The 57,671-nt window shown below is 33.5% G+C and carries 43 protein-coding genes and 1 other RNA gene (1 of these 44 running past the window's edge); 29 read left to right on the top strand and 15 right to left on the bottom strand.

Annotation, left to right across the window (positions count from 1 at the left end):
* Positions 1–359 carry the end of an N-acetylglucosamine kinase gene (locus ACNQGJ_RS16335; protein ID WP_417971879.1) on the top strand. It extends 493 nt beyond the left edge of the window, so 359 of the gene's 852 nt are visible here — the last part of the coding sequence; the start codon falls outside the window, past its left edge; its stop codon occupies positions 357–359.
* A gap of 24 nt (positions 360–383) precedes the next feature.
* Here ACNQGJ_RS16335 and ACNQGJ_RS16330 read toward each other — a convergent pair whose 3' ends face one another.
* Positions 384–764: a RidA family protein gene (locus ACNQGJ_RS16330; protein WP_417971877.1), complete on the bottom strand. Its 381-nt coding sequence runs from the start codon at positions 762–764 to the stop codon at positions 384–386.
* A 41-nt stretch (positions 765–805) separates the two neighbouring features.
* Complete coding sequence (locus ACNQGJ_RS16325; protein ID WP_417971875.1) at positions 806–3,556, bottom strand: putative LPS assembly protein LptD; 2,751 nt, start codon at positions 3,554–3,556, stop codon at positions 806–808.
* 83 nt (positions 3,557–3,639) lie between these two features.
* Here ACNQGJ_RS16325 and ACNQGJ_RS16320 point away from each other — a divergent pair, with 83 nt between their 5' ends.
* The 9 genes from ACNQGJ_RS16320 (at position 3,640) to ACNQGJ_RS16280 (ending at position 15,863) form a co-directional block, all read left to right on the top strand.
* Positions 3,640–4,809, top strand: coding sequence for an N-acetylmuramoyl-L-alanine amidase family protein (locus ACNQGJ_RS16320; RefSeq protein WP_417971873.1), 1,170 nt, complete (start codon positions 3,640–3,642; stop codon positions 4,807–4,809).
* Between the two features lie 49 nt (positions 4,810–4,858).
* A complete protein-coding gene (locus tag ACNQGJ_RS16315; protein ID WP_417971871.1) occupies positions 4,859–6,013 on the top strand; it encodes an N-acetylmuramoyl-L-alanine amidase family protein in 1,155 nt (384 codons plus the stop codon).
* Positions 6,014–6,063: 50 nt separating this feature from the next.
* Positions 6,064–7,020, top strand: a complete 957-nt coding sequence (locus ACNQGJ_RS16310; RefSeq protein ID WP_417971869.1) for an MlaD family protein — start codon at positions 6,064–6,066, stop codon at positions 7,018–7,020.
* A 13-nt stretch (positions 7,021–7,033) separates the two neighbouring features.
* Positions 7,034–8,365 (top strand): 4Fe-4S dicluster domain-containing protein, encoded by a 1,332-nt coding sequence (locus ACNQGJ_RS16305; protein WP_417971867.1) that lies wholly within the window; start codon positions 7,034–7,036, stop codon positions 8,363–8,365.
* Between the two features lie 180 nt (positions 8,366–8,545).
* A complete protein-coding gene (locus ACNQGJ_RS16300) occupies positions 8,546–9,337 on the top strand; it encodes a (Fe-S)-binding protein (protein ID WP_417971865.1) in 792 nt (263 codons plus the stop codon).
* Between the two features lie 66 nt (positions 9,338–9,403).
* Complete coding sequence (locus ACNQGJ_RS16295; RefSeq protein WP_417971864.1) at positions 9,404–9,886, top strand: ABC transporter ATPase; 483 nt, start codon at positions 9,404–9,406, stop codon at positions 9,884–9,886.
* A gap of 13 nt (positions 9,887–9,899) precedes the next feature.
* Entirely contained in the window at positions 9,900–12,896 is a 2,997-nt protein-coding gene (locus ACNQGJ_RS16290; protein ID WP_417971862.1) for a glycoside hydrolase family 3 N-terminal domain-containing protein, read from the top strand.
* Between the two features lie 144 nt (positions 12,897–13,040).
* On the top strand, positions 13,041–13,670 hold the full coding sequence (locus ACNQGJ_RS16285) for a phosphatase PAP2 family protein (RefSeq protein ID WP_417971860.1): 630 nt from the start codon (positions 13,041–13,043) through the stop codon (positions 13,668–13,670).
* A gap of 195 nt (positions 13,671–13,865) precedes the next feature.
* A complete protein-coding gene (locus ACNQGJ_RS16280) occupies positions 13,866–15,863 on the top strand; it encodes a heavy metal translocating P-type ATPase (RefSeq protein ID WP_417971858.1) in 1,998 nt (665 codons plus the stop codon).
* A gap of 136 nt (positions 15,864–15,999) precedes the next feature.
* On the opposite strand, the gene ACNQGJ_RS16275 is transcribed toward ACNQGJ_RS16280, so the two are convergent.
* A complete protein-coding gene (locus ACNQGJ_RS16275) occupies positions 16,000–16,752 on the bottom strand; it encodes a hypothetical protein (RefSeq protein WP_417971856.1) in 753 nt (250 codons plus the stop codon).
* Between the two features lie 686 nt (positions 16,753–17,438).
* On the opposite strand from ACNQGJ_RS16275, the gene bshA reads away from it, so the two are divergent.
* Positions 17,439–18,572 (top strand): N-acetyl-alpha-D-glucosaminyl L-malate synthase BshA, encoded by a 1,134-nt coding sequence (bshA, locus tag ACNQGJ_RS16270; protein ID WP_417971854.1) that lies wholly within the window; start codon positions 17,439–17,441, stop codon positions 18,570–18,572.
* A 69-nt stretch (positions 18,573–18,641) separates the two neighbouring features.
* Entirely contained in the window at positions 18,642–19,070 is a 429-nt protein-coding gene (locus ACNQGJ_RS16265) for a protease complex subunit PrcB family protein (protein ID WP_417971852.1), read from the top strand.
* 50 nt (positions 19,071–19,120) lie between these two features.
* Here ACNQGJ_RS16265 and ACNQGJ_RS16260 read toward each other — a convergent pair whose 3' ends face one another.
* A complete protein-coding gene (locus tag ACNQGJ_RS16260) occupies positions 19,121–19,627 on the bottom strand; it encodes a hypothetical protein (protein WP_417971850.1) in 507 nt (168 codons plus the stop codon).
* Between the two features lie 115 nt (positions 19,628–19,742).
* Positions 19,743–20,582 (bottom strand): UDP-2,3-diacylglucosamine diphosphatase, encoded by an 840-nt coding sequence (locus ACNQGJ_RS16255; RefSeq protein ID WP_417971848.1) that lies wholly within the window; start codon positions 20,580–20,582, stop codon positions 19,743–19,745.
* A gap of 194 nt (positions 20,583–20,776) precedes the next feature.
* On the opposite strand from ACNQGJ_RS16255, the gene aroC reads away from it, so the two are divergent.
* From aroC to ACNQGJ_RS16240, 3 genes are all read left to right on the top strand, one after another.
* Positions 20,777–21,835 (top strand): chorismate synthase, encoded by a 1,059-nt coding sequence (aroC, locus tag ACNQGJ_RS16250; protein WP_417971846.1) that lies wholly within the window; start codon positions 20,777–20,779, stop codon positions 21,833–21,835.
* Positions 21,836–21,956: 121 nt separating this feature from the next.
* On the top strand, positions 21,957–23,243 hold the full coding sequence (locus ACNQGJ_RS16245) for a dicarboxylate/amino acid:cation symporter (RefSeq protein ID WP_417971844.1): 1,287 nt from the start codon (positions 21,957–21,959) through the stop codon (positions 23,241–23,243).
* A gap of 218 nt (positions 23,244–23,461) precedes the next feature.
* Positions 23,462–25,678, top strand: a complete 2,217-nt coding sequence (locus ACNQGJ_RS16240) for a response regulator (RefSeq protein WP_417971842.1) — start codon at positions 23,462–23,464, stop codon at positions 25,676–25,678.
* Between the two features lie 220 nt (positions 25,679–25,898).
* On the opposite strand, the gene ACNQGJ_RS16235 is transcribed toward ACNQGJ_RS16240, so the two are convergent.
* A complete protein-coding gene (locus ACNQGJ_RS16235) occupies positions 25,899–27,152 on the bottom strand; it encodes a DEAD/DEAH box helicase (RefSeq protein ID WP_417971917.1) in 1,254 nt (417 codons plus the stop codon).
* Positions 27,153–27,291: 139 nt separating this feature from the next.
* Complete coding sequence (locus ACNQGJ_RS16230) at positions 27,292–28,323, bottom strand: formimidoylglutamase (RefSeq protein WP_417971840.1); 1,032 nt, start codon at positions 28,321–28,323, stop codon at positions 27,292–27,294.
* Between the two features lie 104 nt (positions 28,324–28,427).
* On the opposite strand from ACNQGJ_RS16230, the gene ACNQGJ_RS16225 reads away from it, so the two are divergent.
* The gene (locus ACNQGJ_RS16225; RefSeq protein WP_417971838.1) at positions 28,428–29,312 is read left to right on the top strand and encodes a hypothetical protein; all 885 of its coding nucleotides are present in this window, start codon (positions 28,428–28,430) and stop codon (positions 29,310–29,312) included.
* Positions 29,313–29,361: 49 nt separating this feature from the next.
* Here ACNQGJ_RS16225 and hutI read toward each other — a convergent pair whose 3' ends face one another.
* Together hutI and ACNQGJ_RS16215 are read right to left on the bottom strand one after the other, a co-directional pair.
* Positions 29,362–30,600 carry an imidazolonepropionase gene (gene hutI / locus ACNQGJ_RS16220; RefSeq protein ID WP_417971836.1) on the bottom strand — a complete coding sequence of 413 codons (1,239 nt, stop codon included), beginning with the start codon at positions 30,598–30,600 and terminating at the stop codon, positions 29,362–29,364.
* 12 nt (positions 30,601–30,612) lie between these two features.
* Complete coding sequence (locus ACNQGJ_RS16215; RefSeq protein ID WP_417971834.1) at positions 30,613–31,662, bottom strand: glutaminyl-peptide cyclotransferase; 1,050 nt, start codon at positions 31,660–31,662, stop codon at positions 30,613–30,615.
* 87 nt (positions 31,663–31,749) lie between these two features.
* Here ACNQGJ_RS16215 and ffs point away from each other — a divergent pair.
* From ffs to fsa, 3 genes are all read left to right on the top strand, one after another.
* Positions 31,750–31,847, top strand: an RNA gene (gene ffs / locus ACNQGJ_RS16210) — signal recognition particle sRNA small type.
* Positions 31,848–31,960: 113 nt separating this feature from the next.
* Entirely contained in the window at positions 31,961–32,764 is an 804-nt protein-coding gene (locus ACNQGJ_RS16205; protein WP_417971832.1) for an SDR family oxidoreductase, read from the top strand.
* A 220-nt stretch (positions 32,765–32,984) separates the two neighbouring features.
* A complete protein-coding gene (gene fsa / locus ACNQGJ_RS16200) occupies positions 32,985–33,641 on the top strand; it encodes a fructose-6-phosphate aldolase (RefSeq protein WP_417971830.1) in 657 nt (218 codons plus the stop codon).
* Between the two features lie 113 nt (positions 33,642–33,754).
* Here fsa and ACNQGJ_RS16195 read toward each other — a convergent pair whose 3' ends face one another.
* Positions 33,755–35,221, bottom strand: a complete 1,467-nt coding sequence (locus tag ACNQGJ_RS16195) for an MFS transporter (RefSeq protein ID WP_417971828.1) — start codon at positions 35,219–35,221, stop codon at positions 33,755–33,757.
* A gap of 355 nt (positions 35,222–35,576) precedes the next feature.
* On the opposite strand from ACNQGJ_RS16195, the gene nagB reads away from it, so the two are divergent.
* The 3 genes from nagB to ACNQGJ_RS16180 all read left to right on the top strand — a co-directional run bounded on the left by nagB (position 35,577) and on the right by ACNQGJ_RS16180 (position 41,374).
* The gene (nagB, locus tag ACNQGJ_RS16190; protein ID WP_417971826.1) at positions 35,577–37,514 is read left to right on the top strand and encodes a glucosamine-6-phosphate deaminase; all 1,938 of its coding nucleotides are present in this window, start codon (positions 35,577–35,579) and stop codon (positions 37,512–37,514) included.
* Between the two features lie 28 nt (positions 37,515–37,542).
* Positions 37,543–39,570 (top strand): beta-N-acetylhexosaminidase, encoded by a 2,028-nt coding sequence (locus ACNQGJ_RS16185; RefSeq protein ID WP_417971824.1) that lies wholly within the window; start codon positions 37,543–37,545, stop codon positions 39,568–39,570.
* 187 nt (positions 39,571–39,757) lie between these two features.
* Entirely contained in the window at positions 39,758–41,374 is a 1,617-nt protein-coding gene (locus ACNQGJ_RS16180; protein ID WP_417971822.1) for an ABC-F family ATP-binding cassette domain-containing protein, read from the top strand.
* Between the two features lie 79 nt (positions 41,375–41,453).
* On the opposite strand, the gene ACNQGJ_RS16175 is transcribed toward ACNQGJ_RS16180, so the two are convergent.
* Together ACNQGJ_RS16175 and ACNQGJ_RS16170 are read right to left on the bottom strand one after the other, a co-directional pair.
* Positions 41,454–42,371 (bottom strand): hypothetical protein, encoded by a 918-nt coding sequence (locus tag ACNQGJ_RS16175; RefSeq protein WP_417971820.1) that lies wholly within the window; start codon positions 42,369–42,371, stop codon positions 41,454–41,456.
* Between the two features lie 303 nt (positions 42,372–42,674).
* The gene (locus ACNQGJ_RS16170; RefSeq protein WP_417971818.1) at positions 42,675–42,851 is read right to left on the bottom strand and encodes a hypothetical protein; all 177 of its coding nucleotides are present in this window, start codon (positions 42,849–42,851) and stop codon (positions 42,675–42,677) included.
* A gap of 578 nt (positions 42,852–43,429) precedes the next feature.
* Between ACNQGJ_RS16170 and pyrR the strand changes: the two genes are divergently transcribed.
* The 7 genes from pyrR to ACNQGJ_RS16135 all read left to right on the top strand — a co-directional run bounded on the left by pyrR (position 43,430) and on the right by ACNQGJ_RS16135 (position 48,903).
* Positions 43,430–43,969 (top strand): bifunctional pyr operon transcriptional regulator/uracil phosphoribosyltransferase PyrR, encoded by a 540-nt coding sequence (gene pyrR, locus ACNQGJ_RS16165; protein WP_417971816.1) that lies wholly within the window; start codon positions 43,430–43,432, stop codon positions 43,967–43,969.
* A gap of 51 nt (positions 43,970–44,020) precedes the next feature.
* On the top strand, positions 44,021–44,947 hold the full coding sequence (locus ACNQGJ_RS16160; protein ID WP_417971814.1) for an aspartate carbamoyltransferase catalytic subunit: 927 nt from the start codon (positions 44,021–44,023) through the stop codon (positions 44,945–44,947).
* A 72-nt stretch (positions 44,948–45,019) separates the two neighbouring features.
* A complete protein-coding gene (locus ACNQGJ_RS16155) occupies positions 45,020–45,352 on the top strand; it encodes a ribonuclease Z (protein ID WP_417971812.1) in 333 nt (110 codons plus the stop codon).
* 291 nt (positions 45,353–45,643) lie between these two features.
* Positions 45,644–46,549, top strand: coding sequence for a ribonuclease Z (locus ACNQGJ_RS16150; RefSeq protein ID WP_417971810.1), 906 nt, complete (start codon positions 45,644–45,646; stop codon positions 46,547–46,549).
* A 99-nt stretch (positions 46,550–46,648) separates the two neighbouring features.
* Entirely contained in the window at positions 46,649–47,293 is a 645-nt protein-coding gene (gene pdxH / locus ACNQGJ_RS16145) for a pyridoxamine 5'-phosphate oxidase (RefSeq protein WP_417971808.1), read from the top strand.
* A 172-nt stretch (positions 47,294–47,465) separates the two neighbouring features.
* Complete coding sequence (locus tag ACNQGJ_RS16140) at positions 47,466–47,981, top strand: CAP domain-containing protein (RefSeq protein WP_417971806.1); 516 nt, start codon at positions 47,466–47,468, stop codon at positions 47,979–47,981.
* Between the two features lie 418 nt (positions 47,982–48,399).
* A complete protein-coding gene (locus tag ACNQGJ_RS16135) occupies positions 48,400–48,903 on the top strand; it encodes a CAP domain-containing protein (RefSeq protein WP_417971915.1) in 504 nt (167 codons plus the stop codon).
* A gap of 258 nt (positions 48,904–49,161) precedes the next feature.
* Here ACNQGJ_RS16135 and ACNQGJ_RS16130 read toward each other — a convergent pair whose 3' ends face one another.
* The 3 genes from ACNQGJ_RS16130 to ACNQGJ_RS16120 all read right to left on the bottom strand — a co-directional run.
* Positions 49,162–51,102, bottom strand: coding sequence for an OmpA family protein (locus tag ACNQGJ_RS16130; protein ID WP_417971804.1), 1,941 nt, complete (start codon positions 51,100–51,102; stop codon positions 49,162–49,164).
* 11 nt (positions 51,103–51,113) lie between these two features.
* Positions 51,114–52,022: a PorP/SprF family type IX secretion system membrane protein gene (locus ACNQGJ_RS16125; RefSeq protein ID WP_417971802.1), complete on the bottom strand. Its 909-nt coding sequence runs from the start codon at positions 52,020–52,022 to the stop codon at positions 51,114–51,116.
* A 188-nt stretch (positions 52,023–52,210) separates the two neighbouring features.
* A partial coding sequence (locus tag ACNQGJ_RS16120; RefSeq protein WP_417980391.1) for an Ig-like domain-containing protein occupies positions 52,211–57,671 on the bottom strand: 5,461 nt, incomplete at its 5' end.

Raw genomic sequence — 57,671 nt, 5'->3', positions numbered from 1 at the left:
AAGAATTAGCGGTAGAATTTGAGAAATTGTACGATTTAGATCCTGATGCTATTAAAAGTAAATTGTACAAAGAAGCGAATCCGAATGCGTACTTAGCAACATTTGCAAAGTTTTTAATTCAGCATAAAGATACTGAGTTTTGTAAAAAAATAATTTTCAAAGGAATGAAATCGTTTGTAAAAAATTATATCAAACAATATGATAATTGCAAAGAAGTGCCTGTTCACTTTGTAGGATCCATTGCCTTTTATTTGAAAGATGAATTGCAAGAGACATTTGATAAATATGAATTAAAGTTAGGTAATGTACTTAGAAGACCTATTGATGGTCTTATCGCGTATCATATTGCCAACAAATAAAAACAGGAAGAGCAACGTACTCAATTAAAGTACCGCGATCATTGAAATTTCTATATTTACATTTTTTGGCAAACCTGCCACTTGAACCGTTTCACGAGCTGGAGCGGTTTTTTCGTTAAAATAAGAACCATATACCGTATTTATTTTTGCAAAATCATTCATGTCGATAATGAATATCGTTGTCTTTACAACATTTTCAAAGGTCATTCCTGCTGCTTCAAGTACAGCTTTCATGTTTTGCATAACTTGCTCTGTTTCTGCTTCAATACGGTCAGTAATCAATTCTCCTGTTACAGGATTAATTGCAATTTGACCAGAAGTATACAGCGTATTTCCTTTAAGAACGGCTTGGTTGTAAGGTCCTATTGGAGCCGGAGCATTTTCGGTAAGAATTATCTTTTTCATAATACTGTGTTTTTTATATAAGTAAATAAGTTAACAATCTATTATCGGTTTATGGTACTTCGTTTATCCCATTTGATATCACTAAGAACACCAGATTTTATTCCGATAAAGAAGCCCCAATTGGCATTGGTACCAAAAGGTGACCAGTTAAAATCCATTCTCCAACTCAATAAATCCCGCTCAAAACGTAGTTGGGTAAAAGTAACTCCTTTTTGTACAAAATCAAAACCAGTAGACACTCCTGCTTTCCATTTTGGAGTTATGTCAGCATTTGCTGAAACCATTATCGAATTCCCAATAATTTTATTCTCTCTATTGTTATTTCCGTACGTTAAAGAATAGGCAAATGTCATGTCCCAAGGTAATTTTGAATTAAAAAATTCCGAGATTTTATCTTCCCCTTCGTCTTCTTCCTCCTCTTCAAATTGGCTTCTTCGGTTATCCCCTAAATCGGTATTTGTTCCAAATAAATCATCGGGACGACCTCCATTTCGTTGACTTTGGACATTTTTATCTTTTTTGTTATCATCCTGCCCTTTACTCGAAATGGAATAATTTAAGGTCATATTAGAACTGGTCATTCTAAAAAGACTTCCACCATTGTCAATGTTAAAAACATTAATTCGGTTTCCAGAATTATCAATGCCATAAGGATCTAATGTTGCTCCAAAATTGACATTCATTTTGTTATCTAATAATGTTGTTCCGCCGCTAACTCTTATTGGAGACAAAGCAAGTGTAGTTACACCATCGGCATCAAGATTATAACTAGTGGACAAGTTTAAGTTATTAAGAAGCATTATTTTTTTAGGTTCCACTTTAGTACTGTCTTTATCTGTAACTTTTGCTTCAAAAGTATTACTTAAATCAAAGCCTAATGTATTGGAATTATTTAATCCGGGAGCACCAAAAATTCCGCTTTCAAATCTTGAATATTGCTTTATCATGGTTCCGGATGCATCTGAAGCATAAGTATCATAATATCTCTCAAAACTAGGAGTATAACCATAGGAAACAGATGGTCGCATCACGTGCCTTATCGATTTTATTTTTTTGTCATTGCCAAAATTAAAAGTTCCATATATTGTAGTTCCTACGCTAGAGGAGAAGGAGTATGTTCGAAAGGCATCAAACCCATTTAATGTTTTGTCAACAACTTTGCTTTGGTCAGTATCAAAACTTCTTTCAATTGTTTTGGTATACCAAATTTCTTCATAGTTCATAGAGGTTGACGCACTAAAATATTTAAATAGTTTAAAATTAGTACTTAATGGAATGCTGTGTTGAAAACCAACTTTAGCATCTCTAAACATTTGTGGTTTGAAAAATAAGGAATCAGTTGTTACTATACTGTTTCTAGCATTTAAATTGTATTGTAAATTGATGTTTTTGAAAAAGCCTTTTTTAACTCCATCTTTCCCTACAAAAGGATAAACCCTGTCAACACTTAATTGAAGGGTTGGTAAAGTCATATTAATTTCTTCTGTTTGCGTATTTTGTGAATGTGTTGCCGTCAAAGACATTCTGACTTGCGGAACGGTTGTGAAGGTTTTTGAATACGATATAGAAGAACTTAATGTATTATTAAGATTCGATCCTATATTAACCTGATTGATGGATTGCTTAAAATACTTACTGCTTCCAAGATTTACAGAGGCTGAAAAACTGGAATTGGGATTTGATTTAGAGTCTTTGGAATGAGACCATTGGATGTTATAAATATTTTGTTTCAAATAATCAGGATATCCTCTTTCACTTGTTATCAAATTTTCGAATCGAACGTTTAGGTTTCCCCTGTAACTGTATCGTTTAGCATAACTGGACTCAAAACGCAACCCGTAACTTCCATTGGTGTAATAATCTCCTAAAACAGTTAAATCATAATTATCGCTTAGGGCAAAATAATATCCTAAATTCTGAAGCGAAAATCCTCTGTTATTGGAGTCATTATAACTGGGCAAAATCAACCCTGAAATACTGGTTTCTTTACTCATGGGAAAAAAAGCAAACGGTAAAGCTATAGGAGTTGGCACGTTTGCGATAACCATATTAGTCAATCCGGTAACTACTTTTTTACCCGGAATAAATTTTACTTTATTAGTTTGAAAATAATATTCGGGATTGTCTACGTCTTTCGAAGTCGTGAAACGAGCCCCTTTTAAAAAATAAACAGAATCATTTTCTTTTTTAGTAACAGCGGCTTTAATTTTAAATTCTCCTTGATCTGATCTGGAATTCCAGATTAAAGCTTTTTTTGTTTTAAAATTAAAACGAATAGAATCGGGCTCTATTACATTTGCACCCTGTTTAAAATTAGGGTATTGTGTGTAAGCACCGGTTGAATCTTTGATACGTCCAGCATAGACTTCATTTTTTTCATAATCCATTACGATTATCCCCGACTTCAATTCGATATCCTGATAGTACAATTCAGCTTTGTCGTAAAGAGTAATAATTTTTTTCTTCTGATCGATTTTAGCATACTGTTCTGCTTTGTATCTTACCTTGCCGTCCAGAAATGCTTTTGCAGGTTTGATACTGTCTATTTTAATCGTATCAGTTTCTTTTTCAACAGTTAAAATGGGGGTTTTATTCTGGTTAACACTTTTTTTTGTGCTATCTATTTGTCTGTTAGTGGGTATAGCGCTCTTTTTTTTTGATATATCTTGAGAATATAATTTACCAGACCCTAATGACAGGAAAATTGATAATAAAACGATATTAAATAAGTTTGTATACAAAGGTTTTAATGCTATTTTTGTAAAATTATGGCCTGTTTTTTGACATGTCAAACTTACATATTATTTTTTGTCAAAAATAGTCAAATAAATAAATTTATAACAGTAGTGTTTTAATTAAATTAACTTACAGCTTTATGCACAACACACATAAAATTAAAATAATAATACCTTTTATTTTGATATTATTTTCGCTAATGGGGTATAGCCAATCCAATAAATTTAAAGTAACATTAGATGCGGGTCACGGAGCACATGATTTTGGCGCTGTTTATGAAGGTCGTATCGAAAAAAATATTGCTTTGACAGTGGTTTTAAAAGTTGGAAAAATATTAGAAGCGACCCCACAAATGGATGTTATCTACACTAGAAAAACCGATGTGTTTATTGATTTAATTGAAAGAGCTAATATTGCCAATAGGTTCAATGCTAATATTTTTGTTTCAATCCATTGTAATGCCAATAGAAATACGGCGGCCGATGGTACTGAAACGTATGTGATGGGTTTGAGTAAAGTGGCATCAAATCTTGAGGCTGCAAAAAAAGAGAACTCTGTAATAACATTAGAAAAAGATTACAAACAAAAATACGAAGGGTTTGACCCCAATTCTCCCGAGACTATGATAGGAATGACCTTAATGCAAGAGGAATATTTAGACAACAGTATTTCATTGGCTAGTAAGGTTGAAGATGCTTTTGCTGATTTAGGAAAAAAAATACGAGGAGGAGGAGTAAAACAGGCCCCTTTTATGGTGCTTCATAAAGCATACATGCCGAGAGTATTGATAGAAATGGGTTTTATTTCAAATACATTTGAAGGAAATAAATTAAATTCAGAGGAAGGTCAAAATGAAATTGCCAAAGCTATCGCAGACGCAATTATCAGTTATAAAAAAGAATATTTTGGCAGTGGTGAAACTGAAATTTTTGAGGAAAGACCTTCGCAAAAAATTAATGAAAAACCAATAAAAGATACGGTCACTCCTGCGAAACCAAAAATGATTTCACAAGCTGCATCAGAGTCACAGCAAGTAAAAAAAACAGTTGATAATTCTAAACCTTTATTTAAAGTGCAATTGATGGCTACTAGTAAAAGATTAGAATTAGCACCAAAAAATTTTAATGGGCTAAAAAATATTTCTGTTGCGTATGAAAAAAGGGTTTATAAATATATGTACGGAGAAACCTCCGATTATGATGAAGCAAAGAAGCAATTAAACGAGGCAAGAACAAAAGGATATGATTCTGCATTTTTGATTGCATTTATAAACGGAGAAAAAGTGAATATTCAAGACGTAATTAAATAATTATCGCTTATCTTTTTTTATATTAAATTTGTAAAAAAATACTTATATTTTGAAAATAATCAAAGGATTCAAAATCGTAATTGTAGCCCTATTTCTATTTTTTTGGTCAATTGCTTTTTCTCAATCCAATCAAAAGTTTATTGTAATTTTAGATGCGGGTCACGGTGGTAAAGATCCTGGCAATTCCTATCATGGTTTTGTTGAAAAAGAAATTGCACTGAAAACGACTTTAATATTAGAAAAATACCTTAAAAAAGATCCCAATATTCAAATTGTACATACCAGAAAGTCAGATGTTTTTATAGAATTAAAGGATAGACCTAAAAAAGCAAATAGTATTGATGCTAATCTATTTGTTTCTATACATTGTAATTCTGTTTCTAGTCCAATTCCCTTTGGCACAGAGACTTTTGTAATGGGTTTAGCAAGAAGTAAAGGTAACTTAGAAATTGCAAAACAAGAAAATTCAGTAATATTATTGGAGAAAGATTACAAGCAAACCTATAAGGGTTTTGATCCTAAGAATCCTGAAACTTTGATTGGATTAAAAATTCTGCAAGAGGATTATTTAGATCGAAGTATAAATCTAGCTTCAAAAATTGAGCGTAATTTTAAAAATAAATTGCACCGAAAATCAAGAGGTATAAAGCAGACTCCGTTATGGGTTTTGGATGCCGCCTACATGCCAAGTGTATTGATTGAACTGGGTTTTTTATCTAATAGCGACGAAGGACGTTATTTAAATTCAGTGGAAGGGCAAAATAATATGGCAGAAGCAATTGCATCAGCTATTATCGCGTACAAGAAAGAATATTTTGAAACTCAGTCCAGTGATAATTATGATGAGCTTACGGCTAATAAAGTAATTAAAAATGGAATAAAAGATACGTCGAAGAATTCTAAATCAAAAGGAATTACAGAAAAACGAGACCTAAAAACACAAAATTCTGATGTGGTTTTTAAAGTTCAATTTGCCGCCGGAAATACAAATATTAAACTGAATCCATCAAATTTTAAAGGATTAAAAAATGTTTCGATGACTACAAGCAATGGGTCTTTCTTTAAGTATACATATGGCTTAACAGCAAACTATATTACTGCAAAAGAGGATTTGAAAGTTGTTAAAACCAAAGGATATACTTCAGCGTATATAATTGCAATTAAAGAGGGAAAGAATATAAGTATTCAAGAAGCGCTTAAATAATTACAACAAGTCAAATATTTTATATTAAATTTGTAAAAAATACTTAAATTTTGAAAATAACACGAGAAATTAAAACTGCTATCTTAGTAATTGCATCGATTTTATTATTTATCTGGGGCTACAGTTTCTTGAAAGGAAGAGACCTTTTTACTAATTACAAAACATTTTTTGTAGAATATAAAAGCGTAGAAGGTTTAGCCACATCTGCACCGGTAACACTAAATGGATTAGTTATTGGTAAAGTTAACAGTATAATAATTGATGAAAGCACAGGTGTATTATTGGTGGAATTACAATTAAAAACGGATTTCCCAATTTCTAAATCAAGTACCGCATCGATTTATGAGCCTGGATTTATTGGAGGAAAACAAATTGCAATAATTCCTAATTTTGATGATAAAACATTAGCTGTTGATGGTCAAAAATTGCAAGGTGGCATTAAATTAGGGTTGACTGATAAAGTGGGCGATCAATTAGCACCCCTTCAAGAAAAACTAGAAAAGTTATTGGGAAGTACTGAAAAATTGATTTCAGGATTGAATAATGTTTTGGACCCAAAAGGGCAGCAGGATTTAAAACTGACGTTAGCGGAACTGAGTAAAACCATTGAACAATTTCATAAAGTTTCATTAAGCGTTAATACTTTATTAGACGCAAACAAAACGCAAATTAATGGCGTTGTTACAAATTTTAATAAAATTTCCGGAAATTTTTCTAAAATATCTGATTCGCTGGAAAAAGCTGATTTAGGCAAATCGGTAAAAAATCTAAATGCAACTTTAGCTAGAGTCGACGGTATTATGAGCGGTTTAGAATCCGGTAAAGGTTCTATGGGCAAATTATTGAACGATGAAGCTTTTTACCAAAACATTAAAAGTTCTACTAAAGAATTAGAATTATTATTGCAAGATGTTAGACTTTACCCTACAAGATATATAAATGTTTCTTTGTTTGGAAAGAAAAACAAGCCTTATGTTGGTGCTGTAAACGATTCTATCCCTAAGTAAAAAATTAGCAATTATGAGCTATTTAGACAATATTTTATTTGCCATTCTTTTAGTAATTGGTTTCGGTTACTTTTATATTAATGTTAAAAAAATAATTAGAAATATAAATCTCGGAACAGATGTAAATCGTTCCGATAATCCAAAAGCACGATGGACTAATATGACCATGATTGCTCTTGGCCAATCTAAAATGGTCAAAAGACCTATTGCCGGAGCATTGCATATTATAGTCTATGTAGGTTTTGTAATTATAAACATAGAATTACTAGAAATTATTATTGATGGACTTTTTGGAACTCATCGTGTTTTTGCTTTTTTAGGAACTACCTATGATGTCCTGATCGCTTCTTTCGAAATTTTGGCTCTTTTAGTTTTAGTTGCAGTAGTTGCTTTCTGGAGCAGAAGAAACATTATTAAACTGAAGAGATTTGTAAGTTCTGACCTAAAAGCGTGGCCTGAAAGCGACGCGAACTATATCTTATATTTTGAGGTAGTTCTAATGACATTGTTTTTATTAATGAATGCTTCTGATTTACATTTACAGCAAGTTCCTGGAGGATTTTCACATTTTATTAAAGCAGGTATATTCCCAATAAGTCAATTTATTGAACCATTATTTAATGGAATGTCTAATGAACTAGTGATGCTTCTTTCCGAAATATTCTGGTGGTTGCACATTACTGGAATTTTGATTTTCATGAATTACTTGTATTTTTCTAAGCATCTGCACATATTATTGGCGTTTCCAAATACGTATTTTGCAAATTTAAAACCTCAAGGACAGTTTGATAATTTAGAATCCGTTACCAAGGAAGTAAAACTAATGATGGATCCCAACGCTGATCCGTTTGCGGCAGCGCCAGTGGATGAAAATGCAGTTCCAAGTAAATTTGGAGTCAGTGATGTTCAAGATTTAAATTGGATTCAGCTATTGAATGCGTACACCTGTACGGAATGTGGTCGTTGTACTTCATCTTGTCCTGCGAACATAACAGGAAAAAAATTGTCTCCTCGAAAAATTATGATGGACACCAGAGATAGGCTGGAAGAAGTAGGGAGAAATATTGATGCTAATAAAGGGGTCTTTATTCCGGATAACAAAACATTATTGAACGATTATATTACACCAGAAGAGCTTTGGGCCTGTACATCGTGTAATGCTTGTGTAGAGGAATGTCCGGTAAACATTAATCCGCTTTCAATTATTATAGATATGAGACGCTATTTAGTAATGGAACAAAGTGCAGCACCAATGCCAATAAACGCGATGATGGCTAATATAGAAAATAACGGAGCACCTTGGCAATACAATCAGCAAGATCGATTGAACTGGAAAAATGAATAGTTCCCCACCCCAGCCCTCCCCGAAGGGGATGGAGTTAAAACTGGAAAGCAGGAGTAAATAATAACAATGCAATAATAATTTTAAATCATACAAAAACAATCTAGTAACACATTCCAATCTCGGCTCCCTCCCCTTCGGAGAGGGCTGGGGTGGGGAAAATAACCGAATTAACAAGATAGTATGTCAGAGAATTTAATAGTGCCAACTATGGCCGAAATGTTAGCTCAAGGGAAACAACCAGAAGTTTTATTTTGGGTAGGTTGTGCAGGAAGTTTTGACGATAGAGCAAAGAAAATAACGAAGGCATTTGTTCGAATTTTAAATCGTGCCAATGTTTCTTTTGCCGTTTTAGGTACAGAGGAAAGTTGTACCGGTGATCCTGCAAAAAGAGCGGGTAATGAGTTTTTGTTTCAAATGCAAGCCATGATGAACATCGAGGTTTTGAATGGATACGAAGCAAAAAAAATTGTTACAGCTTGTCCGCATTGTTTTAATACACTAAAAAATGAATATCCGGAATTAGGCGGAAAATATGAAGTGATTCATCATACTGAATTTTTGAAATCGTTGTTAGATGATGGAAGATTAACCATTGAAGGAGGACAATTCAAAGGAAAACGAATTACTTTTCATGATCCTTGCTACTTAGGAAGAGCCAATAATGTGTACGAAGCGCCAAGAGAGTTAATTCTTAAATTGGATGCTGAACTAGTAGAAATGAAGCGTTCTAAAGCAAACGGTTTATGTTGTGGTGCCGGTGGTGCCCAAATGTTTAAAGATGCTGAACCTGGAAATAAGGAAATCAATGTTGAAAGAACCGAAGACGCATTAGAAACAAATCCAGAAATTATTGCTGCGGGCTGTCCTTTTTGCAATACGATGATGACAGATGGTATTAAAAATAAAGAAAAGGAAAGCCAAGTAAAAGTCATGGATATTGCGGAATTGATTGCTAATGCACAAGACTTATAAATCAATAAAAAATTACGAATTTTGATTTTCTAGATCAAAATTCATAACTCATAACTCATAATAAAGATGTTTGTTCCATTTGAAAATTTACCCGAAGAATCTAGAATTTGGATTTATCAGTCAAACAGAAAATTTTCGGATGCCGAGTTTTCTGAAATAGAAACTGCCTTGCAATCCTTTCTTGAAGGTTGGGCAGCACATGGCACCAGTTTAGAATCAGCGTATCAGTTAAAATACAATCGATTTATCATTATTGCCGTAAATCAGGATGTACAACCAGCAACAGGTTGTTCCATCGATTCCTCTGTGGAATTTATCCAAAGCTTAGAACAAAAATATACGGTTGATTTATTGGATAAAATGAATGTTACATTCAAACTTGGAGAGCATATTGCCCACAAGCCTTTGATTGATTTCAAGAAAATGGTAAAAGATAAAGCGGTTACTGAGAACACAATCGTTTTCAATAATTTAGTTAATAATATAGAAGAATATAATGAATCTTGGGAAGTTCCTGCCATCGACAGCTGGCACAGTCGCTTTTTTTAAACAAAATAGTTCAATGAAAAAAATAGACGTCAAAATTGTTTTATTTTATGTCTTATTTCTTTTTGTTGCTGCGAGTTGTGTTGGTACAAAAACGAATAAGAATAAAGTAATTGTAAGCAACATTCCGTCCAAAACTGCCAATTTAGACAGTATCAAATCTAGCAATACCCCCAGACTTTTTGAATTATTGCCCCAAGGTACTAAATGGGTCGATAGTGTTTATAATGCAATGACTTTGGAGGAAAGACTAGGACAATTGTTTATGGTTGCTGCTTATTCTAATAAAGATACCGTACACTCCAACGCGATAGATAAACTGATTCAGGAAAGCAAAATTGGAGGATTGATTTTCTTTCAAGGTGGTCCAGTTCGCCAAGTTAAATTAACCAACCGTTTTCAATCATTGTCAAAAACACCCTTATTTATAGGTATTGATGCCGAATGGGGTTTGGGTATGAGACTGGATTCTACTTACAGTTATCCTTGGAACATGACGCTTGGAGCCATTCAAGACATGAGATTATTGGAGAAAGTTGGTGTGCAAATGGGCACACAAAGCAAACGATTGGGTTTGCATTTTAACTTTGCGCCAGTTTTAGATATAAATACAAATTCCAGAAATCCCATAATAGGTTTTCGCTCTTTTGGCGAAGATAAATTCAAAGTTACGGAACGGGCAATTGCTATAATGAAAGGTGTTCAGAGTCAAGGAGTATTTTCTACCGGAAAGCACTTTCCTGGTCATGGCGACACTGAAATAGATTCTCACAAAGGATTACCTACCATTAATTTTTCTAAAGAAAGGTTGATGGAGGTAGAGCTTTATCCGTATAAAAAAATGTTTCATGAAGGACTTTCATCTGTTATGGTGGCGCACTTAAACGTTCCCAGTTTAAAGTCAAGACCTAATTTTCCCTCTTCGATTTCTTATCCTATTGTAACCGATATTCTTCAAAAAGAATTGGGATTCAAAGGACTTATCTTTACCGATGCTTTGAACATGCAAAGTGTAAATACCTTTAAATTGCCAGGCGAAATTAATTTTGAAGCTTTTATGGCTGGAAATGATGTGTTATTATTTCCTCAAGATGTACCACTGGCAATTGAAAAATTTAAACTTGCCTATTCAGCTAATTTATTTTCTGAGGAAAGATTGGCTTTTTCGGTAAAAAAAATATTGAAATTCAAATACAAAGCAGGCTTAAACTCTTATAAACCAATTGTTACAGAAAATTTATATAACGATTTAAATTCATCTGAAAATGATGCTTTACAGTATGAATTGTATGAAAATGCAGTTACTGTTTTGAAAAATACTGCGGCAGTTTTACCAATTAAAAATTTAGACAAAGAAAAAATAGCCTATGTAAAAATAGGAGATGATAGCAATGATGCTTTTATCTCAACTTTAAAAAAATACGCTGAAGTTACAGTAGTTGAAGATGCAGATATCGACAGTTTACAAGTGAAATTGCAACCGTTTACAACCGTTATCATTGGATATCACAAATCAGATGTGGCTTTTCGAAATGATGATTTAAAATCAAATGAAATATTTAAGATCAAATTTTTAGCCAAAAATAATAATGTAATTCTAGATATTTTCGCAAAACCTTACGCGTTATTACCCATTACAAATTTTCTTGATATTGAAGGATTGGTAGTTTCTTATCAAAATAGTGCGATTGCACAAATTGTGTCAGCAGAACTAATTTTTGGAGCGATTGAAGCAAAAGGGAAATTACCGGTTGCTATCAATACTAGTTTTAAGGTCAATCATGGATTGTCAACCGAGAAATTAAATCGCTTGGGATTCACTACTCCTGAAAATGTGGGAATGAACGCTGCTATTTTATCAAAAATTGATGCCATTGCAAATAAAGCGATTGATGGTAAAATGACGCCTGGAATTCAGGTTTTGGTAGCCAGAAAAGGAAAAGTTATTTATCAAAAATCATATGGACATCATACCTATGATCAAACGATTGCAGTTCAAGATTCAGATATTTATGATGTTGCATCGTTGACAAAAATTCTGGCTACGTTGCCCAATGTTATGTTGCAGTACGATCAACAAAAAATAAATATGGAGAGTACATTAGGGTCGATGTCTCCCATTTTTAAAGATTCTAATAAAGCGAATATTAATTTCAAGGATTTATTGTCACATTATGCAGGACTTGCCGCAGGAATTCCATTTTACAAAGCGACAATGGATAAATCGAAATTTCCATCGGAAGTTTATTTTAGGAAAGTAGCAGAAGAACAGTTTTCTAAACAATTGGCAGACAGTCTTTTTATAAGAAATGATTTTAGCGAAACAATCATGAAAATGATTGTTAAGAGTAAAATTTCATCTGAGAAGGAATACAAGTACAGCGATCTTACTTTCATGATTTTGAAGGATTATTTAGAAAAAACAACGGGTAAAACATTAGATGTTTTGATTCAAGAGAATTTTTACCGTTCACTAGGAATGAATAATTCAAGTTTTAATCCATTGACTAAATTTGATAAAAATAGAATTCCTCCAACAGAATCAGATACGTATTTCCGCCATCAACTTCTGCAGGGATATGTCAATGATTTGTCAGCTGCGCTAGAAGGCGGTGTTTCTGGTCACGCAGGTGTTTTTTCGAATGCTATGGATGTGGCTAAAATAATGGAACTTTATCTGCAAAAAGGAAATTATGGGAATCAGCAATATTTTTCTGAAAAAACATTTGATGATTTCAATACCTGCTATTTTTGTGACGCCGGAAATAGGAGAGGTGTTGGTTTTGACAAACCACAATTGGGCACTAAAGGACCTACATGCGGCTGTGCTTCAATGACGAGTTTTGGTCATACTGGTTATACCGGAACAATGGCTTGGGCTGATCCTGAAACGCAAATCGTTTATGTGTTTTTATCTAATAGAACTTTTCCAATTGCAGGTGAAAATAGATTATCGAAAGAAAATATTCGGGAAGATATCCAAAGGATAATTTATGAAGCGATTATAAACTAAGCAAAATGTTACGGAATAATAAAATAGTCCAAATGAAATTATAGCCAATTTCATTTGGACTATTTTTTTTAACGTGATTTTGTTAGAAGTATTTAGTTACAAATTTCACCTGTATTATAGTATATTTGAGATAAAAACAATTGGATGAAAAATATGAATACTGTGATTGCAAAAGTCAATTTAATTGTATGGTTTTTTTGCATGACTTTTGTAAATGCTCAAAATAGTGATATAAATATTCTACTAGATATCAATGTTGATCGAAATAAGAATTTGGACCCTACTTTTAAATTAATAACGAATAGTGCGGTTCCCATCAGTGTTGTCACTCCTATTATTATATATTCGGTTGGTTTATTAAAGAATGATAGTGTCGTCAAGAAACAGGCAATTTTTATTGGAAAAGCATTCTTAGTAAATGTATTTATTACCACTGCTTTGAAACATACTATAAAAAGAGACCGACCATTTAAAACCTATCCTGATATTGATCAAGCAGCGTCGACCTTGGGTTATTCATTTCCTTCGGGACATACTTCGTCAGCTTTTGCAACGGCAACGTCACTTAGTTTAGCGTATCAGAAATGGTATGTTATTGCACCGTCTTTTATATGGGCAAGCGCAGTGGGATATTCTCGAATGCATTTAGGCGTTCATTATCCAAGCGATGTAGTGGCAGGAGCAATTATCGGAAGCGGTTCAGCATATTTAAGTTATAAAATGAATAAATGGATTAATAAAAAAAGATCTAAAAAGGACAAGTATTTTAAGTAACAGTGTAATTATTGTTTAAGAACGAAACCAATTCAATTTTTAAATATATAATTTTCAAACTGTAATGGCTGTGATTTTATGTTCTTTATCACAAGATAAAACACTAAATTCAACTAACTTTATGGTAATAGTAGCGCTTTTGATTATTATTACCTTCTTTTTATTGAATAAGGTATCTAAAATGACACACATGATATGGATGATAAACAACCTTGCTGTTCTTTAGAAGAAAAAAAAGTTAATAACGTTGATCAAGATTTAGAATGTTGTTCTTCTCACAATGAGTCAGAAAATCATGATGAGGAAGATCACGATCATGCTAACGGAAGCGAAAGTACGTTCAAAATGTTTTTACCTTCCATAATTAGTTTTATAGTTTTGCTGATTGCATTACTGTTCGACAATTATTTTCCTCAAGCTTGGTTTAATGGTTGGATTCGAATCGTTTGGTATGTTATAGCTTACATTCCGGTAGGGCTCCCAGTTTTGAAAGAAGCTTACGTAAGTGGTGCCAAAGGAGCTATTTTTTCTGAATTTTTTTTAATGGGAATAGCTACATTAGGTGCCTTTGGAATTGGTCAATATGCCGAAGGTGTGGCTGTAATGTTATTTTACTCCATTGGTGAATTATTCCAGATGCTCGCCGTTAAAAGAACAAAATTAAATATAAAATCATTACTAGATCAAAGACCTGATGTTGCAAATGTAGTTGAAGGCGTAAGAATTGTTTCCAAAAAAGCTTCAGAGGTAACTATTGGAGAAATCATCGAATTGAAACCAGGTGAAAAACTAGCATTAGATGGAAAATTACTTTCTGATCACGCCACTTTCAATACTGCGGCATTAACGGGAGAAAGCAGACCTGACACCAAATCAAAGGGAGAAACAATTCTTGCAGGAATGATTAATCTCAATACAATTTCTCAAGTAGAAGTTACCACAGCATTCACGGATAGTAAATTATCAAAAATTTTGGAGATGGTTCAGGAAGCCAGTGCAAAAAAAGCACCCACCGAATTATTTATCCGGAAATTCGCCAAAATTTATACGCCAATTGTGGTCTATCTGGCGATAGCAATTTGTGTACTTCCAATCGTATTTGTTGATAATTATATTTTTAAGGATTGGTTGTATCGAGCATTAGTTTTCTTGGTAATTTCTTGTCCTTGTGCATTAGTAATTTCTATTCCGTTAGGTTATTTTGGAGGAATTGGCGCCGCAAGTAAAAATGGAATTTTATTCAAAGGATCTACTTTTCTAGAGACAATTGCATCAATTGAAGTAGTCGTTTTTGATAAAACAGGAACATTGACAAAAGGGGTTTTTAAAGTTCAAAAAGTAGTAGCTATTGGGATTTCGGAAACTGATTTAATAAAATATACAGCTGCAATTGAAACTAAATCGACTCATCCTGTGGGTGCAGCAATTGTAGAATTTGCCAAAGAACAACATGCACAAGATTACAGGGTAACTGATGTATTGGAAATTGCAGGATTAGGATTAAAAGGTTTTGTGGATGGTATGGAGATTTTGGTAGGAAATGCTACATTGATGAAAAAATACAACATCGCATATGACGCTGCAATTGAAACTATTCCATTTACAATTATACTTGTTGCTATCAATCAAAAATATGCAGGTTATTTTATTATTGCCGATGAGCTCAAAGAAGATGCAAAAGAAGCAATTGCGAGTTTACACAAACTAAATGTACAAACCATTATGCTTTCTGGCGATAATCAATCCATAGTTTCTGTTGTTGCCAAAGAGTTGCATATCGATCAGGCGTTCGGAAATTTATTGCCGGAAAACAAAGTTGAAAAAGTAGAAGCTTTATTGAAGCACAATCTAAGCGTTGCATTTGTTGGTGACGGAGTAAATGATGCGCCGGTTATTGCTTTGGCAAATGTAGGAATCGCAATGGGAGGATTAGGAAGTGACGCAACCATTGAAACTGCTGACGTAGTTATTCAAAACGATCAACCCACAAAGATTTTTACAGCGATTAATATTGGGAAAAAGACAAAACAAATCGTTTGGCAAAACATTTTTTTAGCCTTTACAGTTAAATTGATTGTATTAGTAATGGGAGCGGGAGGATTAGCTACTATGTGGGAAGCAGTTTTTGCTGATGTTGGGGTGGCTTTATTAGCTATTTTAAATGCGGTAAGAATTCAACGTATTAAGTTTTAGACTTGAGTGATTTAACATAAATTTCCATAGAACACATTCCTATTTCTTATATCAGAGCGTTTCCAATAAATCTTAAATTAAAAAACCCATCAATATTTAATATATTGATGGGTTTATTTAAATTCTAATATTTATTTCAAGGAGTGATATCAGTTGCTTGTAAATAAAATCTCAACTGCAATAGTTTTAATCCATCGTTATCATATTTCCAGAAATAATCTTCTAGAGCAGGATCGAAAATTGTATATCTCCCAGCTTTCAATGTAGATCCATCAGGAAGGATTATGTCACTAGTAACAAGGATTGTAAGTAGTTCTGTACTTACATTAATGAATTTTGGGGCTCCTCCTTTAGTTCGTGTAACTGTTAAAGACTCAGCGGAACATACTTCATAATATCCATCGTCTGTTAAATCAGCATCGGCGCATGTTGTTATTGTTGCACTACCTCCTGGCGTTCCAAGTGCACGAGCATAAATAGAGTAGGATGATACGCCATCTCCATCAGGATCAGGGTTTGGTAATTGGAAACTAGCGGAACCATCAGTACCGTTGGCATCTAGTACAGAAAAATCAGAACCTTCTATCAACATTATCTTTGTTCTTCCAAATAAAGGAACGAAAATACGACCGCCATTATTTCCGGTCATATCAGTAGTTTTTGGATTTTTGACTCCAATAATGTTTAGATTGTAATGTGCTCCACTTGGAGCGCCATTTCTTTGTGTAGCAATGCGCGAAGTATTACTTTTTGCATTTGCACCTTCAACTACACTATTTGCAGTTGCGACTTGATTTTCTGCTTCTAAAGATTGTAAATCCTCTTTAGAGCAGCTTACTCCTAATAAAATTGTTAAAGACAACACCGACAATAATTTAAAATTTTTCATAATATTTAAAAATTTAGTTAATAAAAATTCAGATTAAAATTTTATATACAAGGGTAATAAAATACTACAGGGATATAGTTGTTCTCAATATAAAAGACCCCTAAAAGATGTAAATAAACTAAATGATAGCAATGCAATAAAAAGATGTTTTTTATTACATAATCACTTGATTTAAATTCTAAAATAAATGTACTTATACTTTTTCTCTCACTCACTCTCTTATCGATACATAGCTTAAAAATCCGTTTATCAACTCATTTTCAACTATTTGAAATATAAACAAATGTTAAAAATGTTAAAAAAAAATCAATAAATCTTTATTTACAAAAATAAATTTTTTTTAAAACTTGATTTTAGTAAAGAAAAAAAGATTAGAGCCATCAAGAATTTTAACCTTTGAACAGCACTTTTTATACTGTATATTTACAAATCTAATGTGCTAACAATTAATTCTGAATTATCCATGATTTTTACGTTAAACTCTGCTGACAAAAACATCTTTTGGGCTTGAGTACGTTTCTAACTTTAAGTATTAATTATGTTAAATTTTTAAATAGACTCTGAATTAAAAAAAATTATGCTACGGAAAAATTCACTGAACGAAATTAAGTTGCTGTGGTATTTAACTTAAATTTCCATAGAACACATTCCTATTTTTATTAATTTCGTGTCATTAAAATATATAGATGAAAATTGCAATAGTTTGTTATCCTACCTTTGGAGGAAGTGGTGTTGTCGCTACAGAATTGGGTCTTGAATTGGCAAGACGTGGTCATGAAATCCATTTTATAACGTACAGTCAGCCCGTTCGTTTAGCACTTTTGAATCCAAATGTGCATTACCATGAAGTGAATGTTCCTGAATACCCATTGTTCCATTATCAACCCTACGAGCTGGCTTTGTCGAGCAAATTAGTTGACATGGTAAAGTTATATAAAATCGAATTATTGCACGTACATTATGCAATTCCTCATGCTTATGCGGGTTATATGGCAAAACAAATGCTGAAAGACGAGGGGATTAATATCCCAATGGTAACTACACTTCACGGAACTGATATTACATTGGTTGGAAATCATCCCTTTTATAAACCAGCCGTAACTTTCAGTATCAATAAATCTGATTTTGTTACTTCGGTTTCCCAAAGTTTAAAAGATGATACCCTTAAATTATTTAATATAAAAAACGAAATCGAGGTAATTCCTAATTTTATAGAATTAAATAAAAATCTGAATGATCCAAGAACTCCTTGTAATCGTTCAGTAATGGCTAATAAAAATGAAAGAATCATTACGCATATCAGTAATTTCAGAAAAGTAAAACGAATTCCGGATATAATCAAAATTTTCTATAATATTCAAAAACAGATTCCTGCTAAATTGATGATGGTAGGAGATGGACCTGAAAAAGAAAAAGCAGAATGTTTATGTAAGGATTTAGGAATCCAGGATAAAGTCATTTTTTTTGGAAACAGCAATGAGATTGATAAAATTTTGAGCTATACTGATTTGTTCTTGTTGCCATCTGAAACCGAAAGTTTTGGACTTGCCGCTCTTGAAGCTATGGCTTGGAGTGTCCCTGTAATTTCAAGTAAATCGGGAGGTTTGCCCGAAGTAAATTTTGATGGTATCTCCGGCTATTTAAGTGATGTGGGGAATACGGAAGAAATGGCACAAAATGCGTTAAAAATTTTAAAAGACGATGCCACACTTAATAAATTTAAAGAAAATGCACTGTCCGTTGCAAAACAGTTTGACATCAAAAATATCTTACCACTGTATGAAGAATTATATAAAAAGGCCATAAAAAAATACGTATAGATTTTACATTTTTTTGATATAGGAGTTTAAAACTTCCATATTTAATTTAGTAACCAATAAAATTCTGCAATGAAAAAAACAGTAATGTCACTGGTGGCCGCAGCCTTAATTTCCTGTGGTGCAACAACTACAAAAAGTTCTGAGAAAAACGCTTTATATGAAGTTATGACACAACAAATGAACGGTGGCGCAAGTATCCGTTTTTTTGAAATTCTGTCGGAGCCAAATGAAATTGTAATGTTACAGAACGATGAAAATCTAAAAAATAAAATTAGTTCAAACGACAGTCAGACTTCTAATTTTGTAATTTTGAATATGGGTGAAAAAACGTCCGGAGGTTATAGTATAGGAATTGATTCCGTAATTGAAACTGATAAAAACATTGTAATCACCATAAAAGAAACTAGCCCTGAACCTGGAAGTATGGTTACACAAGCTTTTACAAACCCTTTTTGTGTAGTCAAAATAAATTCTAAGAAAGCGATTATTTTTAAATAAAAAAAATGCCACTATTTCTAGTGGCATTTTTAATATGTTTTCTAATACTATTAGAATTGGAATCTAAGACCTAATGCAATATCAGAACCGTAATTGTTTTCGTAGTATCCATTTCCTCCAAACTCAGGTCTGAAATCTAATGAAATCAACAAGGGAATGTCAAAATTGTATTCAATACCAATATCTCCAGCAGCAAATACAAACGTTTCATTAAAAGAATTGTTGTCATTGTCATCATAATTGTAGCTTCCTACACCACCACCTACACCAGCATACCAGTTAAAACCACCATCAATGTTCCAAACCCATTGGTACAAAGCTGCTAATTTTACTGCATTGTCATCGTAACCATTATTATTATAGTTGCTTCTGTTTCTCCAACCTAAATCAAGTTCAAGTCTATTATTGCTTCCTAATGCTCTTTGGTAAGAAAGTTCTCCACCAAAACCATTATTACCACCTAAACGTAATCCCAATGCGTTTTTCGAAATGTCTTGTGCTTGTGCGGTAAATGCTAATCCAATTAACATTATTGCCGATAAAATAATTTTTTTCATAAGTAAGTTTTTATGGTTACAAATGTATGATTTTGTAGGACATGATTTTTATAAAATTTTACAGAAAAGTTATATAATTTACGTTTTTATAATTATAATTCTTTTTTACATGGCATTACAGTACAATATTTTGTTTTGAGAAAAGCGCAGAAGCTACTTTTTGATCGCTTAAAATATCTTCCATTTCAAATAGGTCCTCTTCTTCAACATAGTTTGATTCGGAATAGTTATATAATTTCCATCGTTTTTTATTGTATTCCAATGCAGTTAAATTCTCCACCCAATCTCCTGAATTCAAATATAAAGTTGACCCATTTTTGGTTTCTTTATAAATCATTTTTGGTTCATGAATGTGTCCACAAATGACATAATCATATTTCTTTTCAATGGCTAATTCCGTTGCGGTTTTTTCAAAATCAGAAATGTGTTTTACCGCTTTTTTTACGCTGGCCTTTATTTTTTTAGAAAAGGAATATGGTTCTCTTCCTATTTTGGACAAACACCAATTTACAAAACGATTTGAAAGTATTAAATAGTCATATCCTAAGCCACCAAGTTTGGCAATCCATTTTGCATGTTGCACAGAGCTATCAAAAACATCACCGTGAAATATCCAAGCTTTTTTGTCGTCGAGATCTAAAACTAACTTGTCTACTAATGCTAAATTACCCAGATTGATGTCGCTAAATTTCCGGAGCATTTCGTCGTGATTTCCTGTAATGTAGTACACCTTTGTTCCTTTGGATGCAAAACTTATTATTTTTTGTATGACTTTTAAATGCGCTTTTGGGAAATAGGATTTTCTAAATTGCCATACATCTATAATATCGCCATTTAATACCAGTGTTTTAGGTTTTATAGAAGATAAATAATTATAAAGTTCTTTAGCATGACTGCCAAAAGTACCTAAGTGTACATCAGAAATAATCACTAATTCAACTTTTCTTTTTTTCACTGGATTTCAATTTGAAGTTTACCAAATTAATTGAATTATTAGCAATAGAACTGAATTTAAAGGTTAAGAAATCTAAGACAAGATTAAATTATTATCAATTAATGTGAAATGTTTCTTAAAATTTTATCCCGAAATCTCGGGATAAGCTTTTAAACTTTAAACTAAAATGGTACTTTTGTTCAAAATTATTTATAATGGCAGGAAATAGCTACGGAACACTATTTAGAATAACAACTTTTGGAGAATCACATGGTGAAGCATTAGGCGGTATAATAGATGGTTGCCCTCCTGGAATAACGATAGATTTTGATGCAATTCAATTTGAAATGTCAAGAAGAAAGCCAGGTCAGTCGGCAATAGTTACCCAACGTAAAGAGCCGGATGATGTACAATTTTTATCCGGAATTTTTGAAGGTAAAACAACCGGAACACCCATAGGTTTCATTATTCCAAATACCAATCAAAAATCAGACGATTACTCTCATATAAAAGATAATTACAGACCCAGTCATGCGGATTATGTGTATGAAAAAAAATATGGTGTTCGTGATTACCGTGGTGGCGGACGTAGTTCTGCACGTGAAACCGCCAGCAGAGTAGTGGCTGGAGCCGTAGCAAAACAAATGCTTTCAGAAATTAAAATCAATGCTTACGTTTCTTCTGTAGGTCCTATTGTTTTAGAAAAGCCATACCAAGAATTAGATTTTTCAAAAACTGAAAATAATCCTGTTCGTTGTCCTGATGAAGAATCAGCTGTAGTTATGGAGGAATACATTCGTGAAATTCGCAAACAAGGGGACACGGTAGGTGGAACCGTAACGTGTGTGATTCAAAATGTGCCTATTGGTTTAGGAGAACCTGTCTTTGACAAACTTCATGCTGAGCTCGGCAAAGCCATGCTTTCTATTAATGCCGTAAAGGGATTTGAGTTTGGAAGTGGTTTTGATGGAGCGAGGATGAAAGGTAGCGAACACAATGATTTATACAATCCAGACGGCACTACTAAAACCAATCGTTCGGGAGGGATCCAAGGCGGAATTAGCAATGGAATGGATATTTATTTCCGCGTCGCCTTCAAGCCTGTGGCTACCATTATGCAAAAACAAGAATCATTGGACAATAAAGGGAATATTACCGAGATGACGGGAAAAGGACGACACGATCCTTGTGTCGTGCCACGTGCAGTACCTATAGTTGAAGCAATGGCTGCTATTGTATTAGCTGATTTTTATTTGATAAACAAAACCTATTAGTAATAATTTTGAAGCTTTTCCTGCTTAATACTTTATCTTCCCATGGCTTTCAGCAACCTGAAAACCCTGTAAAAGTTGAGTGGAAGTAACAGGATAAGTTCAAAACTTAACAATCAATTTAATGAATACCAAAACAATTAAAAAACCATCTTTTTTTTCAGGATTAACAGGACAAATATTAATAGCGATGGTTTTAGGTGCTATTTTAGGCATTGTAATTCATAATTCCATTTCACCAGAAGCAGCTCAGAGCTTTAGTGCAAAAATTAAAATCCTTGCAACAGTTTTTATTCGATTAGTTCAAATGATTATCTCGCCATTAGTTTTCACAACGCTTGTTGTAGGAATTGCAAAACTTGGAGATATCAGAGCTGTCGGAAGAATTGGAGGTAAAGCAATGGGTTGGTTTTTTACAGCTTCTTTTATTTCCTTATTATTGGGAATGTTCTTTGTAAACATGCTTCAACCGGGAGTTGGTCTTAATTTGTCAAATGTTGATTTAACATCTGTTTCTGAAGTTACTGCAAAAACTCAAAATATATCTTTTGAAAATTTTATTGAACATATTGTTCCTAAAAGTATTTTTGAAGCAATGGCTACGAATGAAATTTTACAAATTGTAATTTTCTCTATTTTCTTTGGTTTAGCCGCAGCATCATTGGGAGATTATGTTAAGCCTGTCACTAATGCTTTAGATAAAATGTCACACATTGTTCTTAAAATGGTGAACTATGTAATGAAATTTGCCCCAATCGGCGTTTTTGGAGCGATTGCCGGCGTATTTGCCGTTAGAGATTTTCAAGAATTAGCAATTACCTATTTCAAATTTTTTGGTTCATTCTTAATTGGAATTTCATCACTTTGGATAGTATTAATTCTGGTAGGTTACATTTTTCTAAAAAGCAGAATGACCGTTTTACTTAAAAGAATTGTCAGCCCTTTAATTATAGCTTTTGGAACAACCAGCAGTGAAGCGGTTTTTCCAAAATTAACAGAGGAATTAGAACGTTTTGGAGTAAAAGACAGAATCGTTTCTTTTATGTTACCATTAGGTTATTCATTTAATTTAGATGGAAGTATGATGTACATGACTTTTGCCAGTATTTTTATTGCTCAAGCCTACGGAATTGATTTAGATTTAGGAACACAACTGACGATGCTTTTAGTTTTGATGCTCACCAGCAAAGGGATTGCAGGAGTTCCACGAGCAAGCTTAGTTGTAGTTGCGGCAACGTGCGGGATGTTTGATATTCCTATTGAAGGAATAGCCTTAATTTTACCAATTGATCATTTTTGTGATATGTTTCGTAGCGCAACAAATGTCTTAGGAAATGCCTTAGCTACATCCGTTGTTGGGCAATGGGAAGGTGACGATGAAGATGGAACTCTGGCGCCAGAACAGATTTAGCAGAGAGGTTTCCACAATAAATAACCTATGGAACCTGTTCAATTCGTTGAGCAGGTTTTTTTTTGATCTAAAAATTTAAATTTTTAATTGTTTCTTATTTTAAAGGAGCAACTCGATTTTTTAAAATGTGGTGATTCAATTTTATTTTAATAGATAACGCATACGTATTCCTCTATTTTTTATTAATAAAATGTATATTTGATAAACTTTGATTGGTTATGTATCATTTACGTATTGTTTTATTGCTATTGATTGGATTAAATTATTTTGGTGATAATTCAATTGCACAGACAAGAACATATTCTAAGAAAGAAATCACTACACTTACTGATGAGGCCACCCACTTCTTAAAGGAGGCCAATTTTGAAAAATCTTTGGATCTGGCTAAAATGGCACTTCGTTCCTCTGTTATTGCCAATGATTTACATTCAACAGCTATTTCTTATATTATAATTGCAGCGAATTATACTGAGATGGCGGAATTTGATAAAGCTATATTCTTTTATAATAAGAGTCTATCTTACGCTAATAAGACGAATAATGACACGTTAAGAAAGCGGATCAATAATAATTTGGGCAATATCTATTGTTTCGAGAAGAAGCAATATAAAAAAGGCATCAATTTTTATGAAAAATCTCTGATGTACAGCTTAAAACTCGCAGATTCCAATCAAGTATTTATGACTAGACTTAATATTGCGTGGGCTTATTTTGATATTGGACTTTTTGAAAAAGGTTTTCCGAGTTTAGAATTCATCAACAAATACAACAAAAAATATGGTGATGAAACAACTGCTACTGCTGCAAACATGCTTAATGGAATGTATTATGGTTACAAAGGCAATCATAATAAAGCAACAACATCCTTTGAAAATGCAATAAAATTTGGAAAGCAAGGGAATGAAAAGTCAGATTTGTCATTTTCATATCTTGAATATTCTAAATATTTAATGAAAAAAGGGGATTATAAAAATGCGTATGAAAACCTTGAACGTTACAATATCATTACGGAGGAACTGTACAACGAGGAAAAAATTAAGAAAGCAAATTTAGTCGGGATAAATTTAGAAATAGATGAATATAAAAGAGAAATAGATAAAATTGAAATGGAGAAAGTAGCCCAACTTCAAAGTTTAAAGAAATCAAAAATCATTGTAGTGCTGTTTGTAGTAGTTTTTTGCTTTCTATTATTATTGCTCTACACATTATTCAAGAATAATAATTTTAAGAAAAAAGCCAATGCTGCGCTTTCTCAAACAAATATAGAACTACTGATCGCTAAAGAAAAAGCGGAGGAAGCTTCACTGTTAAAATCACAATTTGTCTCTACAATTAGTCATGAATTAAGAACGCCTTTATACGGTGTGGTAGGAATTACAAACATATTGCTGGATGAACATAAAGAATTAGCAAACAGTCCGCATTTAAGCTCACTTAAATTTTCAGCCCGATATTTATTATCATTAGTGAATGATATTCTTCAAATTAATAAAATTGAAGACAATAGAATTATTCTTGAAAGTTTATCATTTAATGTTTCTGACGAAATAAATATGATCAAAAGTTCATTGTCTTTTATAGCCAAAACAAATGATAATAAGGTCGTAGTGACTATTGATCCTACCATTCCGGAATATTTAATAGGCGATAAGTTACGGCTTTCTCAAATTATTATGAATTTAGTTAGTAATGCATTAAAGTTTACAAAAAAAGGAGAGGTAAATATTAATGTAAATTTGGTGAGAGTAGAAGGGAAATCCCATTTTTTAGAATTTAAAATTCAAGATAACGGAATAGGAATTGATGCCGCTGACCAAGAAAAGATTTTTGATAAATTTGTTCAAGTTAGTAGAAAAGAAACTGATTATCAAGGAACCGGATTAGGGCTTTCTATCGTAAAGCAACTACTAGGATTGTTTAATAGCGATATTTCTCTCGAAAGTGCAATAGGTGAAGGAACGTCATTCAAATTTGTAATCGCATTTGAATGTAATCCTGAGCGAACAACTGAAATTATCAATAACATTAAAGTAGATATAAGTTCAACCCATACCGTCAATGTTTTGGTCGTTGAAGATAACCACATAAATCAACTCATTACCAGAAAAACGATTGAAAAGAACAACTATAAATGTAGTGTTGTTGACAATGGTTACGCTGCATTAGAAATATTAGAAAAAGAGAATTTTGATGTGATATTAATGGATATTAACATGCCTTTAATCAATGGTTTTGAGACCACAAGAAAGATTCGCCTAAAAGGTATTGACACGCCCATTGTAGCATTAACGGCATTTGATAAAGCGGAAATAATGGAAGAAGCACTTTCAGCCGGAATAAATGATATCATCATAAAACCATTTGATTCAGTTAAATTGTTTGAAATTATAAGTATTCTAACGTCAAAAACTAAAAGCATAGCTAAATTGGTTTAAATGAGTGAATTATAACTTTTACTTAATTGTAATACACTATTTAAAATAGTGAAATCGAGTAAATAAAATTAAGGAGAATGAATCAATAACATCTTTATTCAGGTAAAATAACAGGTAACATTAAAGCAACATAAAGTACAGTTACTGAATATTAAAAATGCCTTTTGCTTTCTTGACAAAAGGCATTTCTTATAAATGAAAATTATGGAGTAGAATCTAATTAGTACCAGCGTTTTTTGTTTTGTTTGGAAACTTCTGATTTTCTCGATTTATGCGCTCCTCCACTACGATTTGAGTTTTTTTGTTGTGATGCCGGAGCCGATTCCGGACTTCCGGAATGCCAATGGTAAGGATGATCATTTACGGTTTTCACATCCACTTTTATTAGTTTCTGGATGTCTTTCCAATAAGTATGTTCGTCTTTACTGCAAAAAGAGATGGCTACACCGCCATTTCCAGCACGACCGGTTCTACCAATACGGTGAACATACGTTTCAGGAATATTAGGTAAATCAAAATTAATTACAACGGGCAATTGGTCAATATCAATTCCTCTGGCTGCAATATCAGTCGCTACGAGAACACCCACTTCTTTGTTTTTGAAAGCGTCCAAAACGCGTTGTCTTGCATTTTGTGATTTGTCACCATGAATAGCTTCTGCAGCAATATTGTTTTTTCGTAATGCTTTTACAACATTGTCAGCACCATGCTTGGTTCTTGAAAAAACCAAAACATCAGATAGATTTTCATTTTTAATTAAATGATATAGTAAATTTCTTTTTTCTGCTTTTTCAACAAAATAAACGCGTTGTTCTACATTTTCAGCAGTTGAAGATACCGGAGAGACCGTTACTGTTGCTGGATCAGTCAAAAACATTTCAGCTAACTCGCGAATAGCAATTGGCATTGTAGCGGAGAAAAATAATGTCTGTCTGTTTTTTGGCGTAAGCTTCACAATTTTTTTTACATCATTTACAAATCCCATATCAAGCATTTGATCCGCTTCGTCAAGAACTAAAGTATGCAGATGATCTAAATCGATATAACCTTGTTTATGTAAATCAAGAAGTCTTCCTGGTGTTGCCACCAAAATATCGACACCATTTTTTAAAGTATCCACTTGAGGATTTTGTGAAACGCCACCAAAAATGGTAAGTTGTGTCAGGTTTGTGTATTTTCCGTACGTATCAAAGCTTTGTCCAATTTGAACCGCTAACTCACGAGTTGGCGTAACTACTAAAGCACGAATTTGTTTGGCTTTTTTTGATGAACCGACAATTCGATGTAACTGATGTATAATTGGAATAGCAAATGCGCCAGTTTTTCCAGTTCCTGTTTGTGCGCAACCGATTAAATCTTTTCCGGATAATACAATTGGAATAGATTGTTCTTGTATTGGAGTAGGGTTAAGATAGCCTTGTTCAAATACGGCTTTTTGTATACTTTTTGAGAGCGATAAATCTTCGAATAACATATTTTTGGTATTAATTATCATGCATTAAGTACATAGATAGTGTCACAAAGATAGTATTATTATTTTTGATGATTGTTTATACGGTGCTTAGGAATAGAATTTCTGGAATTTAAATCCAGAAATTCATCCACAAAACAGATTAAATTGTATTAGATTTAATAAAATCAGTTACTAAATAACCTATAAGTTTACCTATTAAATGATTGTTTTTTTCTTCGCCTAATTCAGGTGCGCCTTCGCAAATGTGTAAGTAGGTTGCGTTTTTATTTTTTGCAAAATAGGATATAAATTGGCGTAGTTGTTCCACTGAGAAACCACTTAAAGTCATGGCACTGCAAGCAATATTAGGAATCGAATCTAAATCTATCTCTATTCCATAAAAGTCATCATTGATAAACTCTAAGGCTTGAGCCATTTCTGGATTAAAATCTTTTTCTTTTCTAATATTTATGCTGTCATAGGTAGTGTAGCGTACGCGGTCTTCTATTTTTTTAATTATATCCAAGACACTTTTGGAAGTATAGTTTTCGTGTAAACCAAAAATAAAATATTTTTTTAAAAAGCCTTCTTCAAAGGCATATGAAAACCCGTTTCCGCTATGACGTCCCTCTAAAATTCGAAAATCAGAATGGGCATCAAAGTTTATAGCATTGATAGGTTTTCCTTTAGCAAGAGCAGATCCTTTGATGTTCCCATAGGAATTATTATGTCCGCCACCAATAACTATAGGAATTTTACCCAACTTTACAATATTGAAGATAATATGAGAAACATCTTTGTCTATTTTCTCTACTAACTGACTTAATTTAGAGCGATCGTCAATATCGTTAAAATCCAAATGCTCAACTTCTTTCATTTCGACACTAACATTCAGTTGGCCTAAAACAAAAATTTGACTTCCTTTACAAAATCGATTATGCTGAATATTAGCGATACTTTTAATGGCACTGTCCCAAGCGGATGCAGCGCCAGGCCTGCCAAAGTTCGCTCGTATGCCTATATCTTCGGGAATGCCAAATAATACATATTTTGCTTCGCAAGTTTTTAGAAACTCAACAGTATCGGTGTCTTTGGGAACCGTTATCATTTTCTCCCCAAATTTTATTTCACCACTTCTATGGTTTGTAATTTTTGCCAGATCTTTGATAGTAAATGGGATAATTTTTTCCATTAAAAAAAATTTTTTTCCCAAAAATAATATAAATACATTAACTTACGTTAATACGTAGTTATATATTGTTAAATTTGTTGATTAAATTAAATTAAATTAAAAAGATGGAAAATCAAAAAAGCAGTTCAAGTCTTAAAGCGGTTATAGCAGTATTAGCTATTTTATTAGTGGGAAGTTTAGTTTATATTTTTAAAATGACTTCAGATACAGAGGTCGTTAAAACAGAATTGAAAACTACATTGACTGAGAAAGAATCAGTTATGAAAGATTTACAAGAATTAAAATCAACGTATGATGCTGCAATTGCAGAAAACACATCGATGTCAGATGAGTTAATTCTAGAAAGAGATAAAGTGGTAAACTTAATGTCTGATTTAAGTAAATCAAAAGGCGATGTAGCTTCATTATCGAAATATAGAAGTCAATTCAATGCTTTGCAAGGGAACATGAAAGTTTTAATTGCGGAGAATGACACCTTAAAAAAGGCAAATACAACTCTTACTACGCAACGTGATAGTACGGTTGTGGTTCTAGGTGAGAGTAAAAAGAATGTTGAAGCATTAACGGGCCAAAATGAAGAATTAACAAAAGCGGTTGAAATTGGTTCAAAACTGACGGTTTTAAACACAAGAGGTTCTGCTTTTAAATTAAGAAGTTCTGGTAAGCAAATTGAAACTGATAAAGCAAGCAAAGCAGATGTACTTAGAGTTAATTTTACAATAGCTGAAAATCAAATTGCGAAATCTGGAGATAAAACGTATCAAGTTCAAGTAATTGATAGTAAAAATAATGTTTTAGGGGACAAAAAAACAGAGACTTTTGGCGATAATACTTTAACATATAGTTTTTTAACTAATGTGAAATATGAAAACAAAACAATCAACGTATCTGAAGATTTGAGAGGTACCGATTTTGCGAAAGGAACGTATTATATCAATATTTTCGATGGAGAAATATTGGTTTCTAAAACAAGTTTTGTTTTAAGATAAAAAAAATATTAGAAATAATAAAAAAGAGGAACGTAACGTTCCTCTTTTTTTATGCAAAAATTTTGCCTTCGATAAATACAGTTTCAATTAGATTGCTGCCAAAAGCGTACGGTAATTGATAGTAGGAGGGAATAGGTTTAGTTAGTATAAGGTTTGCTTTTTTACCAATAGTTATGCTACCGTGGGTTTCTGAAATCCCCATTGCGTAAGCTCCATTTAATGTGGCGGCATTTATAGCTTCTTCGGGAGTCATTTTCATTTTGATACACGCAGTCGCCACTACAAAGTTCATATTTCCAGACGGAGTAGAACCAGGATTGTAATCAGTAGCAAGGGCGAGAGGAAGTCCAGCTGTTATCATTTCTCGTGCTAGTGTATACGGAATACTCAAAAAATAGGAACACGAAGGCAAAGCCACTGGCATTGTTTCGGTATTTTTTAAGGCTTCTATATCTTCTGTTGTCATAACTTCTAGATGGTCTACAGAAAGCGCATTGTATTTAATTCCAGCCTGAATTCCGCCAATGGAGTTGAATTGATTGACATGGATCTTTGGCTTTAAGCCAAATTTAATTCCAGCTTCAATAATTTGTTGAGTTTCTTCAACAGTAAAATAACCGGTTTCACAAAATACATCGATGAAATCTGCTAGTTTATGTTTTGCAATTTCAGGAAGCATTTCGTTGATGATTAAATCAATATAGCCTTTGTGATTTGTTGCGTATTCCAGTGGAAAAGCGTGAGCTCCCAAAAAAGTTGCTTTTATGGTTATTGGATAATTTTGAGCTAATCGCTGTATCACGCGAAGCATTTTTAATTCACCATCTAACGTTAATCCGTATCCCGATTTGATTTCTACAGCTCCAGTTCCTAAACGCAGGACTTCTTCCAGCCTCACTTTGGATTGTTGGTAGATTTCTTCTTCAGAAGTTTCGTTGAGTTTTTTAGCTGAATTTAAAATTCCACCTCCACGATTTGCAATTTCTTCATAGGTCATCCCATTGATTCGATCTACAAATTCCTGTTCACGATTACCGGCATAAACAATGTGAGTATGACTGTCGCACCAAGATGGTAAAACCATTTTTCCAGTTGCATCAATCGTTTTATCAACCTGTATTGGAGATAAATTCTCCATAGCGCCAAAATCAGCAATTAAGTTGTCTTTAATTAGTAAATAGGCATTTTTAATTGTTGGTAGAATTCCCATTTCAACGCCGGAAACTTTAGCGACAGTTGTTTCCCGAATCTGAAGTAATTCCTTTATATTGATGAATAATGTTGTCATTGCGTAAGATAATTACTCTGAAACTTTGATTTCAAACAGTTTATCCCAATTTTTCCCAGTTACAAAAATGGTTTTAGTTTTTGGGTTATAGGCAATTCCGTTTAAAACATCTTCGGGAGTTACATTAATTAATTTTCGTAAACCTGAAAGGTCCAAAATTCCTTCAACTGCTCCATTTGTTGGGTTTACTACAGCAATAGCGTCTTTTTGCCAAACATTAGCATAGATTTTTCCATTAATCCATTCAAGTTCATTGATAGCTTTGATTTTAGAATTCCCAGAATAAACATTGATATAATCAATCATTTTTTGAGTTTTGGGATCCATTTTCCAGATTTTTTCTGTTTTGTCTGTTTGATAGATATGTTCCCCATCATTTGTCATTCCCCAACCTTCAATATCTTTATCATATGTAAAAGTTTTTTCTAATTTCAAGGTGCTGGCATTGTAGATAAAACCTGTTTTTTCTTGCCAAGTCAATTGATACATTTTATTATTCACAAATGTAATTCCTTCTCCAAAATATTTCGAATCAAGATCAACTTGCTGGAATATTTTTCCTGTTTTGTAATCGTATTTTCTAAAATAAGAAGCTCCTTTTTGTCCTGTACTTTCGTATAAAGTATCTTTATAAAATTCCAATCCTTCAGTGAAAGACAGTGTGTCGTGCGGAAAAGTATTGACAACAGTATAATTCAATAATTTAGGTTTGATATTTGAAACTAATTCAATTCTTGTGGTAGCTTCTGAGTTTTGGCCTTCATAATACACTAAGGCTTTCAGGTTTTGATAGCCCAATTTTTGATCTTTCAATTCTAAATTTAATTTGTCAACTCCTTTTTTTGAACCAATTTTTTTATCGTTCACATAGTAAATAATGCTATCGATCGTTTTTGAATTAGAGTTTAAAATTTCCAAAGAAAGCGTTTCTTGAGGTTGGTATTGTTCCTTAAATTTTGAATTATCAAAGGTAAATAAAGAATTTTCACCTTTTTTTGTATCACCACAATTAGCCAGTAAAGTTCCTAATAAAATGATAGATAGTATGTTATAATTTTTCATAGTATAAAATTTGAATGCGCCAATATACAACGTTATTTTATAGGTGCAAAGGACTTGCAAAAATATAAAAAGGTTGTATATTTGCACCGGCAAGTCCTACACGACCAGCTCCTGCAGACTCCCCCAGGATGGGAACATAGCAAGGGTACGTGGTTGAGCGGTGCGATGTAGGTCGCTTGCCATTTTTTTTAAATCTGACTTTATTTCAGATTCTTTTCGAAATTCACACAAATATGTAGTCTTCCTTCGGGAGGATTTTTTTATTTTTGGACCTTTTGTATCATAAACATCAATAATCATGAATAAAGTAGTTCTAATTACAGGAGGTTCTTCGGGAATAGGGAAATCTATTGGGGAGTTTTTGCATCAAAAAGGTTTTGTTGTTTACGGAACCAGCAGAAATCCGGAACGAGTTTTGAATTCTGTTTTTCCACTGGTTGCTTTAGACGTTCGCGATACCAATTCGATTCATGCGGCTGTAGCCAAAGTAATTGCTATTTCTGGAAAATTAGATGTGGTAATTAACAATGCTGGTGTTGGAATTACAGGACCTTTGGAAGAAATTCCAATGCATGAAATCAAGAACAATTTTGAGATAAATTTCTTTGGACCTATTGAAGTAATGAAAGTAGTTTTGCCTCAAATGCGTTTGCAAAAATCAGGATTGATTATCAATATTACTTCTATTGCTGCCTATATGGGATTGCCGTATCGAAGCGTTTATTCCGCCTCTAAAGGTGCGCTTGAATTGATAACAGAAGGGTTGCGAATGGAAGTAAAATCCTTTGGCGTTCATATTACGAATGTGGCACCAGGTGATTTTGCGACTAATATTGCTTCGGGACGTTTTCATGCTCCAGTTATTCCAGGTTCTGTTTACGAAAATCCGTACGGGAATACATTAAAAACAATGGATGAACATGTAAATAGTGGCAGTAATCCAAATGAAATGGCAGAAGCGATATATAAAATTATACAAAATCCGAATCCTAAAATTCATTATAAAGTAGGTGTTTTTATGCAAAAATTTTCGGTTGTCTTGAAAAGAATTTTACCGGATAAAGTATATGAAAAAATGCTTATGAACCATTATAAGTTGTAATTTTGCACGAAATTTTATTGATTTTATGCTTGCATGAAATTTGAGATTAAGAAGAGAACAGCAAAAGGTTGTTCAATATTGTAGAGTGCGTGAGGTATTACTTTACTTATTTATTTTCATCGGAGTTCATTGCATTTGCAGTTGTAACGCAAAGCCCGACGCGAAGTTTTTACGAAGGGTCACGCCCAAATTATAAAACACACAATTAAATTATATAATTATGAAATTTTTTATTGACACGGCTAATTTAGCTCAAATTGAAGAAGCACAAGCATTAGGCGTTTTGGATGGTGTTACAACTAATCCAACATTAATGGCAAAAGAAGGAATTACAGGTAAAAACAGCATTTTGAAACATTATGTTGACATTTGTAATCTTGTTGATGGAGATGTAAGTGCTGAAGTAAATGCATTGGATTTTGACGGAATGGTTAAGGAAGGGGAAGAATTAGCCGATTTGCACGAGCAAATCGTGGTAAAATTACCTATGACTAAGGAAGGCGTTATGGCTGCAAAATACTTTTCGGATAAAGGTATTAAAACGAATGTAACCTTAGTATTCTCGGCTGGTCAGGCTTTAATGGCTGCTAAAGCGGGAGCTACTTATGTTTCTCCGTTTATTGGCCGTTTAGATGATATCTCTACAGACGGTTTGGCTTTGATTGAAGAAATCAGATTGATTTATGATAACTACGGCTATGAAACGCAAATTCTGGCTGCTTCAGTGCGTCACACGATGCATATTGTAAATTGTGCAAAAATCGGAGCTGATGTTATAACTGGACCATTATCTGCCATTTACGGTTTATTGAAACACCCGTTGACTGATATTGGATTGGCACAATTTGTTGCTGATTTTGAGAAAGGAAATAAATAACATTTGTATTCAGTGAGCAGTTTTTAGTCTCAGCGAAGTAAATAAAAAAACCCATTTCAAATTTGAAATGGGTTTTTTGTTGGTTTGGTTTTTTGATTAATATGATAATAAAATTAGTGACCTCCTTCGCTTTCTATATGATTAATTCCTTGTTTTTTTAATATTTTAGGACAATAAAAACCATAGAAACCTAAGTAGGCAAAACCAAGAAGCGGAACAATGTAAGAGAAATGTGTCCACGAAATACCAAATATTCCATTTGGACTAGTAAGGTCTATATCGCAAATACTTCCTTGAATCAGAGGAATTACTCCTCCTCCAAGAATCATCATAATTAAGAAAGAAGATGCTTTTCCAGTATTTTTACCTAAACCGGCAATAGCCAAATCAAAAATAGAAGGCCACATAATAGATAAGAATAATCCGCCCGAAATAATAAAGAATTTAGCTATTTCAGTATCAGTACAAACTAATCCAATTAACATCATTAGTAAGCCAGAAAGACCAAAAAGCATTAATGTTTTGCCTGCATTTTTACCACCGATAAAGCTGACTGCAATAAATATTAATATCCAAATAGGATAAATATAAAACGCAGAAACATCATGACCAGCAAATATATTAGCTCCTATAATAACTCCAAATCCTAAAGCAGGAACGATAAATTTAAGAGCAATATTGGCTATTTTCGAGGTGTTAAAAACATTGACACCACCATTCCAACGACCAATCATTAAACTTCCCCAGTACAATGCTATAAATGGTGAAATGGCATCTTCTAAAATACTGCCAAATTCGGCCGTTTTTAATAATGCAGGTAAATTACTAATTATAGTTACCTCGGTTCCAACATAAATAAAAATGGCTAACATTCCTAAGTATAGCTGTGGATAGTCTAAAATATTAAATTTCTCGTTTACATGCTTAATTGCTGTTTCTTCTTGTTTTACAGGGTTTTCAATTTTAGAAAAGTTCATAAAAATAGCTACTACAATAAAAGCAATCCCTAAAATAATAAAGGGTAATTTAATGTCTTCCAATGAAAGTGTAGTTTTTTTATCATTACCCATTCCGAACAAAGCAATTCCTAATAAGATGGCACCGATAGTTGTCCCAAAAGAATTTACACCTCCTGCCAATGTCAGTCGGTGCGCGCCTGTTGATGGACTTCCCATTTTAATAGCTAGAGGATTAGCTACAATTTGTTGAATTGAAAAACCCAAACCTACAGTAAATAGAGCGGTTAAAAAGAACGGAAAACTTTCCATTGTTGCAGCGGGTACAAATAAAAAGGAACCAATGGCTGAAATAATTAAACCTGCGGAGAGTGTTTTTTTGTATCCAAATTTTTGTAAAACATCAAGTTTTAAGGATATTAAAAAGAAAATTATTGATCCTACAAAATAAGCGGCATAAAATGCCCAGGCAACTAATTGTGATTGTACTTGTGATAAAGTAAATACTTTTTTAAATACTGGTATTAGAATGTCGTTGGCTGATCCAACAAAACCCCAAAAGAAGAAGACGATTATTAAGGAGATAAATTGTCCCCATTTAGTTTGTAAATTTTCTGAAGTCATAGTTGTAGATGGTTTGGTTTTTAATTTAGGTAATTATTTTTTTACAGTATTTGGGTAAATATATTTGTTAAGTAAACTAAAAAAAAATTATTTAGAATAAATATTGTTAGAATTATAGAATTATCACTTTTTGTTATAAAACGATGCTTTTTTTTCGAATTTTTTGCTAATTCCGGCGTCAGAATTAATTTTCCATTTTCTATAGAATACCTTTGAGCAGTAGAAAAGGCATGCTCTTTCTAGGATTAAATAAACTTCAGCATATAATTTCAAAGAATTAGATATCTGCGATTTTAATTTTTTTCCACTCTTTTAAAAAAACCTATCTTTATAAATCAGTATAAAAATATACCATATGAAAAGTGCTTTAGAAATTAAACCTGACATCAGCTATAAAAGTGCCGGTAAATTTGAGGAAACGAGATTTGAAAAAATTCATAACGAAATTTTTAAAAATTCAACGGAAGCTTCTGTAATTGTAGCGCAAGAAATTGCTCAATTGATTAAACTTAAACAAGAGGAAAATAAAACTTGTATTCTTGGTTTAGCAACCGGCTCTTCGCCAATAAAAGTATACGAAGAACTGGTTCGGATGCATAGAGAAGAAAGTCTTAGTTTTAGTAATGTAATCACTTTTAATCTGGATGAATATTATCCAATGACGAAAGAGAATCACCAAAGCTATCATTATTTCATGCACCAGCACCTTTTCAATCATATTGATATCAAACCGGAAAATGTTAATATTCCAGATGGAACAATAGCTATTGAAGAACTGAATCAATGTTGCATTGATTATGAAATGAAAATAAAAAATGCCGGTGGAATTGATTTTCAATTATTAGGAATTGGTCGTACAGGTCACGTTGGATTCAATGAACCGGGATCTCACATCAATTCGGGAAGTCGAATAATTACTTTGGATCACATTACAAGAGTAGATGCTTCATCAGATTTTAATCATATTGACAATGTTCCTAAAAGAGCAATTACCATGGGAGTTTCTACGATTCTCAGATCTAAAAGAATTGTACTGATGGCTTGGGGACAAAATAAAGCCGATATTATAAAGCGAACTATTCAAGGGGATATCAGCTCAGAAGTTCCGGCAACATTTTTGCAAAATCATACCAATGCTACCTTCGTTTTAGACCAATCGGCAGCTTCAGAATTAACCCGATTCAAAACACCCTGGTTAGTAGGAGAATGCATTTGGACACAAGAATTAAAAAGTAAAGCTATCGTTTGGCTGTGCCAAAAAACGGATCAATCCATTTTAAAACTAACTGACAGAGATTACAACAATAACGGAATGTCCGATTTATTGGCTTTAGAAGGCTCCGCTTACGATTTAAATATTAATATGTTTAATGTATTGCAGCATACCATAACGGGATGGCCCGGCGGAAAACCTAACACGGACGATACATACAGACCCGAAAGAGCTAAACCAGCTAAAAAGAGAGTAATCCTTTTCAGCCCGCATCCAGATGATGACGTGATTTCCATGGGAGGCACTTTTTCAAAATTAATAAAACAAGGACATGATGTTCATGTAGTGTATCAAACTTCAGGAAATATAGCTGTTACAGACGACGAAGCATTAAAATTTGCCGAAGTTTGCAACGATTTTGTTACTACCGATGAAACTAAAATTAATTTTAAGGAAGTTGTTGATTTTTTAAATAATAAAAAAGAAAACCAAATTGATTCTCTTGACGTTAGAAAGTTAAAAGGACTTATTAGACGCCGTGAATCCTATGCAGCCACAAGATACATTGGATTGAAAGATGAAAACATTCATTTTTTGGATATGCCTTTTTATGAAACCGGACAAGTAAAGAAAAATCCAATAGGAGAAAAAGATGTAGCTATAGTTGCGGCAATTATTGCCAAAATAAAACCGCATCAAGTTTTTGCCGCAGGAGATTTGGCAGATCCACATGGTACGCATGAAGTTTGTCTGAATGCCATTTTTGCGGCTATGAAACGATTGAAGCCTAAAAAATTTATGGATGATTGTTGGCTGTGGCTCTACAGAGGTGCTTGGCACGAATGGGATATTCATGAAATCGATATGGCAGTTCCTTTAAGTCCTGATGAAGTTTTGTTAAAAAGACATGCTATTTTATATCATCAATCTCAAAAAGACAGGGTGATGTTTCAAGGAAACGATTCTCGAGAATTTTGGGTAAGAGCTGAAGATCGTAATAAAAACACAGCAAAATTGTATGATAATTTAGGTCTAGCAGAATATCAAGCTATTGAAGCTTTCAAGCGTTTTAATTATTAAAAACTATCTTAAAAAAAGGATAAAAACTATGAAATACATCTTAATAGCACTATTGACCGCTTTTGTGGGTAATGCCCAAATACAAAAAGAGCAATTAAATCTTATGCCGTGGCCCCAAAATATAAATTTGACCGCTGGTACTTTTGCTTTAAGCAAAAATTTTAAAGTCAATATTACCGGTAACCCAAATCCTAGAATCTTTATAGGAGCAACCCGCTTTTTACGAAGATTAGACGGCAGAACAGGATTGTTTTTGGAGCAAAGTTTTGTGACAAAAGTCAATGAAAGACCAGATGCAGAATTGCAGATTAATTGTGTTCGCAACGGAAAAATAGAAATAAATGAAGATGAAAGTTATAAACTTATTGTTGCATCTAATAAAATAACAATTAATGCCACGTCTGATTTAGGTGCTTTGCATGGTATGGAGACTTTATTGCAATTACTGCAAAACAACAGTACCACGTATCATTTTCCGACAGTTGAGATTACAGATTCGCCACGATTTACCTGGAGAGGATTGATGATTGACGGGGCAAGACATTTTCAGCCCGTGGATGTAATCAAAAGAAATCTTGATGCAATGGCTTCGATGAAAATGAATGTTTTTCATTGGCACTTAGTAGATGATCAAGGTTGGAGAATAGAAATGAAAAAACATTCAAAGTTGACTGAATTGGCTTCAGATGGGAGTTACTATACGCAGGAAGAAATTAAAAATATTGTAAAATATGCTGATGAAAGAGGCATTTTAGTGATTCCAGAAATAGATATACCCGGCCATGCTTCGGCATTGCTTACCGCTTATCCTGAAGTAGGAAGTAAAGTGAGTGATGGAAAAGTCAGTTATGAAGTGCAAAGAAATTCAGGGATTTTTAATGCGACACTAGATCCTTCCAACCCACAAACATATCAATTGCTAAGCGAAATTTTTGACGAGGTTTGTCCTTTATTTCCGGGAGCATATTTTCACATTGGCGGTGATGAAAATAATGGCAAAGAGTGGAATGCAAATCCTAAAATACAGGAATTTAAGCAGAAGCATAACCTAGTTAATAATCATGATTTGCAAACCTATTTTAACATGCAGTTACTTCCAATGTTGAAAAAGCACAACAAAAAAATGATGGGTTGGGAAGAAATAATGACCGAAAACATGTCTAAAGATGCCATAATTCATGCTTGGAGAGGAACTAACGAAGGTCAAGAAGCCGGTGGTGCGTTGATCAAAGCTGCAAAAAGTGGTTACAATACTGTTTTGTCCAATGGGTATTATATTGACTTGATGCTTGGTATTGAAAGTCATTATTTGAATGATCCCATTCCAAAAAAGATAATTCTTAGTCCGGAAGAAAAAGCAAGGGTTTTAGGTGGAGAAGCGGCAATGTGGAGCGAACTGGTTACGCCATTAACTATAGATTCAAGAATTTGGCCACGAACCGCAGCTATTGCAGAGCGACTATGGTCTAATGAGGAGGTAACGGATATGAAAAGCTTACGCAAAAGGTTGAAAACAATCTCTTTTCGATTAGAAGAACTGGGAATTACGCACATTAGAAACAAAGAAGTGATTCTGAGAAACATCAGTAACAATCAAGATATAAGTGCTTTAAATGATTTTTCAAATGTTTGTGAGCCCCTTAAAAATTATAAACGTAATGGTGGAGGGAAAAAATACCGCATGCATTCTCCGTTGACTTTATTCGCGGATGCGTGTACTGCCGATGCTTTTGATGTTTTTGATTTTGATATCGCCGTAAACAATTATTTAGAAAATAAAAACCAAGAAAATCAAATTGTGGTCACTAACTTTTTAAAAAAATGGATTGATATGAATGCTGATTTAATTGCCTTAAGTGCAAATGCTCCACTGGTGCAACCACTTTTACCATTGTCTAAAAGTTTAAGTGATTTATCCCGGCAGCTTTTATTAATAATTGTCAAAAAACAAACCGTAAATCCAACGGTATTGAATGATTTATTAGAACAATGCAATACCAGAAGTCCTGCTGATGTAGAGCTAGCTGTGTACGGCAGTTTGAAAAAGTTGCTGTAAATAAAAAAATCTAAAATTGATTTTATGAATTAGCAATTTACAAATCACAACAATTTATGTCCAATTTTTTTATGTGACTTAGTATTAAATTCTAGAAATTGAAACTATTGAAAACGGATTTTTTTGGGATTTAGTAAATCGGTATTTTTTTCGTATTTTTGCAAAAATTTTATAAAAAAAAACATTCATGTTAACAGTAAATAATTTATCAGTTCAGTTTGGCAAACGAATTTTGTTTGACGAAGTAAATACTACCTTCACACACGGTAATATCTATGGAGTTATCGGAGCCAATGGCGCTGGGAAATCTACTTTTCTTAAAATAATTGCAGGTGAAATGGATCCAACATCGGGACATATTCATTTGGAACCAGGAAAACGTATGTCGGTTTTGAACCAAAACCATAATATGTTTGATGAAAGTACCGTTCTTGAGACCGTTATAATGGGGAATAAAACCTTGTATGCGATTAAAAAAGAAATGGATGCTTTATATTTAGATTATAATGATTCAAATGCCGACAGAATAGGGGAACTGCAGGTGCAATTTGAAGAAATGAACGGTTGGAATGCTGATTCAGATGCTGCATCAATGTTGTCTAATCTTGGAATTGCCGAAGATCATCATTATACATTAATGGGAGATTTGGAAGGTAAAATAAAAGTTCGGGTCCTTTTGGCGCAAGCACTTTTTGGAAATCCGGATTTACTTATCATGGATGAGCCTACCAATGATTTGGATTTTGAAACCATCGCTTGGTTAGAGAATTTCTTGTCTACCTATGAGAATACAGTAATTGTAGTTTCTCACGACAGACACTTTTTGGATTGCGTTTGTACTCATATTTCTGATATTGATTTTAGTAAAATAAACCATTATTCCGGAAATTATACTTTCTGGTATGAATCCAGCCAATTAGCAGCTAAACAACGTGCACAACAAAATAAAAAAGCAGAAGAAAAGAAACAAGAGCTAGAGGAATTCATACGTCGTTTTAGCGCGAATGTGGCCAAATCAAAACAAGCTACTTCTCGTAAAAAAATGATTAGTAAGTTGAATATTTCAGATATAAAACCATCGAGTCGTCGTTATCCAGCTATTATTTTTGATCAAGAGCGTGAAGCTGGAGATCAAATTTTAAATGTCCAAAATTTAAGTGCTTCAATAGATGGGGATATTTTATTTAAAGGGGTTGATTTAAATATGGCCAAAGGGGATAAAATTGTTCTTTTCTCAAAAGATTCACGTGCAACAACTGCTTTTTACGAAATTTTAAATGGAAACCAAAAAGCAGATTCAGGTGTTTATGATTGGGGAGTTACTACAAACCAAGCGTATTTGCCAGTTGAAAATCATTCGTTTTTCGAGAGTGATTATTCTTTAGTTGACTGGTTACGTCAATGGGTAAAAACAGAAGAAGAGCGTGACGAGGTAAATATTCGTAGTTTTCTTGGGAAAATGATTTTCTCTGGTGAAGAAGCATTGAAAACCTGTCGAGTATTATCCGGAGGAGAGAAAGTACGTTGTATGTTGTCTCGTATGATGATGGAAAGAGCAAATGTTTTAATGCTTGATGAACCTACAAATCACCTAGATTTAGAGTCTATTACAGCTTTTAATAATTCGTTGAAAAATTTTAAAGGTTCTGTTATTTTCACTACTCATGATCATGAGTTTGCTCAAACGGTTGGTAATAGAGTGATCGAATTAACACCTAATGGAGCAATTGACCGTTACATGACGTTTGATGATTATCTTGAGGATGAAAAAGTTCAGGAATTGAGAGTTAAGATGTATTCTTAAAAAAATAAATAGAAAAAGGCGATTGTTTCAAATAAACAATCGCCTTTTTTTTATGACTATAGCGTGGAATCGATTATTTCTAATTACACGTTAAACCTAAAATAGGAGCAGGAGCAACATTAGAATTATTTGTTGATACAGACCAGCTTCCAGTAATAGTACCACCTGTATTTGTAGAATTCCAAGCAACTCTTATTTTTATTTCGGAACATTTCGAAATACCTCCTTCAACTTTTATTATTCTGTTTGAACTTCCACCAGGTGTAGACTGCGTAGTTTTTATATTAGTGCCGCCTGTAACCGTTACCACAGCATCGGCGCCTGTAAAATTAGTCAAACCTCCTTGAATTTTAAAGTAAGATAAATCTGTATCAGAGATAAACGTATACAGTACTTCACGGGATTGACCACACGATATAGCCTCAGCTGTAAAGGAAGTTACACAATCAGTACACAAACCAAAAAGGCTGTAATTTACATTAAAAGAGGCTTGAGGTCCATTTCCTGAAATTTGTAAAGCAAAACTTTTAACGTCACATGCTTTCCATCCTGCACTTAAGGGAATAGTTAAGGCTCCCCATGTATTTTCAGCAACACTACCACCAGTCCATGATGAAATGCCATTGATTACTAAATCACTCCAACCATTAGAACTTTTTACTTTTAAAATAAAATCAGTAGCAGTATTATAATATTCGATGTCTACGGTTTTACTGAACTTATCATTATTGGGACCACCCCATTTAACAATTTGTTGTTCTGTCGTTTTAAAATAAGGACTGTCTGCTTTAATACAATCAATACTACAAGTACCGCTAGATATTTTAGTGGAAACAGGTGTTGTTGTTTTTAATATGCTACTTGTTTTTTTATTAGTTGCAGCTTCAGTTGTTGTTGTCGTCAATTCGTCAGTTTGACAAGAGTACATAAAGGTAAAAAAGATAAGTAGGTAAGAAATTTTCATGAAGACTTGAGATTTTAGGGCAATTTTTTTCATATTTAAATTTTTAAATTGTTAAACTTTTTGTTAAATTATTAAAAATTAGGGTACAAAAAAATGAAAATTAACTTATTCTATGAAGAGACCATTATATTCGATTAAAGACGTTTATTAGAAAAAAAATTATAGGATTTTTAAGACTAAATAATATTTTAAAAACTTGTATATTGCTAAAAGTAAGACAGTAGTGTCTAAAAAAACATGGTACAAAAAAAGCCATCGAAAATGGACTTTCGGGATGGCTTTTATGTTATAAATAGAACGTTTTGGATACTGAACTAGAAATGATAATATTATTTTTTATTTACTTCTTCCAAAAATCTTACTTACAATAAAAATAATGATGGCTATTACTGCGATCACAATAAAAACACCAACACCAACTCCCGCTTTAAATATACCTTCTATAATTGAACAACTTGTAAACGATAGCAATACTACTAAAAGCATTAACAATCTGGTTAGTTTTTTTTGCATGATTTTTATCTTTAATTAGAAGTATAAAATTACTAAAATGAATTGCTTATTTGTTATATAATTTATATTCTTTATTGCGAAATTTTTTAATAGTATCAAAAAAAATTACAAAATGCATTTTTATAGCTATTTTAATGCTCCTTTTTATCACAAGAAACTATTTTTGAATTACCGATTTTCTATGAGATTTAACTAGAGGGACATTACCTTACATTATACCTCTCCCGGAATAGAAGTGGTAAATATTTTTCGCAGTTTGCCATTATGTCTATGATGTTTGCAATGTTACTTACATCATGCAATCTTAATTAGTTCCTTACCGTAGGATCAATAGGGACTGGGATTTTTTGAATCTACGGAAGCAACATATTGTTAGTGAATACGTATCATTTATTATCTAATTTATATTTTGTCTAGATGGCTTAAAACACATAAACCAAGACTTTTATAAAGTATTTGGCATAAAGTTACATGGATTTCTTGGCGCAAATAAAAAATGCCTCTATTTTCTCTCTTTATAATTATAAAATCATAAATGGGAATTCGTATATTTGCAAAACCAAACAACACACTTTACAATGAGTCAAAAAGTATTACTTACTGCAAAAGAAGTTACTATCATATTACATCGTTTGGCCTGTCAATTAATTGAAAAACACTTAGATTTTTCAGATACGATTTTAGTGGGTATTCAACCAAGAGGCGTTTTTTTAGCCGAACGGTTGAAAGAATTATTAGAAAACGAATACCAAACACCTGAAATTCAATTGGGCTATTTGGATATCACATTTTTCAGAGATGATTTTCGAAGAACAGATAAGCCATTAGAAGCAAATAAAACTAAGATTAATTTTATCGTTGAAAACAAGAAAGTTATTTTCATTGATGATGTTTTATTTACCGGACGAAGCATTCGATCGGCTTTGACTGCCATTCAATCTTTTGGGAGACCCTCAGAAATTGAACTTCTGGTTTTGATTGACAGACGTTTTAGCCGCAATTTACCTATTCAACCAGATTACAGAGGAAGACAAGTAGATGCCATAAATAACGAAAAAGTGAAAGTGAGTTGGAAAGAAAATGAAGGTGAAGATGGTGTATATTTAATTACAAGTTAGATCATACTAGTTTAAAAATCTAACATTAAAAACTAATAATCGTAAAAAGAAATGAAAGAATTAAGCGTAAATCATTTATTAGGAATAAAATACATCAACAAGAATGATATTGACCTAATTTTTGAAACAGCCGATCATTTTAAAGAAGTTATCAATCGACCAATTAAAAAAGTACCTTCCTTACGAGATATTACCATTGCTAATATTTTTTTTGAAAATAGCACCAGAACAAAACTTTCTTTTGAATTAGCTCAAAAACGTTTGTCTGCGGATGTAATTAGCTTTTCGGCGGCACAATCTTCAGTTAAAAAAGGTGAAACACTAATAGATACCGTTAATAATATTCTTTCGATGAAAGTAGATATGGTGGTAATGCGACATGCTAATCCTGGAGCTGCTTATTTTCTCTCCAAAAACGTAAAAGCCAGCATTGTAAATGCGGGAGACGGCGCACACGAGCATCCTACTCAAGCCTTATTGGACAGTTATTCAATTAGAGAAAAATTAGGAGAAATAGCCAGAAAAAAAGTAGTTATCGTAGGTGATGTTTTACACTCTAGAGTTGCCCTGTCCAATATATATGCGTTGCAAATGCAGGGAGCAGAGGTAAAAGTTTGCGGACCAAAAACCCTGATTCCTAGGTATATTGAGTCGCTTGGTGTAACGGTAGAGTCTAATTTAAGAAAAGCCCTCGAATGGTGTGATGTGGCGAACATGTTACGCGTGCAAAACGAGAGAATGGATGTGAATTATTTTCCATCAACAAGGGAATACGCTCAACAATATGGAGTAGATAAAACGCTTTTGGATTCCTTGAATAAAGAAATTATAATAATGCATCCCGGACCCATCAACCGTGGTGTCGAAATTACAAGTGAGGTGGCCGATTCACAACAATCAGTGATTTTAAACCAAGTAGAAAATGGGGTGGCAATTAGAATGGCCGTAATTTATCTTTTAGCATCAAAAATTCAGTAATTTAATATAAAACTTTGTAAATTAGCTATTTATAAACTTCTCTGCCTTGAGTAGACTTAGAAATTAAAAAAGATGAAAGTAGATCAAAAAGGACACACAATTAGCATTAGAGATACACAAGGTGATTTCACCTCTTTTTTAATGAAGGTTACGCATCAATATAAGACATTTGAGAAGCATAATTTGATCATAGATCTTTTATTGTATAAAGATTTACAGGCGGGTAATATGAAATTATTTATGCCTTTATCTAATCTTCATAAAAAAGCTAAAAAATCATTTGTTATCGTTACTTCGGATTTTGATTATAATGCAATTCCTGAAAAATTGACTGTTGTCCCTTCTTTATTAGAAGCACATGATATTATTGAAATGGAAGAGATTGAAAGGGATTTAGGTTTTTAAAATATCTTGATGGATTTTTATAGCAATAAAAAAAGCGGATTTATTTTAACAATTACTTTAGAATGCTTTGTGATTTAACTGTTGGGTAATCTATAAAAATGTTTTTAACAACAAACATTTTACTAGCTATTAGGGAATAGTGACCAATTCATTTTTAGCGATCGTTATAGCGTTGCAAATCAAAAAATACAACAAGGAAAAGAGTAGTGATAGTTTAAAATTTACATAAGAATGACAAAATGTAAATGTGCTATTTTAATTCTTTCCTAACTTTTAAATTGAAATTAAAAATTGAAACTAACAATTCTTGGTTGCTATGCAGCCACACCCCGAACGTTTACGAATCCAACTTCCCAAATTTTAGAAATAAAAAATAGAATTTTTCTGATTGATTGTGCTGAAGGAACCCAAGTACAATTGCGAAAAAATAAAATTCGATTTTCTAAAATTAATCACATCTTCATTTCCCATTTACATGGAGATCACTTTTTTGGATTAATAGGAGTGGTGTCTACTTTCACTTTACTGAACAGGACATCTGATTTACATATATATGGTCCAAAAGGAATTCAAGAAATCATCAAATTACAGTTGAGATTATCTAATTCTTGGACTAATTATGGTTTGTTTTTTCATGAATTAGAATCCAATGATAGTGAGATAATTTATGAAGATGATAAAGTTTTGGTAAAAACCATTCCGTTAAAGCATCGTGTTTATACAAATGGGTTTTTATTCCAAGAAAAAACGGGAGAGCGAAAACTTAACTTGGATGCCGTTCAAAATTATGAAATTGAGACCTGTTATTATCAAAAAATAAAAAACGGAAAAGACATTATTTTAGAAAGTGGTCAAGTGATTGAAAATGACAAATTAACATTTGATCCTATTCCCGCAAAAAATTATGCCTTTTGTTCTGATACTGCCTATAGCGAAGCTATAATTCCAATAATTAAAAATATTGATGTTTTATACCACGAATCAACTTTCCTGCAATCAGAAGAACATTTGGCTAAAAAGACATTGCATTGCACTGCAAAAGAAGCGGCTACGATTGCTTTAAAATCTAATGCAAAGCAATTAATTTTAGGGCATTATTCTACTCGTTATAAAAATATTGAACTTTTTAAAGAAGAAGCAGAAACTATTTTTCCCGCAGTACTCTTAGCCGACGATGGAAAAAGCTTTGAGTTTTAAATAAAAATAATTTGTTTACTTCATCTGAACTTACATTTGGATATGTAAATCTTTCTAAATTGAGTCATTCAAATTTCGAATAATCTTAAAATACAAAACATGAACGATTTAAGTGATTACAGAAAATCTTACGAAAAAAGTGAGCTATTAGAATCAAATATTCCTGAAGATCCAATAAACTTGTTTAACAGATGGTTTCATGAAGTAGAGGATTTTGGCGGGGACAGCGAAGTTAATGCTATGACAGTAGCTACAATAGGTTTAGATGGATTCCCAAAAGCCAGAGTTGTTTTGTTGAAAAAATTTAATGAAGAAGGATTTATTTTTTATACCAATTATAATTCTGAAAAGGGTAGGGCGATTACTCAAAATCCTAAAATCTGTCTTTCATTTTTTTGGCACACGATGGAGCGTCAAGTAATTATTAAAGGTATAGCGCATAAAACTACGGAATCGATTTCAGATAATTATTTTGAATCCAGACCTGAAGGAAGTAAATTAGGAGCAATAGTTTCTAACCAAAGTGAAGTGATTCCTTCTCGTGAATATTTAGAAAAAAATCTTAGAAAGCTAGAAAAGGATTTTAATAGTATTGAAATTCCTAGACCTAAACATTGGGGAGGATTTTTGGTAACTCCTTTAGAGGTAGAGTTTTGGCAAGGAAGACCTAACAGGTTGCATGATAGAATTCGATATTCTAGTCAAAAAAATTACTCTTGGAAAATTGAACGACTATCTCCGTAAAGTAAGAAATATCTTTGTAAGTAGTTAATAATGTGTATTTTAACGGTTTTTTGTGTTGTAGTTAGGTATTATGTCATGTAAGTTTGCAGACGACATATTTTAAACTTAAACTACTATTATTTTGAAATTAAATTTTTTTAGAGCACGATTGTTCATTTTTGTGCTATTTACAATGAATTCCTGTTCTACTGAAGCTGTTCCTGTAGAACCAACAACAGTTACTTCTCCAACACCAACACCAACACCGACACCGACACCGACACCACCAGTTTCAAATGTGGTACCGCCTACAACGGATGCTAGCACATATTCCTATAACGCTATCGAAACAGAAACTTTGAATTTGATAAATGCTTATAGAGTTCGTATTGGGTTAAAAATGTTATTAAAAACAGACTATATATCTAATAAAGCGCAAGAGCATGACAACTATATGATTGTCAATAATGTATTAAATCATGATGGTTTTGATGCACGTTCCCAAGATATTATGAATGTTTTAAGAGCTAAAAGTGTAGGAGAGAATGTCGCTTTTAATTACAATACAGCTCAGGCTGTTTTTGATGGCTGGTTGGCTAGTTCTGGTCATAAGGCAAATATTGAAGGTGATTTTACTCATTTTGGAATTTCAATACGAGTGGATTCAGCCGGGAAAAAATATTATACAAATATCTTTGCAAGAATATAATTAGATTTTTTTAGAATTTCGATGCTACTTTGCCTAAAGTAAATTACTTGTATTTTTAGAATAGTTATTAAACTTTTAAAATAATTATCTATATCATGAAAAGCTTAGAGAAACATCCATAAATGACTGTTGCTTTAAGCTTTACATTAATAAAAAGGCAATTGCTGTAAATTATCGAAATCTGTTGAGTTGATATTATTTTTACATTCTAGTCAAGAAAATTTTTCTTGGAAAATTGATCGATTGTCACCATAATGTAAGAAAATTATATGTTTAAGTCATTTTGTGATGTAGTTTGTCGATTATTTTTGGTAGTTTAACGATAAAATAGGTATGTTTGAATAAGAAACAAGAACATATTTTTTATTTATTAAAGAAGTTTGCCCCACAATCTACTTTAAACTTAAACTACTATATTATGAAGATAAAATTACTTCGTGCAGTATTGCTCCTTACTGTGATTTGCACTATGAATTCCTGTTCTTCAGATGATTCTGAAACTCAAACTACTGAAGCATCTGCACTAAAAGTAGTAAGTTATTCTTATAATTCCATAGAATTAGAAACAATGTCTTTAATCAATAAACACAGGGTTAGTATTGGATTAAAACCTTTGGAAAAAATCAATCTTATGTCTTTTAAATCAGAAGAGCATGTTAATTACATGATTGCTAATAATGTGGTTAATCATAATGATTTTGTAGCTCGTTCTGAAAATATCATTAAAACTTTAGGTGCTAAAACGGTAAGCGAAAATGTAGCTTACAATTATAACACTCCAGAGGCAGTTTTAGAAGCATGGTTAGCAAGTCCAAGTCATAAAGCTAATATTGAAGGTAATCACACCCATTTTGGAATTGCAATTAAAGAAAATCCTGTAAATGGTAGAAAGTATTACACCAATATCTTTGCAAAAATATAGTTAGAGTTTGTTTTTTATTATTAAAAGGCTGTCTTATCCCCAAAAGGCTGCCTTTTATATGTATATCAGAATTTGATAAATAACTAAAAAACGTTTAACTGATTCTAATTTAATTGTTTGAGCACAAAAGAGTTTGTTTTTAAGATCGTAGAGAGACAGTATATATAGTTTGTAAAGTAATTTCTTCTTATATAAAAAGTATCGTATATAAATTAGGCTGTCAGAATAAGACAGCCTAATAAATTTTTAAGATAATAATTACAAAGCAGTAATTATAAATTCGCTTCTTCTATTAAGTTGATGTTCATCTTCGTTACAAGTTACATTATCAGTACAGTTGTTTACCAATTGTGTTTCACCATATCCTTTACCTGTCAATCTGTTTGAATCTATTCCATTTTTAACTAACCAACTAATGGTTGATTTGGCTCTTCGTTCCGATAATGCTTCGTTGTATTTGAAAGTTTGTCTGCTGTCAGTATGAGAGCGAATGTCAATTTTCATCGTAGGGTTTTGATTTAAAACATCTAATATTTTTTCTAAATCCAGAGCTGCTTCTTCTCTAATATTCGATTTGTCTAAATCGAAATAAATCATTTTAATCCCAAAACATTTACCCAAATCATCGCCCACAGCAACTTGACATATTTCTTTTTCTAATGCAATTGGTAAATATGTTTTTCCAGTTGTTGTAGGGATTGTAATTTTCTCTTCTTTGGTTGTGTATTCTGGTTTTTCAGCTCTTAAATTGTACATTTTTCCACATTCAACTACAAAACTATACTTTCCTTTATCATCCGAAGTAACGGAATTGACAACCTTAAATTGATTGTCGTGTAAGGTTATTTTTGTGTTAGGAAGTATTTCTCCCGTTTTTACATCGGTGATTTCACCGTATAGGAATTGTTCACATATTAGTTTTCTTGTTTCCAAAAATTTATAGATGTCGTCATACCCTTGACCGCCGTCTCTATTGGAAGTAAAAAAACCTCTCCTCGATTTTGTATCGATTAGATACGCAAAATCATCTTTAGGAGAGTTCACATCGGCACCTACATTTTGAACTTCACTAAAAGAAAGATCTTCCTTTATTTTAGACATAAAGACATCTAATCCTCCTAGTCCAGGATGTCCATCCGATGCGAAATATATTTCATTTTCATCATTAATAAAAGGAAAAGTTTCTCTTCCTTCGGTATTAATTGTATTCCCTAAATTTTCAGGAGTTCCAAAAGTACCATCTTCATTTATCATTACTTTGAATAAATCAGACTGTCCTAATGATCCGGGCATATTAGAGGCAAAATACAATGTTTTTCCATCAGGACTTAGAGCAGGATGTGCCGTACTGTAATTGTCACTGTCAAAAGGCAGTTCGGTCACATTTGTCCATTTCTCATTCTCCAAAGTGGCTTTGTATATTTTTATTAAAGTAATTTTATTTCCATCTTTTCCTTTTTTACCATCTAAATAGTTGTTTCGTGTAAAGTACATGGTTTTTCCATCGCTGCTAAAAGTAGGAGTAGATTCGTGAAACTTGGAATTAACATTTGCATCAAACTTTTCTGGAGTACTAGGGGCCATGTCTTGGCCTAAATCAGCCGTGTATAAGTTTGTAAAATATTGATTAGTCCATTTGTGTTTTCTTTGTCCAAGACTTCCAGTATCTCTCGCTGAAGCAAAAACTAATTTATTGGAATATAGTGCAGTCCCGTAATCAGAATAGATAGAGTTTATTCCAGCATCTTCAATTTTATACCTTCCGGAATTTGCTTTTATAGCTTCTAAATAATTGGTATTTTTTTTAAAGAGTTTCCCTCTACTATCGTTTCCTGATTTTTGATTGAACAGTTCCATCATTTCATTTGCCTTATCATTTTGATCGATTGATCTTAAAGACTGAGCATAACGGTAATAATATTCAGGTTCTAAATTAGAGGTATCCATAGTAAATAATTCACCGTACCATTTCGCAGCTTTATCGAGGTCCGCATTAAAGTAGTAGGCATTACCCAATTTTTTAAACAGATCGGCTGATTTATATCCTTTTTCAGCAACTCTTTCATACGTTTTGATGGCATCTACATAGGCATAGCCGTCATACTTTTTATCGGCTGTAGCCAATTTCGCTTTTTGAGAATAAATGTTAATAGAAAAAACACTTACTATTGTTATGTAAAGAAGTATATTTTTTTTCATAATAATTGTTTTTAAAAGAATCTTGGAGTTATAATTTTACCATTATTTTTAAATATTTCATAACGTAAAAATATTTCATGAGAACCGGAATTATAATTATTCAAGTTAGTAGTTTCATAATCGTAACCATACCCTATATACATTCCATTAGAAACTTGAAATCCAACCATTGCACTTACTGCTGCAGACCATCGATAAGCGATTCCTACAACAAACTTATCGTTGAACATAAAATTACCCGATACATCCACTTGAAGAGGTGCGCCTTCAACTATTTTAGAAAGTACGGCGGGTTTAAATTTAATTGAATTGTTTAAATCAAAAACATAACCCGCAATTAAGTAGTAATTAATTTTCTCTTTAAAAATAGCTACTTCATTATCATCGTAACGCTTGCTTTCAATGAAATTAGGAACTGAAAACCCGATGTAAGCTTTGTCAGAATGTAAATAAACTCCCGCTCCAATGTTTGGAGTAAATTTATTGTTGAAATCATGTAGACTAGGATCATCATCAACAGGGTTTAATCGGTTTACATCTAAATTAAAAAAGTTAGCAGTTGCCTTGATACCAAAAGATAGTTTAAAGATTTTAGATGTAGGAACCGTGTATGATAAATCAGCTGAAATAGTATTCTCAGTTGTAGGACCAATTTTATCATTTATGAGCGATACCCCCAACCCTAAATTACTGCTGTTAAGGGGAGTATTTACAGACACAGCGTTAGTAACTGGGGCACCATCAAGTCCTACCCATTGCGTACGGTGTAATGCAAAAATACTTAAGGCTCCTCTAGATCCTGCATAAGCTGGATTAATATTTATTGTGTTGTACATATATTGAGTAAATTGAGCATCTTGTTGCGCAAAACTTACTATGGCTGTAAACATCAAAACGAAAGAAAATAATTTTGTTTTCATAGTAGATATTTATTATTTAAATTATCTATCGAACTCATTTATAAGAATCCGGGAGGTCAGTTGATAAATTTGATAACTGTTATCAGTTAGTTGAAAAAGGGCAATTATTATTATTATTATTATTATTATTATTATTATTATTATTATTATTTATACCTGGAGACAAAAGTCTTCAGGTATAAATTTCATTATTTAGTAAGGTATAAATACCCGTCTTTTTTATTCGTTAAAATTTTTCCGTCATTATCAACCGAAGTATAGCTCAAGATGTAAAAGTAAGTACCAGTAGGTAACCCGGAAGATCCACTAATTGTTGCTCTACCTTCTGACAGCCCTTTAAATGCTTTGTCAGTATTGTTATATCCCTTTGTTTCAAAAACCAGAACACCCCAACGGTTGTAAATTTCAACAGTGTTCTCTGGATAACAAATGGTATCATCAATATTGTCGATTACAAAGATCTCATTGATTCCATCTCCATTTGGAGAGAAGGCATTGTGAACTAATACAGTTCCACAAGCTAATACAATACCACCACAGCCGGTATCTATAGTCATTATAATTCTTATAGTTTCAGAACAAGCATTGTTAATTTTATATTCAAATGTATAATTTAAACCAGTAAGTCCAGAAGCATTAAAAATGTCACCTTGTAATGCACCAGAATTGTTTACGTCAATCCAAGTTCCATTTGTAGCTGTACCCACTGGCAAAAGCGCTCTAAGATTGGCCGTTGTAATTTCTCCGCTATTGCAAATTGAACCGTTTATAGTGACAATAGTATTAGAAATAGCGACATTGATGATTTGAATAAATTCAGATGCATTTCCACAAGTATCTGCAACCGACCATTTTCTAACAATTGAATAGGAATTGTCAGTTTTGTTAATAATGGTTTCTGTATATATTGCTGTTGTTACACTAGAACAATTGTCTATAAATAAAAGTTCAGGTTTTGCTGGAATTGCATTACAAGTAACATTTACTGTTGGATTGAAGACAGTAGTTGTAGTGGGGCCAGTAGTATCAATTACATTAATTATTTGTGAAGCTGTTGCTTTATTTCCACAAACATCAGTCGCAGTCCATGTACGCGTTAGCGTATAAGAGCCGGCACATAACCCTGCAGTAGTTGTTTGATTGTAAGTTACAGCAGCATTACTGCAATTATCAGTAGCCGTTAGCGTAGCAGCAGTTGGAACAGCACCACATTGAACAGTTACATTTGCGGGTAAAGCTTCAACAAAAACAGGTGCTGTTGTATCTTTAACAGTCACAATTTGTGTATGTATTTTAGTAAGACCACAAGCATCTTTCGCAGTCCATGTGCGCGTTAGCGTATAAGAGCCGGCACATAACCCTGCAGTAGTTGTTTGATTGTAAGTTACAACCGCAGTACTACAATTATCAGTCGCCGTTAGCGTAGCAGCAGTTGGAACAGCACCACATTGAATGGTTACATTTGCTGGCAAAGCTTCAACAAATAAAGGTGCTGTTGTATCTTCAACAGTCACAATTTGTGTATGTGTTGTTGTAAGACCACAAGCATCTTTCGCAGTCCATGTACGCGTTAGTGTATAAGAGCCGGCACATAAGCCTGCAGTAGTTGTTTGATTGTAAGTTACAGCCGCATTACTACAATTATCAGTAGCCGTTAGCGTAGCAGCAGTTGGAACAGCACCACATTGAACAGCTACATTTGCTGGTAAAGCTTCAACAAAAACAGGAGCCGTTGTATCTTCAACGGTCACAATTTGTGTATGTATTGTAGTAAGACCACAAGCATCTTTCGCAGTCCATGTGCGCGTTAGCGTATAAGAGCCGGCACATAAGCCTGCAGTAGTTGTTTGATTGTAAGTTACAGCCGCATTACTACAATTATCAGTAGCCGTTAGCGTAGCAGCTGTTGGAACAGCACCACATTGAACAGTTACATTTGCTGGTAAAGCTTCAACAAAAACAGGAGCCGTTGTATCTTCAACAGTCACAATTTGTGTATGTATTTTAGTAAGACCACAAGCATCTTTCGCAGTCCATGTACGCGTTAGCGTATAAGAGCCGGCACATAAGCCTGCAGTAGTTGTTTGATTGTAAGTTACAGCCGCATTACTACAATTATCAGTAGCCGTTAACGTAGCAGCAGTTGGAACAGCACCACATTGAATGGTTACATTTGCTGGCAAAACTTCAACAAATACAGGTGCTGTTGTATCTTCAATAGTCACAATTTGTGTGTGTATTGTACTAAGACCACAAGCATTTTTCGCAGTCCAGGTGCGTGTAAGCATATAAGAGCCGGCACATAACCCCGCAGTAGTTGCTTGATTGTAAGTTACAGTAACATCATTACAATTATTAGTAGCGGTTAGGGTGGCAGCAGTTGGAATAGTCCCACATTGAACAGTTACATTCGCTGGCAAAGCTTCAACAAATACAGGAGCCATTGTATCTATCGTTCTGATCAAGTTTTGTGTCACATTGATTGTGTTTCCACATGTATCCGTCACGCTATATGTTCTGACTGTAGTTTCGGTGCAACCCACTAAAACAGCAGCACTATCATTTACAAAAGCAACAACCGGAGTTGAACACGCATCGGCTTCATCCATTACCACAGTAATATCAGCAGCGGGGAAAGTTCCGTTGCAACCGGTGAGGGTAATGGCAGCTGGATTAGAAGCTGTAGGAGCCGTTGTATCTATCGTTCTAATCAAGTTTTGTGTCACATTGATTGTGTTTCCGCAAACATCCGTTACGCTATATGTTCTGATTGTAGTTTCGGTACAACCCACTAAAACAGCAGCACTATCATTTACAAAAGCAACAACCGGAGTTGAACATGCATCGGCTTCATCCATTACTACCGTAATATCAGCAGCAGGGAAAGTTCCATTGCAACCGTTAATGGTAATGGCAGCTGGATTAGAAGCTGTAGGAGCAGTTGTGTCTATCGTTCTGATTAAGTTTTGGGTCACATTGATTGTGTTTCCGCAAGCATCCGTTACGCTATATGTTCTGATCGTAGTTTCGGTACAACCCTCTAGAACGGTAGCACTATCATTTAGAAAAGCAACAACCGGAGTTGAGCACGCATCGGCTTCATCCATTACTACCGTAATATCAGCAGCAGGGAAAGTTCCGTTGCAACCGTCAATGGTAATGGCAGTAGGATTAGAAGCTGTAGGAGCCGTTGTATCTATCGTTCTGATTAAGTTTTGGGTCACGTTAATTGTGTTTCCGCAAGCATCCGTTACGCTATATGTTCGGATTGTAGTTTCGGTACAACCCTCTAAAACAGTAGCACTATCATTTACAAAAGCAACAACTGGAGTTGAACACACATCGGCTTCATTCATTACTACAGTAATATCAGCAGCAGGGAAAGTTCCGTTGCAACCGTCAATGGTAATGGCAGCAGGATTAGAAGCTGTAGGAGCCGTTGTATCTATCGTTCTGATTAAGTTTTGGGTCACATTAATGGTGTTTCCGCAAGTATCTGTAACGCTATATGTTCTAATTGTCGTTTCGGTACAACCCACTAAAACAGCAGCACTATCACTTACAAAAGCAACAACCGGAGTTGAACACGCATCGGCTTCATCCATTACTACAGTAATATCAGCAGCAGGGAAAGTTCCATTGCAACCGTCAAGCGAAATGGTAGCAGGGTTGGATGCAGTCGGAGGCGTTTTGTCTTGAATTTTTATCGTTTGAACTGCCGTAGAAAAGTTACCGCAGGCATCTGTAACGGTCCATGTTCTTGTAATAACTTTATTACTGGAACAGGAAAAAGTAGGTGTCAAACATACACTGTTAAAATTTATACTACCATTAACACTGGCTTGTTTTCTTGAATAGATAAACCAAGTACCATTCATTGGTCCAGTAAGATTTTCAAAGCTTGAAACATAAGATGTTAACCCAGTGATTGTATTTGGAGAAGTTGTCCCCCCGTTTGGAGTCATATTTTGATTTATTCCTTCCTGAATAAAATCGGCATTATTCCAACGGGGATAGCCAGAGCTATTTGGATAAAATGTAGGTAAATATAATTCTTTAGTATTTGAGTTTGTATCATCACAATTTCCACCAGAACAATATGGACCAACTAATATTACTCCTTGTCCACTAGGAGAAACTAAAGTGAATTCAGCTCTTCCCTTTCCTTGATTTGTTTCAAAAGATAAAGCTATTTTTTGAATATTACTTGCAGATAAATCATCAAATCCTGAAACTGTAAAGGGAAAATAAGTACCCTTTCCAGCATTTATTGATCCATTAGTTTCTGATGTTCCAAAACATTCTGTATCGATATAAGTTGCTTTTGGACTAGAATCGCAGGTATCATTTATGCTGGTAACATTACCAGTAATAGTTGGGTTCGTATTTGCTAAACAGTTCTCGTTACTATTTAGTGTAATGTTTGCTGGTGGTATAAAAGTAGGAGCAGTATTGTCTACAACAATAATTGTTTGACTTACTGTCGTACTATGATTACCACTTTCATCCGTGGCATCCCAAGTTATTGTTCTACTGTATGAACCTACACAATTACCTAAAGTTTTTACATCAGATATTTCATTCACAGTCGCTGCTGAGCAATAATCAGTCGCTGTTGGAGCGGTGAAGGAAGGCACTTCAGGGCAACTGATGGTTGTACTGGCACCCGCTAAACTAATAACAGGAGCCGTTGAATCTTCAACAGTAACTGCAGAAATTAACGATGTCTGTTCACAAAAAAATGTACTACTAGTTATTTTTACTTTATAATCTCCATTTTCTGTTACAATAAGGGATGATGCTGTTTGTCCACTAATTATTACATTGTTTTTGTACCACACATAAGTTGGAGAAATTGCATTTGTATTGGCATTTAATGTTGTTGTTAAACAAGCTGTCATTATTCCAGTAATATTTGCAGTAGGAGCTGCATTGATAGTCAATGTAACCGGAGTTCTTGTACTACTGGAACAAGTTCCATTAACAGCTTGTGCATAATAGGTTATGGTTCCCACCGCATTAAGTATAGGATTTGTTACCAATGTTCCAGCAGTAGCATCGGTATACCAAGTAATTGTACCACCGGTTGCAGTAGCCGTTAGCGTTTGAATAGGAGATACTTGACAAACAGTTTGATTTCCACCAGAAGTTGGAGCCATCGGAGCCGCATTGATGGTCAATGTAACCGGAGTTCTTGTACTACTGAAACAAGTTCCATTAGCAGTTTGTGCATAATAGGTTACCGTTCCCACTGTACTGAGGGTAGGATTTGTTACCAATGTTCCAGCAGTTGCATCGGTGTACCAAGTAATGGTACCACCTGTTGCAGTAGCCGTTAGTGTTTGAATAGGTGATGTTTGACAAACGGTTTGGTTTCCACCAGAAGTTGGAGCCACCGGAGCCGCATTGATAGTCAATGTAACAGGAGTTCTTGCAAGACAGGAACAAGTTCCATTAGCAGTTTGTGCATAATAGGTTACCGTTCCCACTGCATTAAGGGTAGGATTTGTTACCAATGTTCCAGCAGTTGCATCGGTATACCAAGTAATGGTACCACCTGTTGCAGTAGCCGTTAGCGTTTGAATAGGAGATGCTTGACAAACGGTCTGGTTTCCGCCAGAAGTTGGAGCCACCGGAGCCGCATTGATA

Origin of the sequence: Flavobacterium cryophilum (genome assembly GCF_048286555.1) — a bacterium.
GTDB lineage: Bacteria > Bacteroidota > Bacteroidia > Flavobacteriales > Flavobacteriaceae > Flavobacterium.
This window is presented reverse-complemented; position numbering and strand designations above follow the sequence as displayed.

What these genes read in the sequence shown, in the direction of transcription:
- ACNQGJ_RS16330 (WP_417971877.1), bottom strand. Translation starts at nt 764, where the DNA reads ATGAAAAAGATAATTCTTACCGAAAATGCTCCGGCTCCAATAGGACCT.
- ACNQGJ_RS16320 (WP_417971873.1), top strand. Translation starts at nt 3,640, where the DNA reads ATGCACAACACACATAAAATTAAAATAATAATACCTTTTATTTTGATA.
- ACNQGJ_RS16305 (WP_417971867.1), top strand. Translation starts at nt 7,034, where the DNA reads ATGAGCTATTTAGACAATATTTTATTTGCCATTCTTTTAGTAATTGGT.
- ACNQGJ_RS16300 (WP_417971865.1), top strand. Translation starts at nt 8,546, where the DNA reads ATGTCAGAGAATTTAATAGTGCCAACTATGGCCGAAATGTTAGCTCAA.
- ACNQGJ_RS16295 (WP_417971864.1), top strand. Translation starts at nt 9,404, where the DNA reads ATGTTTGTTCCATTTGAAAATTTACCCGAAGAATCTAGAATTTGGATT.
- ACNQGJ_RS16290 (WP_417971862.1), top strand. Translation starts at nt 9,900, where the DNA reads ATGAAAAAAATAGACGTCAAAATTGTTTTATTTTATGTCTTATTTCTT.
- ACNQGJ_RS16285 (WP_417971860.1), top strand. Translation starts at nt 13,041, where the DNA reads ATGAAAAATATGAATACTGTGATTGCAAAAGTCAATTTAATTGTATGG.
- ACNQGJ_RS16280 (WP_417971858.1), top strand. Translation starts at nt 13,866, where the DNA reads ATGGATGATAAACAACCTTGCTGTTCTTTAGAAGAAAAAAAAGTTAAT.
- ACNQGJ_RS16275 (WP_417971856.1), bottom strand. Translation starts at nt 16,752, where the DNA reads ATGAAAAATTTTAAATTATTGTCGGTGTTGTCTTTAACAATTTTATTA.
- bshA (WP_417971854.1), top strand. Translation starts at nt 17,439, where the DNA reads ATGAAAATTGCAATAGTTTGTTATCCTACCTTTGGAGGAAGTGGTGTT.
- ACNQGJ_RS16265 (WP_417971852.1), top strand. Translation starts at nt 18,642, where the DNA reads ATGAAAAAAACAGTAATGTCACTGGTGGCCGCAGCCTTAATTTCCTGT.
- ACNQGJ_RS16260 (WP_417971850.1), bottom strand. Translation starts at nt 19,627, where the DNA reads ATGAAAAAAATTATTTTATCGGCAATAATGTTAATTGGATTAGCATTT.
- aroC (WP_417971846.1), top strand. Translation starts at nt 20,777, where the DNA reads ATGGCAGGAAATAGCTACGGAACACTATTTAGAATAACAACTTTTGGA.
- ACNQGJ_RS16245 (WP_417971844.1), top strand. Translation starts at nt 21,957, where the DNA reads ATGAATACCAAAACAATTAAAAAACCATCTTTTTTTTCAGGATTAACA.
- ACNQGJ_RS16240 (WP_417971842.1), top strand. Translation starts at nt 23,462, where the DNA reads ATGTATCATTTACGTATTGTTTTATTGCTATTGATTGGATTAAATTAT.
- ACNQGJ_RS16235 (WP_417971917.1), bottom strand. Translation starts at nt 27,152, where the DNA reads ATGTTATTCGAAGATTTATCGCTCTCAAAAAGTATACAAAAAGCCGTA.
- ACNQGJ_RS16230 (WP_417971840.1), bottom strand. Translation starts at nt 28,323, where the DNA reads ATGGAAAAAATTATCCCATTTACTATCAAAGATCTGGCAAAAATTACA.
- ACNQGJ_RS16225 (WP_417971838.1), top strand. Translation starts at nt 28,428, where the DNA reads ATGGAAAATCAAAAAAGCAGTTCAAGTCTTAAAGCGGTTATAGCAGTA.
- hutI (WP_417971836.1), bottom strand. Translation starts at nt 30,600, where the DNA reads ATGACAACATTATTCATCAATATAAAGGAATTACTTCAGATTCGGGAA.
- ACNQGJ_RS16215 (WP_417971834.1), bottom strand. Translation starts at nt 31,662, where the DNA reads ATGAAAAATTATAACATACTATCTATCATTTTATTAGGAACTTTACTG.
- ACNQGJ_RS16205 (WP_417971832.1), top strand. Translation starts at nt 31,961, where the DNA reads ATGAATAAAGTAGTTCTAATTACAGGAGGTTCTTCGGGAATAGGGAAA.
- fsa (WP_417971830.1), top strand. Translation starts at nt 32,985, where the DNA reads ATGAAATTTTTTATTGACACGGCTAATTTAGCTCAAATTGAAGAAGCA.
- ACNQGJ_RS16195 (WP_417971828.1), bottom strand. Translation starts at nt 35,221, where the DNA reads ATGACTTCAGAAAATTTACAAACTAAATGGGGACAATTTATCTCCTTA.
- nagB (WP_417971826.1), top strand. Translation starts at nt 35,577, where the DNA reads ATGAAAAGTGCTTTAGAAATTAAACCTGACATCAGCTATAAAAGTGCC.
- ACNQGJ_RS16185 (WP_417971824.1), top strand. Translation starts at nt 37,543, where the DNA reads ATGAAATACATCTTAATAGCACTATTGACCGCTTTTGTGGGTAATGCC.
- ACNQGJ_RS16180 (WP_417971822.1), top strand. Translation starts at nt 39,758, where the DNA reads ATGTTAACAGTAAATAATTTATCAGTTCAGTTTGGCAAACGAATTTTG.
- ACNQGJ_RS16175 (WP_417971820.1), bottom strand. Translation starts at nt 42,371, where the DNA reads ATGAAAAAAATTGCCCTAAAATCTCAAGTCTTCATGAAAATTTCTTAC.
- ACNQGJ_RS16170 (WP_417971818.1), bottom strand. Translation starts at nt 42,851, where the DNA reads ATGCAAAAAAAACTAACCAGATTGTTAATGCTTTTAGTAGTATTGCTA.
- pyrR (WP_417971816.1), top strand. Translation starts at nt 43,430, where the DNA reads ATGAGTCAAAAAGTATTACTTACTGCAAAAGAAGTTACTATCATATTA.
- ACNQGJ_RS16160 (WP_417971814.1), top strand. Translation starts at nt 44,021, where the DNA reads ATGAAAGAATTAAGCGTAAATCATTTATTAGGAATAAAATACATCAAC.
- ACNQGJ_RS16155 (WP_417971812.1), top strand. Translation starts at nt 45,020, where the DNA reads ATGAAAGTAGATCAAAAAGGACACACAATTAGCATTAGAGATACACAA.
- pdxH (WP_417971808.1), top strand. Translation starts at nt 46,649, where the DNA reads ATGAACGATTTAAGTGATTACAGAAAATCTTACGAAAAAAGTGAGCTA.
- ACNQGJ_RS16140 (WP_417971806.1), top strand. Translation starts at nt 47,466, where the DNA reads ATGAATTCCTGTTCTACTGAAGCTGTTCCTGTAGAACCAACAACAGTT.
- ACNQGJ_RS16135 (WP_417971915.1), top strand. Translation starts at nt 48,400, where the DNA reads ATGAAGATAAAATTACTTCGTGCAGTATTGCTCCTTACTGTGATTTGC.
- ACNQGJ_RS16130 (WP_417971804.1), bottom strand. Translation starts at nt 51,102, where the DNA reads ATGAAAAAAAATATACTTCTTTACATAACAATAGTAAGTGTTTTTTCT.
- ACNQGJ_RS16125 (WP_417971802.1), bottom strand. Translation starts at nt 52,022, where the DNA reads ATGAAAACAAAATTATTTTCTTTCGTTTTGATGTTTACAGCCATAGTA.